Annotated in this window: 49 protein-coding genes (2 of these 49 only partly in view); 34 read left to right on the forward strand and 15 right to left on the reverse strand. The window is 58.4% G+C overall.

Annotated features, from left to right (window positions below; all coding sequences use genetic code 11):
- The 4 genes in view from rnc to pdxJ are tightly spaced (at most 57 nt apart) and all read left to right on the forward strand, a layout consistent with a single transcriptional unit that may run on beyond the window.
- A protein-coding gene (rnc, locus tag FXO11_RS05405; RefSeq protein ID WP_148861941.1) for a ribonuclease III crosses the window boundary here: on the forward strand, positions 1-283 show its 3' portion. 410 nt of this gene lie to the left of the window's left edge; 283 of the gene's 693 nt are visible here — the last part of the coding sequence; its start codon lies beyond the left edge, outside the window; the stop codon is at positions 281-283.
- Entirely contained in the window at positions 283-1,200 is a 918-nt protein-coding gene (gene era / locus FXO11_RS05410) for a GTPase Era (RefSeq protein ID WP_148861942.1), read from the forward strand. The genes rnc and era overlap by 1 nt, the downstream gene beginning before the upstream one ends.
- Before the next feature lie 57 nt (positions 1,201-1,257).
- Positions 1,258-1,986, forward strand: a complete 729-nt coding sequence (recO, locus tag FXO11_RS05415) for a DNA repair protein RecO (protein WP_148861943.1) — start codon at positions 1,258-1,260, stop codon at positions 1,984-1,986.
- The gene (pdxJ, locus tag FXO11_RS05420) at positions 1,976-2,713 is read left to right on the forward strand and encodes a pyridoxine 5'-phosphate synthase (RefSeq protein WP_148861944.1); all 738 of its coding nucleotides are present in this window, start codon (positions 1,976-1,978) and stop codon (positions 2,711-2,713) included. Before recO ends, pdxJ begins: the two co-directional genes overlap by 11 nt.
- 17 nt (positions 2,714-2,730) lie before the next feature.
- On the opposite strand, the gene FXO11_RS05425 is transcribed toward pdxJ, so the two are convergent.
- The gene (locus tag FXO11_RS05425) at positions 2,731-5,607 is read right to left on the reverse strand and encodes a response regulator (protein ID WP_148861945.1); all 2,877 of its coding nucleotides are present in this window, start codon (positions 5,605-5,607) and stop codon (positions 2,731-2,733) included.
- A 355-nt stretch (positions 5,608-5,962) separates the two neighbouring features.
- Here FXO11_RS05425 and cysM point away from each other — a divergent pair, with 355 nt between their 5' ends.
- The 5 genes from cysM (at position 5,963) to FXO11_RS05450 (ending at position 12,026) form a co-directional block, all read left to right on the forward strand.
- A complete protein-coding gene (cysM, locus tag FXO11_RS05430) occupies positions 5,963-6,856 on the forward strand; it encodes a cysteine synthase CysM (RefSeq protein ID WP_148861946.1) in 894 nt (297 codons plus the stop codon).
- A gap of 45 nt (positions 6,857-6,901) precedes the next feature.
- Complete coding sequence (gene rlmD, locus FXO11_RS05435; protein WP_148861947.1) at positions 6,902-8,245, forward strand: 23S rRNA (uracil(1939)-C(5))-methyltransferase RlmD; 1,344 nt, start codon at positions 6,902-6,904, stop codon at positions 8,243-8,245.
- A gap of 42 nt (positions 8,246-8,287) precedes the next feature.
- Entirely contained in the window at positions 8,288-10,528 is a 2,241-nt protein-coding gene (relA, locus tag FXO11_RS05440; RefSeq protein ID WP_148861949.1) for a GTP diphosphokinase, read from the forward strand.
- A 39-nt stretch (positions 10,529-10,567) separates the two neighbouring features.
- On the forward strand, positions 10,568-11,434 hold the full coding sequence (mazG, locus tag FXO11_RS05445; RefSeq protein WP_148861950.1) for a nucleoside triphosphate pyrophosphohydrolase: 867 nt from the start codon (positions 10,568-10,570) through the stop codon (positions 11,432-11,434).
- Between the two features lie 247 nt (positions 11,435-11,681).
- Complete coding sequence (locus FXO11_RS05450; protein ID WP_148861952.1) at positions 11,682-12,026, forward strand: pilin assembly protein; 345 nt, start codon at positions 11,682-11,684, stop codon at positions 12,024-12,026.
- A gap of 120 nt (positions 12,027-12,146) precedes the next feature.
- Here the strand turns inward: FXO11_RS05450 and FXO11_RS05455 are convergent, their stop codons facing one another.
- A complete protein-coding gene (locus FXO11_RS05455) occupies positions 12,147-12,380 on the reverse strand; it encodes a hypothetical protein (protein WP_148861954.1) in 234 nt (77 codons plus the stop codon).
- A gap of 212 nt (positions 12,381-12,592) precedes the next feature.
- On the opposite strand from FXO11_RS05455, the gene ppc reads away from it, so the two are divergent.
- From ppc to FXO11_RS05480, 5 genes are all read left to right on the forward strand, one after another.
- Complete coding sequence (gene ppc, locus FXO11_RS05460) at positions 12,593-15,235, forward strand: phosphoenolpyruvate carboxylase (RefSeq protein ID WP_148861956.1); 2,643 nt, start codon at positions 12,593-12,595, stop codon at positions 15,233-15,235.
- Positions 15,236-15,379: 144 nt separating this feature from the next.
- Complete coding sequence (locus tag FXO11_RS05465; protein ID WP_148861958.1) at positions 15,380-16,756, forward strand: aminoacyl-tRNA deacylase and HDOD domain-containing protein; 1,377 nt, start codon at positions 15,380-15,382, stop codon at positions 16,754-16,756.
- 405 nt (positions 16,757-17,161) lie between these two features.
- On the forward strand, positions 17,162-17,815 hold the full coding sequence (adk, locus tag FXO11_RS05470) for an adenylate kinase (protein ID WP_148861960.1): 654 nt from the start codon (positions 17,162-17,164) through the stop codon (positions 17,813-17,815).
- Between the two features lie 41 nt (positions 17,816-17,856).
- The gene (gene tsaB / locus FXO11_RS05475) at positions 17,857-18,552 is read left to right on the forward strand and encodes a tRNA (adenosine(37)-N6)-threonylcarbamoyltransferase complex dimerization subunit type 1 TsaB (protein ID WP_148861962.1); all 696 of its coding nucleotides are present in this window, start codon (positions 17,857-17,859) and stop codon (positions 18,550-18,552) included.
- A gap of 65 nt (positions 18,553-18,617) precedes the next feature.
- Positions 18,618-19,415, forward strand: a complete 798-nt coding sequence (locus tag FXO11_RS05480; protein WP_148861964.1) for an undecaprenyl-diphosphate phosphatase — start codon at positions 18,618-18,620, stop codon at positions 19,413-19,415.
- 71 nt (positions 19,416-19,486) lie between these two features.
- On the opposite strand, the gene FXO11_RS05485 is transcribed toward FXO11_RS05480, so the two are convergent.
- A complete protein-coding gene (locus tag FXO11_RS05485) occupies positions 19,487-19,807 on the reverse strand; it encodes a hypothetical protein (protein WP_148861966.1) in 321 nt (106 codons plus the stop codon).
- On the opposite strand from FXO11_RS05485, the gene FXO11_RS05490 reads away from it, so the two are divergent.
- On the forward strand, positions 19,806-20,597 hold the full coding sequence (locus tag FXO11_RS05490; protein ID WP_148861967.1) for a class I SAM-dependent methyltransferase: 792 nt from the start codon (positions 19,806-19,808) through the stop codon (positions 20,595-20,597). The genes FXO11_RS05485 and FXO11_RS05490 overlap by 2 nt on opposite strands.
- Positions 20,598-20,603: 6 nt before the next feature.
- Here the strand turns inward: FXO11_RS05490 and plsB are convergent, their stop codons facing one another.
- On the reverse strand, positions 20,604-23,069 hold the full coding sequence (gene plsB / locus FXO11_RS05495; RefSeq protein ID WP_148861969.1) for a glycerol-3-phosphate 1-O-acyltransferase PlsB: 2,466 nt from the start codon (positions 23,067-23,069) through the stop codon (positions 20,604-20,606).
- 334 nt (positions 23,070-23,403) lie between these two features.
- Between plsB and nudC the strand changes: the two genes are divergently transcribed.
- Positions 23,404-24,201, forward strand: a complete 798-nt coding sequence (nudC, locus tag FXO11_RS05500) for an NAD(+) diphosphatase (RefSeq protein WP_148861971.1) — start codon at positions 23,404-23,406, stop codon at positions 24,199-24,201.
- A 4-nt stretch (positions 24,202-24,205) separates the two neighbouring features.
- The gene (gene murI, locus FXO11_RS05505; protein ID WP_148861972.1) at positions 24,206-25,036 is read left to right on the forward strand and encodes a glutamate racemase; all 831 of its coding nucleotides are present in this window, start codon (positions 24,206-24,208) and stop codon (positions 25,034-25,036) included.
- On the opposite strand, the gene FXO11_RS05510 is transcribed toward murI, so the two are convergent.
- Both FXO11_RS05510 and FXO11_RS05515 read right to left on the reverse strand, forming a co-directional pair.
- Positions 25,014-26,021, reverse strand: coding sequence for a DUF2156 domain-containing protein (locus tag FXO11_RS05510; RefSeq protein ID WP_148861974.1), 1,008 nt, complete (start codon positions 26,019-26,021; stop codon positions 25,014-25,016). The two genes, murI and FXO11_RS05510, sit on opposite strands and share 23 nt — an antisense overlap.
- A gap of 132 nt (positions 26,022-26,153) precedes the next feature.
- Positions 26,154-26,810, reverse strand: a complete 657-nt coding sequence (locus FXO11_RS05515; protein WP_148861976.1) for a class I SAM-dependent methyltransferase — start codon at positions 26,808-26,810, stop codon at positions 26,154-26,156.
- A 451-nt stretch (positions 26,811-27,261) separates the two neighbouring features.
- Between FXO11_RS05515 and FXO11_RS05520 the strand changes: the two genes are divergently transcribed.
- Complete coding sequence (locus tag FXO11_RS05520) at positions 27,262-28,089, forward strand: substrate-binding periplasmic protein (protein ID WP_168203129.1); 828 nt, start codon at positions 27,262-27,264, stop codon at positions 28,087-28,089.
- Here FXO11_RS05520 and FXO11_RS05525 read toward each other — a convergent pair.
- Both FXO11_RS05525 and FXO11_RS05530 read right to left on the reverse strand, forming a co-directional pair.
- On the reverse strand, positions 28,048-30,219 hold the full coding sequence (locus FXO11_RS05525) for a putative bifunctional diguanylate cyclase/phosphodiesterase (protein WP_148861979.1): 2,172 nt from the start codon (positions 30,217-30,219) through the stop codon (positions 28,048-28,050). The genes FXO11_RS05520 and FXO11_RS05525 overlap by 42 nt on opposite strands.
- 73 nt (positions 30,220-30,292) lie before the next feature.
- The gene (locus tag FXO11_RS05530) at positions 30,293-32,314 is read right to left on the reverse strand and encodes an HDOD domain-containing protein (RefSeq protein ID WP_148861981.1); all 2,022 of its coding nucleotides are present in this window, start codon (positions 32,312-32,314) and stop codon (positions 30,293-30,295) included.
- A 370-nt stretch (positions 32,315-32,684) separates the two neighbouring features.
- On the opposite strand from FXO11_RS05530, the gene FXO11_RS05535 reads away from it, so the two are divergent.
- From FXO11_RS05535 to FXO11_RS05555, 5 genes are all read left to right on the forward strand, one after another.
- Positions 32,685-34,079, forward strand: coding sequence for a MinD/ParA family ATP-binding protein (locus FXO11_RS05535; protein ID WP_148861983.1), 1,395 nt, complete (start codon positions 32,685-32,687; stop codon positions 34,077-34,079).
- A gap of 446 nt (positions 34,080-34,525) precedes the next feature.
- Entirely contained in the window at positions 34,526-36,052 is a 1,527-nt protein-coding gene (locus FXO11_RS05540; RefSeq protein WP_148861984.1) for a fatty acyl-CoA reductase, read from the forward strand.
- A gap of 731 nt (positions 36,053-36,783) precedes the next feature.
- On the forward strand, positions 36,784-38,739 hold the full coding sequence (acs, locus tag FXO11_RS05545) for an acetate--CoA ligase (protein ID WP_148861986.1): 1,956 nt from the start codon (positions 36,784-36,786) through the stop codon (positions 38,737-38,739).
- 229 nt (positions 38,740-38,968) lie between these two features.
- A complete protein-coding gene (locus FXO11_RS05550; RefSeq protein WP_148861987.1) occupies positions 38,969-39,634 on the forward strand; it encodes a LuxR C-terminal-related transcriptional regulator in 666 nt (221 codons plus the stop codon).
- Positions 39,635-40,016: 382 nt separating this feature from the next.
- Positions 40,017-41,120 carry a fatty acid desaturase family protein gene (locus FXO11_RS05555; protein WP_148861989.1) on the forward strand — a complete coding sequence of 368 codons (1,104 nt, stop codon included), beginning with the start codon at positions 40,017-40,019 and terminating at the stop codon, positions 41,118-41,120.
- A gap of 24 nt (positions 41,121-41,144) precedes the next feature.
- Here FXO11_RS05555 and FXO11_RS05560 read toward each other — a convergent pair whose 3' ends face one another.
- Positions 41,145-41,876 carry a sulfite exporter TauE/SafE family protein gene (locus FXO11_RS05560; RefSeq protein WP_148861991.1) on the reverse strand — a complete coding sequence of 244 codons (732 nt, stop codon included), beginning with the start codon at positions 41,874-41,876 and terminating at the stop codon, positions 41,145-41,147.
- A 2-nt stretch (positions 41,877-41,878) separates the two neighbouring features.
- On the reverse strand, positions 41,879-42,454 hold the full coding sequence (locus FXO11_RS05565; protein WP_148861993.1) for a DUF1439 domain-containing protein: 576 nt from the start codon (positions 42,452-42,454) through the stop codon (positions 41,879-41,881).
- A 197-nt stretch (positions 42,455-42,651) separates the two neighbouring features.
- Here FXO11_RS05565 and FXO11_RS05570 point away from each other — a divergent pair, with 197 nt between their 5' ends.
- Positions 42,652-43,254, forward strand: coding sequence for an HAD family hydrolase (locus tag FXO11_RS05570; RefSeq protein ID WP_148861995.1), 603 nt, complete (start codon positions 42,652-42,654; stop codon positions 43,252-43,254).
- Positions 43,255-43,294: 40 nt separating this feature from the next.
- On the opposite strand, the gene FXO11_RS05575 is transcribed toward FXO11_RS05570, so the two are convergent.
- A complete protein-coding gene (locus FXO11_RS05575) occupies positions 43,295-43,480 on the reverse strand; it encodes a CPXCG motif-containing cysteine-rich protein (RefSeq protein ID WP_148861996.1) in 186 nt (61 codons plus the stop codon).
- Positions 43,481-43,557: 77 nt separating this feature from the next.
- Entirely contained in the window at positions 43,558-44,787 is a 1,230-nt protein-coding gene (locus FXO11_RS05580; RefSeq protein ID WP_148861998.1) for a pyridoxal phosphate-dependent aminotransferase, read from the reverse strand.
- 444 nt (positions 44,788-45,231) lie between these two features.
- On the opposite strand from FXO11_RS05580, the gene FXO11_RS05585 reads away from it, so the two are divergent.
- Positions 45,232-46,215: a D-2-hydroxyacid dehydrogenase gene (locus tag FXO11_RS05585; RefSeq protein WP_148862000.1), complete on the forward strand. Its 984-nt coding sequence runs from the start codon at positions 45,232-45,234 to the stop codon at positions 46,213-46,215.
- Between the two features lie 120 nt (positions 46,216-46,335).
- Here the strand turns inward: FXO11_RS05585 and FXO11_RS05590 are convergent, their stop codons facing one another.
- Positions 46,336-47,490 (reverse strand): isocitrate/isopropylmalate dehydrogenase family protein, encoded by a 1,155-nt coding sequence (locus tag FXO11_RS05590; protein ID WP_148862002.1) that lies wholly within the window; start codon positions 47,488-47,490, stop codon positions 46,336-46,338.
- 217 nt (positions 47,491-47,707) lie between these two features.
- On the opposite strand from FXO11_RS05590, the gene FXO11_RS05595 reads away from it, so the two are divergent.
- The gene (locus FXO11_RS05595; protein WP_202980292.1) at positions 47,708-48,478 is read left to right on the forward strand and encodes an EAL domain-containing protein; all 771 of its coding nucleotides are present in this window, start codon (positions 47,708-47,710) and stop codon (positions 48,476-48,478) included.
- Between the two features lie 26 nt (positions 48,479-48,504).
- Positions 48,505-48,861: a hypothetical protein gene (locus FXO11_RS05600; protein WP_148862004.1), complete on the forward strand. Its 357-nt coding sequence runs from the start codon at positions 48,505-48,507 to the stop codon at positions 48,859-48,861.
- A 51-nt stretch (positions 48,862-48,912) separates the two neighbouring features.
- Here FXO11_RS05600 and FXO11_RS05605 read toward each other — a convergent pair whose 3' ends face one another.
- Positions 48,913-49,812: a LysR family transcriptional regulator gene (locus FXO11_RS05605; protein ID WP_148862005.1), complete on the reverse strand. Its 900-nt coding sequence runs from the start codon at positions 49,810-49,812 to the stop codon at positions 48,913-48,915.
- Between the two features lie 156 nt (positions 49,813-49,968).
- On the opposite strand from FXO11_RS05605, the gene FXO11_RS05610 reads away from it, so the two are divergent.
- From FXO11_RS05610 to FXO11_RS05630, 5 genes are all read left to right on the forward strand, one after another.
- Positions 49,969-51,183 (forward strand): acyl-CoA dehydrogenase family protein, encoded by a 1,215-nt coding sequence (locus tag FXO11_RS05610; protein WP_148862007.1) that lies wholly within the window; start codon positions 49,969-49,971, stop codon positions 51,181-51,183.
- A 31-nt stretch (positions 51,184-51,214) separates the two neighbouring features.
- The gene (locus tag FXO11_RS05615; protein WP_148862009.1) at positions 51,215-52,030 is read left to right on the forward strand and encodes an SDR family oxidoreductase; all 816 of its coding nucleotides are present in this window, start codon (positions 51,215-51,217) and stop codon (positions 52,028-52,030) included.
- A gap of 85 nt (positions 52,031-52,115) precedes the next feature.
- Positions 52,116-53,180 (forward strand): phosphotransferase family protein, encoded by a 1,065-nt coding sequence (locus FXO11_RS05620; protein ID WP_148862010.1) that lies wholly within the window; start codon positions 52,116-52,118, stop codon positions 53,178-53,180.
- On the forward strand, positions 53,180-53,869 hold the full coding sequence (locus FXO11_RS05625) for a histidine phosphatase family protein (protein WP_148862012.1): 690 nt from the start codon (positions 53,180-53,182) through the stop codon (positions 53,867-53,869). The genes FXO11_RS05620 and FXO11_RS05625 overlap by 1 nt, the downstream gene beginning before the upstream one ends.
- Positions 53,870-53,936: 67 nt before the next feature.
- On the forward strand, positions 53,937-54,707 hold the full coding sequence (locus tag FXO11_RS05630) for an SDR family oxidoreductase (protein WP_148862014.1): 771 nt from the start codon (positions 53,937-53,939) through the stop codon (positions 54,705-54,707).
- A 39-nt stretch (positions 54,708-54,746) separates the two neighbouring features.
- On the opposite strand, the gene dacB is transcribed toward FXO11_RS05630, so the two are convergent.
- On the reverse strand, positions 54,747-56,276 hold the full coding sequence (gene dacB, locus FXO11_RS05635) for a D-alanyl-D-alanine carboxypeptidase/D-alanyl-D-alanine endopeptidase (RefSeq protein ID WP_148862016.1): 1,530 nt from the start codon (positions 56,274-56,276) through the stop codon (positions 54,747-54,749).
- Between the two features lie 304 nt (positions 56,277-56,580).
- On the opposite strand from dacB, the gene FXO11_RS05640 reads away from it, so the two are divergent.
- Positions 56,581-57,354, forward strand: a complete 774-nt coding sequence (locus FXO11_RS05640; RefSeq protein ID WP_148862018.1) for a glutathione S-transferase N-terminal domain-containing protein — start codon at positions 56,581-56,583, stop codon at positions 57,352-57,354.
- Between the two features lie 181 nt (positions 57,355-57,535).
- On the forward strand, positions 57,536-57,671 hold the beginning of the coding sequence (locus FXO11_RS05645) for an aldo/keto reductase (RefSeq protein WP_148862020.1). Its footprint extends 788 nt past the window's final position; the window shows 136 of its 924 coding nt (coding positions 1-136); it begins with the start codon at positions 57,536-57,538; its stop codon lies beyond the right edge, outside the window.

Genomic DNA, 57,671 nt, shown 5'->3' on the forward strand with positions numbered 1-57,671 from the left:
GGTGCTGGATTGGTTCAACGACCGCCTGGACCGTCTGGACTTGCAGGATACCCAGAAAGATCCAAAAACCCGTCTGCAGGAATACCTGCAGTCCCGCCAATACCCGTTGCCGCGCTATGACGTCATCTCCGTGGAGGGCGAAGCTCATGCCCAGACTTTCCATGTGGAGTGCGCCTTGCCATCCCTCGACCGCAAGACGACCGGTGTTGGCAGCAGTCGCCGAGTAGCCGAGCAGCAGGCCGCGCGTAATGCCCTGAAATCGCTGGGCGTGGAGAATAATTGATGATCGACCCAACACAGCCGGATAACCCGGACAGCCGTTGTGGCTTTGTCGCCATTGTCGGCCGGCCCAATGTGGGCAAGTCCACCCTGTTGAACCATATCCTCGGCCAGAAACTGAGCATTACCTCGCGCAAGCCTCAAACCACACGGCATCAGGTACTCGGTATAAAGACCCGCGGTGATGTGCAGGCCATCTACGTCGATACCCCGGGCATGCACGAGGACGAGCCCAGAGCACTCAACCGCTATATGAACCGGGCCGCTTCGTCCGCTTTGGTGGATGTGGACGTGGTTGTCTTCGTCGTCGACCAGACCCACTGGACCAGCGCCGACGATATGGTGCTCAAGAAGCTTGAACAGGTGAAAGCGCCGGTCATCCTTGCCGTCAATAAGGTGGATAACTTGGCGCGACGTGAAGTGTTGCTCCCGCACCTGGAATCCCTGGCGCAAAAGCGCGAGTTCGACGAGATCATCCCACTCTCGGCCCTGCGTGGACAGAATCTGGCGCCGCTGGAAGAAGCGGTTGATCGGATGCTACCGGTCAGCGTGCATTTCTACCCGGACGACCAGATCACGGACCGCTCCCAGCGCTTTTTGGGGGCGGAAATCGTGCGCGAGAAAATTACCCGCCAACTGGGTGCCGAGCTACCTTACTCCGTTGCGGTCGAGATCGAGGAGTTCAAGCAGGAAGGCAAGATTCTGCACATTGCGGCGCTGATTCTGGTCGAGCGGGAGGGCCAGAAGAAAATCATTATCGGCGATAAGGGCGAGCGTATCCGGCAAATTGGCCAGGAAGCCCGGATCGATATGGAAAAGCTCTACGACAGCAAGGTCATGCTGCGCCTCTGGGTTAAGGTCAAGAAAGGCTGGGCGGACAGCGACCGTGCGCTCAAGAGCCTGGGCATGAACGACTTCTGATAGCCGGACTATGATCGGGGCCATTCGCGCAAGGGCCAGCCGGCCGATGGGGAAGGCATGACGGACAAGGTCGAGCAGGAGCCGGGGTACGTGTTGCACCGGCGTAACTACCGCGAGACCAGTCTGCTGGTGGAGTTATTCACCCTCAACCATGGCCGGCTGACCGTGGTGGCCCGGGGTGCAAATAGCCCGAAAAGTCCCCTCAAGGCGCAACTTCAGCCTTTTCAGCCGATGCTTCTGTCGTGGCGGGGACGGTCGGATCTGAAAACGCTAACTTCGGCGGAAAGCCGTCTCGGCCCCAACCTTAGCCGTACCGAACGCCTGTATTGTGGTCTCTACCTGAACGAGCTGATGCAGCGTCTGTTGCCGCCTCAAGAACCGCACCAAACCCTGTTTGCACAGTACATCGAAACGCTTGACGAGTTGGCGGCTGTGGCCGATTTCGAACCAACGCTACGTCGATTCGAGACGAAGCTGGTGGACGCGTTGGGTTACGGCTTCGACTGGGCGACGGCTATGGATTCCGGGCGCCCGGTATCGTCCAGCCAGCACTACTACTATGATCCTGAGCAGGGTGTGCTTGAAGCGCCGACTCCGGGGAGTTTGCTGCAAGGCTTGCAGGGCAGCGTCCTGCTGGCGTTGGCGAACCATAACCTGAGCGACCGAGCATCCCGGCGCACGGCCAAGCGCGTGATGCGCGTGCTGATCGATCACTTACTCCAGGGCCGGGAGTTACATAGCCGTGCCCTGTTTAGCCATTGGCGAGGAGACAAAGATGAAACCTAGAGTGCTGCTTGGTGTGAACGTCGACCATGTCGCCACCTTGCGCCAGTCACGCGGTACCCGCTATCCCGATCCGGCCCAGGCCGCGCTACTGGCCGAAGAGGCGGGAGCGGATGGCATCACCCTGCATCCTCGGGAAGACCGTCGCCACATCCAGGACCGGGACGTGCTGCTGTTGCGGGATATGCTTAACACCAAGATGAATCTGGAAATGGCGGTGACCGACGCCATGCTTGCCTTTGCCGAGCAGGTGCGCCCTCAGTGTGTCTGCCTGGTGCCGGAGAAGCGCGAGGAGCTGACCACCGAAGGTGGTCTGGACGTGGTCGGTCAGGAGGACAAAGTAGCCAAGGCCTGTGAGCGCTTGGCCCGGATCGGCGCCGAAGTGTCCCTGTTCATCGACGCCGACAAGGACCAGATCGACGCCGCGGTGCGCTGCGGTGCGCCGGTGATCGAAATCCACACGGGACACTATGCCGATGCCGAGACGCCGGCCGACATCGACAGCGAGTTTCTGAAAGTCGCGAATGGCGTGGAATACGCGCGCAAGAAAGGATTAATCGTCAACGCCGGCCATGGTTTGCATTACCACAACACGGAACGTGTCGCGGCTATTCCAGGTATCAACGAGCTCAACATCGGCCATGCGATTATCGCCAGAGCTTTATTCACCGGCCTCAAGGATGCCGTTCGCGATATGCGGTCGATCCTGGACCGGGCAAGTCAGGAATAAAACGCCCTGAGCGGTGTCTAAAAGCCGCTCAGGGTTTCGTTTTCCCGCTCCCTCAACATCGCCTGCCACTCGGTTTCGTCGGCCCAGACCAGCAGCCGGTCGATGGCGGCCACCAGTGACCGGGCCAGGTCGTCTTGGTCATCGGTCTGTCGCTTCATAGCCGTTTCCAGTCGTTCCGAAAAGCTACGCAATTCCGGTACGCCGCAGTAACGTGTAGCCCCGTGCAGCTTGTGCACCCGTTCCAGCAGTTCGTTGTCGTCGCCGCTATCAAGCAGTGCGCGGATACCGTCCCGATCGAAAACGACCTGCTCAAGCAACATGCTAAACAGCTCTTCCGCCAGGTCGGTCTTGCCTGCGGCCAGCCGGATACCTTCGTCTACGTCTACACAGGGCAGTTGCTTTTCCCGGCTGGAAGGACGGATGCCGCGGGGTTGCGAGTCGCGCCGGGTGAGCGGTTCCGGCTGGCTGGAACCTTGGTACAGGTAGCCGGTATGGCGGTAAAGCGTATCCATGAGCTGTTGGCTACTGACAGGCTTGGCCAGGTAGCCGTCGAACCCTTGTCGCAATAGCCGGTCCTTTTCCTCGGAAAGCGCATGGGCGGTCAGGGCAATGATGGGCATAGGCTGGCTGCGTTCGTCGATGTGCCGAAGGCGTTCGGTGGTTTCCAGGCCGTCCATGCCCGGCATCTGCAAATCCATGAATACCAGGTCGAAACGGGTCTGGCGCGCCTTGCTGAGGGCCTCGAAGCCGCTGGCCGCACCTTCCGCATGGACCCGGCAGTCGGCCAGAAGGGTCAAGACCAATTTGAGATTGGCTTCGTTGTCGTCGACAGCGAGCACTCTTGGCGCCTCGCCGGTGCCTGGGCTCGCCATTCCAACGTCTTTCGGTGTTGGAGGTGTTTGGTCCCGCGCCGGTGAGCCATGAATCAGCATAAACAACTCATCGTAAAGCCGGTCGCGGCATACGGGCTTGCTGATGTGGCCACTGGCCAACCGAGTCAGGTGGCCCTCCTGGTCCTCCAGGGTCGGTGTCAGAATCAGGCTGCGGCAATCCCGCTCTACTTCCAGCGTATGGAATAGATCGCGATATTGACTGGAATGCAGTAAGTGACGGGTTACGCCGATCATAGCCACGGCGTAGCCGCGATTCTCGTACTGTGATTTTTCCACCCGCTCCATCAGGTCGGCGGGCGATTTGGCCTCATCGGCATCGATACCCCAGTCCCTTAACAGGTGCATCACGGACAGCGCCGTTGTTTTCTGCTGTTCCAGATAGATGATGCGTTCCTGCCGAAGACCATCCCGGGGCGCCGGAGGTTCGGCATTGCGGGCAACTTCCGTCGTCAGGGTGAACCAGAAAGTGGACCCCTTGCCCAACTCACTGTCCAGACCGATCTGGCCACCCATTTCTTCCACCAGGCGCTTGGAAATGACCAGACCCAGCCCGGTGCCGCCATACTGCCGGGCAGTGGACGCATCCGCCTGACTGAAAGCGTTGAACAGGGATTTTTGCTGGGCTCGCGACAAACCGACTCCGGAGTCGCTGATACTGAAGCGCAATACCACCCGATAGCCTTCGGCATCCTCTTCCTCAAGGCTGGCCCGAAGGACCACTTCGCCGGTCTGGGTGAACTTGATGGCATTGTTGACCAGATTGGTAATGACCTGCTTTACCCGCAACGGGTCGCCCATGATGGTGTCCGGCACGTCGCTGTAGATCATCGGTACCAGGTCCAGATTCTTGCTGTGGGCCGCCGGCGCGAGCATAACCATAACGTCCTCGACGGTATCGCGCAGGCTGAAGGGCACCCGGTCGAGCACCAGTTTGCCCGCCTCGATCTTGGAGAAGTCGAGGATGTCGTTGATGATGGTCAGCAGAATTTCAGATGACTTGCGGATGGTGTTGAGGTGGTCGCGCTGCTGCTGAGGGGCGGGCGTTTTCAGCAGTAGCTCGGTGAAGCCGATAATACCGTTGAGCGGCGTGCGGATTTCATGGGACATGTTGGCCAGGAATTCCGACTTGATGCGGCTGGCTTCCAAAGCCTCTTTGCGCGCCAGATCCAGCTCGATATTCTGGATCTCGATCGTTTCCAGGGTTTCCCGCAGATCTTCGGTAGCCTGGTCGATGTTCTGCTGCATTTCCGCCTGGGCTTCGCTGAGTTCCTGAGCCATAGCGTTCAGGCCGGATTCGAGTTGCTCGAATTCGGGGCCCGCGTTGGTATGGACCCGGGTGTCCAAACGGCCTTCCTTGAGCTTGGCCACCGCGCCGTTCAGCTCGAAGATGGGATCCGTCACGCTGCGGCTCATGCGCAAAGCGATCAGGACATTCATGGCGATGCCGCCCAGAATGAGCAGCAGGCTAATCAGCAGTGCCTTGTAACGTTCCTTGTCGGTGCGGAGGTGGGACATCTCCACAACGGCCCATCCAACAGGCTGTGCTGCGCCGGGTGCGCTCCGGCGCGATTCCAGTTCCAGCATACTCTCGACCATCAGGTCTTGCAGGAAGACCGGGGCTATAAAGATGGAATTGGTTTCGTTGGGCAGAACCAGCGCTTTGTTAGTGGTGAAATTCTGTTCGCCGATATCTTCAGACAGGCTGGGGCCGGTGTGGAGCAGGCGTTCGCCCCGGGCGTTGAAAAAGGTGATCGAGCGTACGTCCTGCTCTTCCAGCAGGGCGTTGGAGAGGTTGTTCAGCAAGCTGCGATTGCCAGTGAACATGCCATATTCGGAGGCCGCCGCAAGTTGGCGGGAGAGGGATTCGCCACGGTCGCGCAGTAGCTGCTCGATATTGCCTACCCAGCTCTGGGTGAAGAAAATCCCGAGGATGAGGGTCGTCAGTATGGTGGGCACCAACGTGACGAAAATGACTTTTTTGCGAATGCCCCAGCGTCGCATAGTGCGCTTCCTGATTCTGCCGCAGGCCCCGTCGCGGATCGTCGTTACCGAAGTTTACGAGGCGGCGTCCCGGATTCTTATTGGCGGGCCTCGCTGAAGCCGCCATACCATCAAATCGTGAACCCCGACAGAATCGGGTATACCGCGCAGACGCCTCGCGTTCTGGCCCCGAATATGGCGTAAAGGACTTATAATCCTTAGAACCAAGCCGCATTTGCGTAGCGATAAGCTTTATTGGGATCCCTGTTGCGATGCGCGTATGATGCGTCGTCAGAGTGTACCACAGCTCGGAAACGTGCCTGGACGATTCCCTTGGCATTTTCCGCAAAGCCCGCTGTCAGGAGTCTGCGTATCCATGCATTTTCCAACCATTGAAGATTATGTCGGCCATACTCCGCTGGTCCGTTTACAGCGCCTGCCTGGCGAGACCTCCAACGTGATACTGGCGAAGCTGGAGGGCAATAACCCGGCAGGTTCAGTCAAGGATCGGCCCGCGATCAGCATGATTCAGGAGGCCGAACGCCGTGGCGATATCAAGCCCGGAGATACGCTGATCGAGGCGACCAGCGGTAACACCGGTATTGCCTTGGCCATGGCGGCGGCGATAAAGGGCTATCGCATGGTGCTGATCATGCCGGCCAATATGAGCGAGGAGCGGCGCGCCTCCATGCGGGCCTACGGTGCCGAGATCGTGGCGGTGAGCAAGGAAGAGGGCATGGAAGGCGCCCGTGACCTTGCAGCCAAGATGCAACGGGAAGGCAAGGGCCTGCTCTTGGACCAGTTCGGGAATGGCGATAACCCACTGGCCCACTATCGCACCACCGGTCCGGAACTTTGGGAGCAGACCAGCGGTCGTATCACCCATTTCGTCAGTTCGATGGGGACCACCGGTACGATTATGGGGGTTTCCCGCTATCTGAAGGAGCGTAATCCGGGCATCCAAATCATTGGGCTGCAGCCGTCCGAAGGCTCGTCAATCCCGGGTATACGCCGCTGGCCCAAGGAATACTTGCCGAAAATCTACGATGAAGCACGTGTCGACCAGGTACTGGACGTTAACCAGCAGGAGGCCGAGGACACGATGCGGTCGCTCGCGCGGGAAGAAGGCATCTTCTGCGGCGTGTCGTCCGGCGGGGCCATCGCCGCCGCCTTACGGCTATCCGCCCAGGTTGAGAATGCGGTAATCGTCGCTATTATTTGTGATCGCGGCGACCGTTACCTGTCGACGGGGGTATTCCCCGGCGCCTGAACCGAGCGCGTGCGCTGCCGGAATACACCTTGACCGGAAATCCTGATGAGTAAGAGACGAAAAAGAAAAGCGCTGCCAACCGAACCGGTACGCTGTGAGATCGAGAAACTGAGCCACGATGGTCGGGGCATTAGCCACTGCGAAGGCAAGATCCAGTTCGTCGACGGCGCCTTGCCCGGTGAATCCGTCATGGCGAAGTACATCGGTAGTCGAAAGAGTTTCGATGAACTGCGTGCGACGGAGGTCCTGACGGCATCGGACGAGCGGGTATCGCCGCCTTGTGACTTTGCCGACCTGTGCGGCGGTTGTAGCCTCCAGCACATGACGCCGGATGCCCAGGTTGCGTTCAAAGAGAACACCCTGCGCGAGCACTTTGCCCATTTTGGGGGCATCGAGCCGGAGCAATGGGTGGCACCGATGCGCTCGCCGGGTCTAGCCTATCGGCGTAAGGCTCGCCTGGGCGTGCGTTTCGTGCCCAAGCGGGACTCGGTGCTGGTCGGCTTCCGGGAAAAGCGCAATAGCTTTCTCGCCGACATCGATCGCTGTGTGGTCATGGACCCTCGCGTTGGTGAGCGGATTACGGCTCTGCGCGAACTGCTGTATACGATGGACGCCTACCGTTCAATCGCCCAGGTCGAGGTGGCCTGTGGGGACGATGCGGTCGCCATGGTCTTCCGTAACATGGAAGACCTGTCCCCGGGCGATAGGGAAAAGCTGATCCAGTTTGGGCAGGCGCGTGATTTGCATATCTATCTGCAGCCTAAGGGGCCGGACACGGTTCACCGTATTTGGCCTGAGAGCGCCGGCCGCGCCAATGAGCGTCTAAGCTACCGGCTTGATGAATTCGACGTGACGCTACAGTTCCATCCTATGGATTTCACGCAGGTCAATGCCGAAATCAACCGGCCTATGGTCTCTCAGGCGCTGGAATGGCTGGAGCCGCAGGAAAACGAGCGGGTGCTGGATCTGTTTTGCGGCCTGGGCAATTTTACCTTGCCGCTTGCACGCCGGTCCGGGGCCGTGGTGGGCGTCGAAGGCGACGAGGCCATGGTGGTCCGCGGTCGCGAGAATGCGGAACTGAACGGTTTGAATAATGTCCGTTTCCACGGCGCCAACCTGCAGGGCGACTTCACATCGGAGTCCTGGGCCGCTGAAGGCTTCGATAAGATCCTGATCGATCCGCCGCGTTCTGGCGCCCAGGAAGTATGCGAATACCTGGCGGCCTTTGGCGCCCGCCGTATCGTTTATGTGTCGTGCAATCCGGCGACGCTGGCGCGGGATGCCGGCGTGTTGGTGGCCAAGGGCTATCGTCTGGTGAGGGCGGGCGTCATGGACATGTTCCCCCACACCACCCACGTGGAATCGATGGCTTTGTTTGAACGTCAATAGCCGGCGGCTGAGGCCTCTGGTTAAAGAGGAATTCCGACCACTATGGTGAAGGTTCGAGAAGATTACGCCGTGACCACGGACGGTCAGCTGGACATCGAGGGCTGGGTCAGGCAGATCCAGTCCAAGACCACACTTGAAGATGTCGACCAGTTCAGACAGGCCTGCGAGAGGGCCGCTATCATCGATCTTCAGGCGGTCAGGGAGGATCGGTTGTGGGCGCCCGGCGCCAGCAGTTTTCGCACCGGTATCGAAATGGCCCAAGTGCTCGCCGAGCTACACCTCGACCAGGTTTCGCTGGTCTCGGCCATCCTCTATCGAGCCGTCCGCGAAGAGCGCATCAGCTTCGAAGAGGTGCGTACGGAGTTTGGCGATGAAGTTGCCAAACTGATCGACGGTGTGCAACAGATGGCGGCGATTTCCTCGATTCACCATCCCCTCAAGGGCAATGTGCTCGGACAGAGCCAGGGCCAGCTCGACAATGTCCGCAAAATGCTGGTTACCATGATCGACGACGTCCGCGTCGCTCTGATCAAGCTTGCCGAGCGGACCTGTGCCATCAGGGCGGTCAAGAGTGCGCCGCCGGAAAAGCGTATGCGTGTGGCCCGCGAAGTCTTCGATATCTACGCGCCGCTGGCACACCGCCTGGGAATTGGACACATCAAGTGGGAGCTGGAGGATCTGTCTTTCCGCTACCTGCACGAGTCTGCCTATAAAAAAATCGCCAAGCTGCTCGACGAGAAACGTCTCGATCGAGACCAGTACGTCAAACGTGTGCTGGGCGCCCTCAAGACCGAGCTGGATGCGGCCGGCATCGAAGCGGATTTAGCCGGGCGAGCCAAGCACATCTATAGCATCTGGCGGAAGATGCGGCGTAAGGGGATTGATTTCTCACAGGTCTACGATGTGAGGGCGTTTCGAATTCTGGTGCCGACCGTGCGCGATTGCTATTCGGCGCTGGGCATCGTTCACAGCCTGTGGCGTCACATTCCCAACGAATTCGACGATTACATTGCCAGCCCCAAGGAAAATGGCTACCAATCTCTGCATACGGCGGTGATCGGTCCCGAGGGCAAGGTAATGGAGGTGCAGATCCGTACTCAATCCATGCACGAAGAAGCTGAGCTCGGCGTGTGCGCGCATTGGCTGTATAAAGGAACCGATACCGGCAACAAGTCAGTGGGTTACGAGGCCAAGATCAACTGGCTGCGCCAAGTGCTGGAGTGGCAGGAAGACCTGGGCGATTTGTCAGGGCTGGTGGATCAGCTCAAGGCGGATATCACGCCGGATCGAGTCTACGTGTTTACGCCGGAGGGTCACGTGGTGGACCTACCCCAGGGCGCGACGCCGGTGGACTTTGCCTATCGCGTACATACGGAAGTGGGGCACGCTTGCCGTGGGGCCAAGGTCAACGGACGCATCGTACCTCTGGTCTACCCCCTGAAAACCGGCGATCAGGTCCACGTCCTGACGTCGAATAACCCGGCGCCCAGCCGTGACTGGCTTAATTCCAGCCTGGGCTATATTCAGACCTCCCGGGCCCGGGCAAAGGTCACGCACTGGTTTAAGGAACAGAATCGCGACCGCAATATCGTTGACGGCAGAGCCATTCTGGAAGACGAATTCAAACGTCTGGCGATCTACGACGTGGACCTTAACGAGCTGGCGCGCAAGGTTAATCACCAACACGCGGAAGATATGTTCGCCGCGATCGGGGCCGGTGATCTGCGGCCCTCGCACGTCGCCCATCTTGCCCAGCAGTTGGTAGAACCTCAGACACGCCAGATGGATCTTAAGCTGCAAGGGTTGCGGGCTCAGCCTTACGACACCGAGAGCGATATTCAGATCCAAGGCGTGGGGAAGCTCAAGACACAGGTCGCGCAGTGCTGCAAGCCGCTTCCGGGGGATGCCATCTGCGGTTATATCACGGTAGGGCGAGGGGTCACGGTCCACCGCCAGGATTGCATGACGTTCTTGCACCTGCGGGAATACGAGCCCAACCGTATCATCGAGGTGAGTTGGGGCGGGCGCCAGGAATCGGTCTATCCGGTGGAGATCGAGATCGAAGCGTACGACCGCTCAGGCCTGCTGCGCGACATTACCACCGTGCTGGCATCGTCACGTTGTAACGTCTTGGCGCTAAACACGCTGACCAATCAGGACGAGAACTCCGCCACCATGAGGGTGACGGTGGAAATATCGAGCTTGGAACAGCTCGCTAAGCTTTTGTCCCAGATACGTAACCTGCCCAATATTCTGGAAGTCAGACGTAAGCGCAGCCAGTGAAGCGGCACCATCGTTCATAAGCAGAACCAGGGAGCTATCATGTCGGATACCTACACGATCGACGACCTGAAGTACCTCATGGCCCGCTTGCGGGATCCGGAAACGGGCTGCCCTTGGGACTGCAAGCAGGATTTTCGCAGCATTGTGCCCCATACCCTGGAAGAGGCGCATGAGGTCGCCGATGCTATCGAGCGGGAGGATTACGCTCACTTGAAAGACGAGCTGGGCGACCTGTTATTCCAGGTTATTTTCTATGGCCAGTTGGGTAGCGAGGGACAACACTTCGATTTCGGCGGCATCGTCGATCACTTGGTGCGCAAGTTGATTCGGCGCCATCCTCATGTGTTTCCGGCAGGAACCCTGGAGAGCAAGGTCGATCCGGATAGCCGTCCGACAGACGCTGAAATCAAAGTAAGCTGGGAGCGTATTAAGGCCGAAGAACGGGCAATGGCGTCGAACGCCGATAAAATTCGCCAGGACGAGAGCCGGCTTGATGGCATTGCGGGCTCGCTACCCGCCATGGTGCGCGCGGAAAAACTTCAGCGTCGGGCGGCGAGTCACGGCTTTGACTGGCCGACTATCGAGCCGGTATTCGACAAGCTTCACGAGGAAATCGATGAGCTTAAAGCGGCGTGGCGTCAAGCCGAACGAGACCCGGCGGATCGCGATGCCTTGGAAGACGAGCTGGGGGATCTTCTGTTTGTGTGCGTAAATCTGGCACGCTTTCTGAAAGTAAACCCGGAGCAGGCACTTCGGCGCACCAATCGGAAATTCGATGCACGGTTTCGGGCCATCGAGCGGGTGCTTGTATTACAAGGGCGCGATTTCGACGCCCAGTCCCTCGACCAGCTGGACGAGATATGGCAGTCGGTGAAGGGGGTTGAGAACACGCCAAGCGGAAATTAACGTCCTATTAAATCACCGTAAAATCCGCGCCGAAAAGCTTACCGATAGGTACAATCCGTAACGATATCACGCAGTAAGCGGAAGTTCGTTAAGCTACACTTTATTTAAGAATTCGTTACGTCAGCCGTGCTTTATGACTGACGCAATGCCCAAGATAGGGTAGTACTCAAGATAGGTAGTACGCTGTAAGGGTGCTCAAGGCATCTGTGCAGTCTTGATCGAGTAATCGAAGCGGGAGCGTTGAATCATGAAGATCAAGGATCTGGTGCGGTATTGGGACAAGCATGCGCGGGGGCGTCTGACCCGTGATGGCTATGAAGCAGCGTTGAACGAGCAGCATATGGCGCGGCTGGAAAAGTTAGCTGAATTATACCCGATGAAATCACCCCAGGATCTGATTCGCGATTTGGTTTCTGCCGCGTTGGATGAACTGGAAACCAGTTTTCCCTACGTGCAGGGCTCCAAAATCGTTGCCTTTGACGAGGATGGCTTCGAAATTTACGAGGACGCCGGCTTGACGCCCCGTTTCGTAAGCCTCAGCCAGAAGCACATGCAGCAACTCAAGGAACGACAGCTCGAATCCGCCGCCTGAGCGGGTCGGGTAGTCGTCTGCAATCGAACAGTCGTCTGCAATCGAAAGTCAGTCATAAGTGCTGACTATTCTCCGTGAACAGGTCGCGTTCCGAGCGACCTGTCATGCGATGCCCGCACCCTATTTTTTGACCGCTTCCAGCTTACCTTTCAACGGCGTTTGGCGCGTCAGGTCGTCCAGGGCGGCGCCGATCATGTCGTTCAGGATGTCCGTCTCGTTCCGATCCGGGTAAAGCTCGGCAAGGGCGGCGATGCGCGCTGCATCCTCCAGTGGTAGGCGCAAAGTATAGCTTTGCGGACGGTCGGACTCTTCTTTTTGGTTTTCCCAGTGTTTGGGCAGATCGGTCACTTTCATATCAATTCCTCGCGTTAACCGGCACTCGATTGCAGATTAGCCGACTTTCGATTCTGGGTGTTAGGCCTCTTCCAAATAAACACTTTTGCGATCGCAATTTCAATCGAAAGCCGTATGGCAGTATTTTAGCAGGGTGTGATGATGAGCCGGTAACGGCCTGTTATATTGGAAATCTCTCCAAGGAACCTTTGACATAAGGACGGTAGACCCTCATGACCGAATTGCATCCGCATCTGAGAGAAAATGTCAGGCTGCTGGGGGAACTTCTCGGCGAAAGCATTCGCCAGTACCCTGGCCAAGAGTGCTTCGACCTCATTGAGGAAGTGCGGGCTGCGGCAAAGGCGGATCGCCGCCAGGAAAGTGGATCCGGCCAGCGCTTGGTCAATTTGTTGAGCAAAATCAGCGACGATCAGCTTCTTCCGGTCACCCGGGCTTTCAGCCAGTTTCTTAATCTGGCCAATTTGGCGGAACAATATCATGGCATCCGGCGCAAGCAGGGCCATCATGCGGATGTGATGGTGGAATCCCTAAGCGACGTATTCGAACGGCTGCTGGCCAAGGACATTCCGCCGGACGAGCTGCACCGGCGCGTGACCGAGTTGGACATTGAGTTTGTCCTCACCGCACACCCCACCGAAGTCACCCGGCGCACTTTGATTCTCAAGTACGACGAGATCTCAAACTGTCTGGGTCAGCTTGATCACGATGATTTGTTGCCGGTCGAGCGGGATGAAATCGTTGCCCGCCTGCGTCAACTGATCGCGGAAGCATGGCACACCGACGAGATACGCTATCAGCGGCCAACAGCCGTCGACGAGGCGAAGTGGGGCTTTGCGGTAATTGAGAACAGTCTCTGGCAAGCCCTGCCCCGATTCTTGCGAGGGCTCGATCGATCCCTGGTAGAGGCTACCGGTAAAGGGCTGCCCATCGATGCGGTGCCCTTGCGCTTTGCGTCCTGGATGGGGGGAGATCGGGACGGCAATCCTAACGTAACCCACGAAGTTACCCGCGAAGTTCTCTGGCTCGGTCGCTGGATGGCAGCGGATCTTTACTTGCGGGATATTCAGACGTTACGGGCCGAGCTATCCATGTGGGAAGCCAGTGACGCTCTGTGGGCTGAAGCCGGCGATTCCCGGGAGCCTTACCGGTCTGTGTTGGGTCAGTTGCGTGAACGCCTGCTCAAAACCCGCGATTGGGCCGAGGCCTGTATCAATGGCGAGCCGGCCAATAGCAACGGTATTCTGTTCGAGAACGATGACCTGATCCGTCCGCTTCAGCTGTGCTATGACTCGCTCATCGAATGTGGATTGGATGGCATCGCTGACGGTTTGCTGCTCGACACCTTGCGTCGGGCGCATACGTTCGGCTTGCCGCTGGTTCGATTGGACATTCGCCAGGAAGCCAGCCGGCATGCCGAGGCGATCGGCGAAATCGTCGGGGAGCTGGGGCTGGGCGATTACTCGGCGTGGGATGAGAAAAGGCGTCAGGAGTTCCTCGTCAGCGAATTACGAGGCCGGCGGCCGTTGATCCCCCGCAACTTCTCGCCATCGGCTAACGTGCGCGAAGTGCTCGACACCTGCACTGTGATTGCCGGGCAGACTCCGGAATCCCTGGGCTCCTACGTGATTTCCATGGCCAGTCAGCCATCGGATGTGCTCAGCGTGATCGTATTGTTACGCGAAGCGGGTATGACCAACCCGATGCGCGTGGTGCCCCTGTTCGAGACGCTCGACGATCTCCGCGGCGCTCCGGACACCATGTCGGCCTTGTTTCAGGTGGATTGGTATCGCGACTACAGCGGTGGCCGGCAGGAAGTGATGATTGGCTATTCCGACTCGGCAAAGGATGCCGGTCAGCTCATGGCCGCATGGGCCCAGTACCAAGCGCAGGAACAAATTACCGCGGTAGCCAATCAATACGGCGTGCATCTCACCTTGTTCCACGGTCGTGGCGGTACGGTCGGACGTGGCGGTGGTCCCGCTAACCGGGCGATCCTGTCCCAGCCACCTGGGTCGGTAAATGGTAGCTTCCGCATTACCGAGCAGGGGGAGATGATTCGCTTTAAGTTTGGCTTGCCGCGATTGGCCGAACAGAGCCTCACGCTTTATGCGACGGCGGTGATCGAGGCGACCATGGCGCCACCGCCCGAGCCTCAGCACGAATGGCGCGAGATGATGGACTGGCTTACCGAGCGTTCGCTGAAGGCCTATCGCCACGTGGTGCGTGAAGACCCGGACTTCGTCACCTACTTCCGTCAGGCCACTCCCGAACAGGCTTTGGGCAAGTTGGCGCTGGGCAGCCGTCCGGCACGGCGCAAGGCCAGCGGCGGTGTCGAAAGCCTGCGGGCTATCCCCTGGATATTTGCCTGGACCCAGATGCGGATGATGCTGCCCAGCTGGCTAGGCAGCGACGTCGCCCTGAAGGCCGCTGCCGAAGCCGGTCATGTGCCGTTGCTGCGGGAAATGATGGCGCGCTGGCCGTTCTTCAAGACTTACGTCGATATGCTCGAAATGGTGTTGGCCAAGTCAGATCTGCGAATTGCCAATTACTACGAAAAGACATTGGTGGAACCCGACTTGCAACGCCTGGGCGAGGATCTACGCCAGCGCCTGGCCGGTTGTATCCAGCAGGTGAAAGACCTTAAGCAGCAGGACGAGCTGCTACTTGACGAGCCGGTGTTCGCCCACTCCCTGCGTGTGCGTAATCCGTATACCGATCCGCTGCACTACCTGCAGGCGGAGTTGCTGCGTCGTGACCGCGAGAGCGAGGGCCGCGGCGAGGTGCCGGAACTGGTTGAGCGGGCGCTCAAGGTGTCGATGGCGGGGATTGCTGCGGGCATGCGCAACACCGGCTAGCGCTTTTCCACGGTTAATGGCCTGCGCCTGGTAAATAATTTTGGGCGCCGTATCCGAAACACGGAAGAATCGGTTAGTCTGTGCTTTGAGTCTGCCCGGCAAGCGGGGAGGCTCTCGGTCTATAGAATGATAGAGGTAGTGTGCGTGGCGGTATCAGCCAAACTGGACGTTTTTCTCAACCGTAAGGGCGTCATCTACGAAACGATTCAGCACGATGAGATGCCAAGCTTTGACGCGGCGGTGTCCGGCGCTGGCATCGCTCAGGAAGACGTGCTCCGCGCCACGCTGCTGATCGACCTGAAAGGCGTTGTTATGGCCGTGCATGGCTACCATACGGCGGTTGATGTGGATGCCGTTTCGGACATGACGGGACGGCGTCTACAACTGCTGACGGCCCGCCAAGCGGATCGTATGTTCGACGACTGCGAGTCGGGTTTCCATCCGCCCGTAGGTGCCGCTTACGATGTGCCGGTGGTGGTGGACGAGCCTGTGCTGGCTATGACCCAGGCTTATATGGCGTCGGGCGCCAGCAACAGCTTTCTCCGGATGGACGGCCGAGCGTTGCGTCTGGCATTGGCCGGCGCGCGCAAAGCCCAGATTGGTATTGTTGACCAGGCCCACGATATCCAAGACGGCAACAACGGCGAAGTTACGCTGGAAGACGTCGCCCAACGGCTGCAGAAACTCTACCGTTTGCCGCCCATGCCGGCGTTGGCTTTGAAAATCCTTCGCCTTACCGCTAATCCGGAAGCAACGGCAAAAGAACTGGCTGATCTGATCGAATTCGACCCCAGCCTCACGGCGCAAGTCATGCGCTATGCCCGCTCGGCGCTGTTCAACTACCCGGGACAGATCAATTCCGTACAAGAAGCCGTTACGCGGGTACTGGGTTTTGACCGTGTCGCTCACGTCGCCATGGGGATTGCTTCGGTGAGGGCGTTCGATGTTCCTCGTGACGGCATGCTGGGTATGGATGCTTTCTGGCGCCATTCGCTGTACTGCGCTCATCTATGCCAGCAGATGGCCATGAAAATGGGTGCGGATAAAGGTCTGGCCTATCTATGCGGCCTGCTGCACAACTTTGGGTTATTGCTGATAGGCCACCTGTTTGCTGACGAGTTCGATCAGCTCAATCGCCTGCGTGAGGCCAATCCCGAGCAAAGTATGCGCGCGTTGGAACGGCAGGTGTTCGGCGGCAGCCAGGAATTTATTGCCGTCGGCCATGGGCCCATTGGTGGCATTCTCCATCGTCTCTGGCAATTGCCCGACGCGGTCGTCAAGAGCGCCGGCGTACACCAGCATCCGGACTATGAAGGCGAACACGCCACCTACGTTCACATGGTGCAGCTCGCCAACGGCCTGTTGAAGAAAAAGGGAATTGGCGACGAGTTCAACCCCGACGATACGGCAGCTCTCGCGGAGTCTTTGGGGCTCACCGAATCCGATGTCGATACCCTCGTCAAAACAACCGATGCGGTGGCCGAGGAACTCGACGACCTTGCCCGCTCCTTGGCGGCCTGACCCATCCTGATACCTTCGTACCCTTTCTATGCCCGTTCTGACTTCGTATAATGCCCGAGCCTTCGAATAGCTTGGGTCGATCCGAGTTGGCTTCATCATTGGCCAGCGCCGCGCATCCAGGCAGAATGTTCCATTGGAGCCCTATGGTTTGCTCCGGGATTCTAGTGTCGTGGGTCCGCCTGTTGTGCTGTGGTAAGGCGTCTGGCCGCGTAGCTTAAAGCCACATTCATGGCCATTTTCAGATCACGACTGGCACGCCCTCGAGCATGCCGGCGATAAAAATAAAAAGCCCGTCTGCCCAAGGCCTGATGCCGGCAGGCGAGGCGTGTGAGGGCTGAGTCGGTTGAAGGCAAGACCTCCCGATCCCGCACGATGATTTCAACGATAAACGGGAGCATAACCACTATGAGAGCTATTCTGTTGGGCGCACCAGGCGCTGGGAAGGGTACCCAGGCTCAATTCATTACCGAGAAATTCGGAATCCCCCAAATTTCTACCGGAAACATGCTGCGCGCCGCAGTTAAGGCCGAATCCCCGTTAGGGCTGGAGGTCAAGGAGATCATGGCTGCCGGCGGACTGGTGCCGGATGAGACCATCATTGCGCTAATCAAGGATCGTATCAAAGCGGACGATTGCAAAAACGGCTTCCTGCTCGACGGTTTCCCGCGCACCATCCCCCAGGCCGAGGCTCTGAAGGACGAAGGCGTTGTCATCGACTATGTCGTCGAGATTGCCGTGGACGACGAAGAGATCGTCACCCGTCTCTCGGGACGGCGTGTGCACGAGGCCAGTGGCCGTACCTATCACCTGAAGTACGACCCGCCGAAAGAAGAGGGGAAAGACGACGAAACCGGCGAGCCCCTGATTCAACGCGCCGACGATTCAGAGGAAACAGTTCGCAACCGCCTGAAAGTTTATCACCAGCAGACTGCGCCGCTGGTTAACTATTATCAGGATTGGGCCAAGCAGGCTCCGGAAGCTGCGCCGACCTACGTCCGTGTGGAAGGTGTCGGCACCATGGACGAGATTCGCGATCAGATTCTCAGCAAGCTCCAGTAAGACGTTCTTCAATCGAGGCTTTGCCGGGGCGTGACGATTCCATGAAGCTATTGGCATTGGATACCACCGCAGAAGGCTGTTCTGCTGCCCTCTGGCTGGAAGGCGTGTTGTTCGAGCGTTCCATCCGGTCGCCCCGGGGGCATACCCAGCACCTTATGCCGATGGTGCGTGAGTTGGTGGCGGAGGCGGATATTCGTCTCTCCGACCTTGATGCCCTGGCTTTTGGGCGCGGCCCCGGGTCATTTACCGGCCTGCGCATCGCTACTGGGGTGGTTCAGGGGCTGGCTTATGGCCTGGATGTCCCGGTGGTGCCGGTATCTTCGCTCGCAGCCGTCGCGGCTCAGGCGGTGAGGCGGGGAGTCGCCCAGGAAGGGCAGGGTGTTGCCGTGGCATTCGATGCACGAATGGGCGAGGTCTACTGGAATTGCTACACCGTGCAGCATGGCGTGCCCCGAGCGTCCGCAAACGAGCGCGTCTGCGCGCCGCAGCAGGTCACTCTGACTGAAACCGCCGATTATTGGCTCGGAGCGGGTTCAGGCTTCACCCTGGTCAACCAATTACCTGCCGCTGTGCGTGAGACTGTGGCAGAATCCTATCCCGACTGGTACCCGCAAGCCGCCGATATTGCATCCCTGGCGGTGGCGGACTGGTCGCAAGGAGTCCAGGTCCCCGCGTGGGAAGCGGCTCCTGTCTACGTCAGGGATGAAATTACCTGGAAGAAACTGCCGGGACGTTAGCGCCCCTTCGGTTGAGGGACGTCGTCTGGCCCGGTATTCGCCAACGCCTCGCAGGAAGCCACTTAATGGACCTCTGGCAAACGATTGTCCTCGCCATTATTCAAGGATTGACCGAATTTCTCCCCATCAGTAGTTCAGCCCACCTTATTCTTCCGTCTCAGGTTCTGGGTTGGCCTGATCAGGGGCTGGCGTTCGATGTCGCCGTCCACGTAGGTACCTTGCTGGCGGTCATGGGTTATTTTCGTCGTGATGTCGTCCGGCTTACCTCCGCCTGGGTTACGGATACCGCGGCCCGTCGTACCAGTCAGGATAGTCGTCTGGCCTGGGCGATCGTCCTTGCAACGGTTCCCGCAGGGCTAGCCGGTCTGCTGTTCGATGATTTCATTGAACAGGAACTGCGTTCGGCGCTGGTGATCGCGTTGTCCACCATTGGTTTCGGTCTGGTGCTGTGGTGGGCCGACGCCGTCGGTCGCCGGGAGCGCGGTCTGGGCAGTCTGGGTTGGCGAGATGCGCTGGTCATCGGCATTGCCCAGGCACTGGCTTTGATACCGGGTACCTCGCGTTCAGGCATTACCATGACGGCGGCTCTGTTTCTGGGCTATCAGCGCGAGGCGGCAGCGCGTTTTTCCTTCCTGTTGTCCATTCCGCTTATTATCGCAGCCGGCTTGTTGAAGGGGATGGAACTGGCCGAAACCGGCAGCGAAGCGCAATGGCTGGATATTCTGGTCGGTACCGGCGTGTCCTTCGTTAGTGCAGTGATCTGCATCCACCTGTTTCTTCGTTTTCTGGATCGCCTGGGCTTCATGCCCTACGTTATTTACCGTTTGTTACTAGGCGCGCTGCTGCTGTTGATGATATCTTAACCAGTCAGAATTCTTTCCAAATTCAGCACCTGTGTGTGAGTCAGACCTGAATCATGATTGGTGGCGTTAATTCAAACGGTTACGGTACGCTCCAGCCGGATCGCCTGATCCAGCGGGACGATGCCGCGCGGCAGGGTGACCGTCGCAATACCGGTATTGTCATTGATGCGGAAGCTCCGGTTCGGCGTGATACGATCGATCCACAGCTTTTGGAGCGCCGCGTACAGGCCCGCCAGGCGGCTCAGGATGCCCAGCTCGAGCGCTTCCGTGCAGACGACATTCCGCGTCGTAATGCTGAGGCGCTGGAGGTCTTCACCGGCATAGCGAGCCAGCACGATGGGAGTGACGTCGAGCTGGCCGGCATCGATATTCGCGTTTAAGCCTCGTCGCATGGATGCTATTCAACTGGCCGTTGGCTGTTCACACCCTTTATATGGTCCCCAGGCGCGTTCTGTCGCCGAATCCCTGAATCTTCCTTTTCTTGACCGGGTGGACCCCAAGTTTATCGAGGATTATCCGGTACTGCTCTGGCTGGAAGAGGGGGGGCTTTCGCTTCAGGTTACCGGTCGCAAGGCCCCGGGACCCGTGCGGGCGGAATTTGTTTCAGGCAAGGCGGGTTACCGGCGTGATCACGGCGGTGGTGCGGGGCAACTGGTGGCGAAGGCCGTGGGCTTGCAGCGAACCTCAAAACCCCTCCATGTTCTGGACGCAACCGCCGGTCTGGGGCAGGATGCGTACGTTCTTGCAGGGTTGGGTTGTGACGTCACGTTGTTGGAGCGTTCGCCGATAATCCACGCCTTGTTGGCTGATGGTCTGGCCCGGGCGGCCGGCGATGTCGGCGCGGGGCCATTGGTTGCGCGAATGCAGTTGGAGTCCGGCGATAGCATTCGCTGGATGAAAGCACGAAACGATGCTGTGGCCGACGTGATTTATCTGGATCCGATGTTCCCGCATCGAGACAAGTCAGCACGGGTCAAAAAAGAAATGGAGCTGTTCCGTCCCATCGTTGGTGCCGATGACGATGCCGCGGATCTTCTGCAAGTCGCGCTGGAGCGGGCGCGTTACCGGGTGGTGGTTAAGCGACCGCGCAAGGCTCCGACCATTGAGGGCCCGCCGCCCAATACCCAGCTAGAAGGGAAGAGTAGTCGGTACGATATCTATGCCCTTCGGGCGCTGCCTTAAGAGCTCCTAGGCTCCCAGCATCGTCACTTGCTGAATCGCCTGGCGCATCTCTATATTCAGTACCAGTCGCGCATCTTCAGCCACTTCATCCAGCCCTTCGGTATAGCAGAGCAGGTCGTTTTCGTCGGCGGTGAGGATGTCGTTTTTTCGCAGGTTCGCGATGAAATTGCGAAACAGCATCTTGTCAAAAAATTCCGGAGCATTCAGGCCGAACAGGATCGACATGCGCTGGGCCATTTGCGTGCTCTGTTCTTCCAGTTCCTTGGCGGAAATCTTGCCGGAGCCGTATTTGCGCAGGATGGCAATGGAAATGTGGTAGCGCTCCAGGGTTTGGATAATAAAGTGGGAGAGGTGGCGCAAACGCAGGGCGGCTTCGGTGCCGTCCGCTGGACGACAGACACGGTCACCCTCCAGTACCAGCAGGTTGCGCTCGACCAATACGCCGATCCAACGTTCGATGACTGGATCGACCTCTTCGTCGTCGTACTTAAGGAACAGCTCCGATTTAATATAGGGATAGATGGCGCTGGCCAGAAAGACCAAGCGCTCGCGATTGAGCGAGGCAAAGTTCTCGAATAGACAGGCAATCAGTGCCGGTAGAGCAAAGAGATGCTGAATGTTATTGCGGTAGTAAGTCATCAGGATGGCGTTGTTGCCTTCCAGCGCAATGATGTCGCCCAGATCCTGTGAGTAGCGGCTGATCAGCCCCATCTCCTCGCCATAGTTAACCCAGTCGCGTCCGCTACCTTCAGGGAACGTGACGTTTTCCGAGTAGGGGGCGGTCTTGATCAGGTCGCAGAACTCGTTCATCAGACGGATCAGCAAACGCTCATCCATTGCCAGACGCTGGGCTGACAGGAGGACTGTGGCCAGTATGCCGATTGGATTTACGGCGACAGCGGCATTGATGTTTACGGCGACCTTGTCCGACAGGGTTTCGACGGCGCTGTTCAGCCAGCGGGGCCGGTAATCGCTGTCGTAGGCCTCTTCGCGCCACTGGGGGCGGGCCTGGTCGAGGATGGCGCTGAGTTCGATCGGGGAGCCGAAGTTTACCGCCACGCGACCGAAGGAATTGCGCAGTTTTTTCGCGGCCTTGGCCAGAGAGAAGATGTTTTCCTTCTGTTTCTTTTTGCCGCGTAGTTCACCCAGATAACTGCGGCCTTCCATCACTTTTTCGTAGCCGATGTAGACCGGTACAAAGACTATCGGCTTGCGGTGATCGCGCAGATAACTGCGAACGGTCATCGCCAGCATCCCCGCTCGCGGCTGCAGCATGCGGCCCGTCCGACTCCGGCCGCCTTCCACGAAGTATTCGACGGAATAGCCGCGGGAGAACATAACGTGCATATACTCGTTGAAGACCGTGGCGTATAGCGGGTTGTCCTTGAAGCTGCGGCGCATGAAGAAAGCGCCGCTACGGCGCAGGATGGGTCCGACAATGGGCATGTTGAGGTTGATGCCGGCGGCAATGTGGGGCGGCATCAGGCCGTTGCGATAGAGCACGTAGGACAGCAGCAGGTAGTCGATATGCGAGCGGTGGCAGGGCACATACACGACAGCATTGTCTTTGGCCACATCTTGAGCCACTTCGATGTTATTGATAGCGATGCCGTTGTAGATACGATTCCAAAGCCACGACAAGACCACTTCCATAATACGAATGGTGACGACGGACATGCTCGCGGCAATTTCGTCGGCATACTTGAGGGCCTTGGCGCGGACTTTCTCGGGAGGTAAGTCCTTGTCCCGGGCCGTCTCACGAATGGCTTCCTTCACCGCAGGCGTGCGAACCAGAGACGCTACCAGGGTGCGCCGGTGAGACAGGTCAGGACCGAGGACGGCTTGGCGAACGCGGCGGAAATGCGTGCGCAGAATGCGCGCCAGTTTGCGGGTAGCGCGCTCGTCGTTGTCGCGTACCTCGTTGATCACATGCTGGATGGAAATCGGTTGGCCGAACTGAACATAGGTGTTGCGTCCGTGGACCAGGATAATTAGCAGCTTCTGTAGCCGGCCAGCGACGGACCACGTGTCTGACAGCAGCAATTTGAACAGGGATTTCTCCTTGTCTGGCGAGCGTCCCCAGAACAGGGTCACCGGTACGATCTGGATATCCAGACTGGAATCATTCAGAGCCAACGCCGTGACCTGTTTGATGCGCGGCGTCAGCGCTGGAGAATGGCGACGCCGGAAGAGGCCGCCGGCACGCTGATAAAGGAAAAAAAACGAGCGGCGTGGACCGTTGGGTACCGGTAACTGCGTCTGTGACGAGGGTAAACCGGCACGCAGGATTTCCTGCTCAAGGACCAGGCGGCTGGACAGGGAGCTGTATTGGAGCACGTAGCATACGGGTTTGTCCGGGTCGAGCCCCAACTGTTCCCGCTTGGCGCCCATCACATCGGTGCGTACCCAGAGGAACAGAATTTTACGGAACAAAGTAAAAAACAAGGCGCTCAGCCCCGGAAAAATACGCATGCAAACTCCAGTCAGCGTTCAAGTGCGCTAAGTTTACTTGGTCGACCCACGGGCGCAAAGCGCAGCACGTGTGAGCGGCCCGGGCGGGCGTAGATTGTCCCGGCTGGGCGCGCTCTGTGGTACCTTTAGCCAGCTGTGGTACCTTTGGCCGGATCGGGCCCAAAGTTCAAATTATAGAAGGTGTCTGAGGACAGTGTGCTTTCCCGGTACATTGTGTTTTTCCCAATACACTGTCCGGTCCCCACACCTTTGCGGCGCCAATACTATGCGGTCCTAATACTATGCGGTCCCAATACACTGTAGTTCAGGGTTAAAAAGTCAGGAGTACGTTTGCATGGCAGGCTGGGTTCCCGGTTGGTCAAGTAGCCCGCCAGCGGCCGGTGATAGGCTGGTGCTGGCTCGCGGTTCGAAGATTGTCGCATCGTCCGGCGGTTGGCTCCACGATGCGCTCGCACCCGAAGCCGATGTGGATGGGAAGGAGCCCGCGATCTTCCTGGGACACCTGGAAGGCCGCCGCGTCTTTGTGGCCCGCGCAGCGGAGACGAGCGAGGAGCAGCTCTCGGGTTTGCGTGACGCTTTGCTGGGGTCGGATCCGGCGCTGGCCTCTTTGCTGAATACCGCTTCCCAGGTTTTGCAGTGGCAAATGGACCACCGCTATTGCGGCCGTTGCGGCAACCCTACGCGTATGCATGCCTGGGACCGGGCGAAATGGTGCGAGCCTTGCGAGATCCCGTTTTATCCCCGTATCGCCCCCTGCGTGATCGTACTCATTCGTGATGGCGAAAAGCTGTTTCTGGCACGCTCCATCCGGCATCGCCACGGTTTTTACGGTTTAATCGCCGGATTTGTTGAACCCGGCGAAAGTGCCGAAGAGGCGGTGAAACGGGAGGTGTTCGAGGAGACTGGATTGTCTATCGACAACATCCGTTATCAGGCTTCGCAACCCTGGCCCTTTCCCCATCAATTGATGCTCGGGTTCTACGCGGACTATACCGGCGGTGAGCTGCGCCTGCAGGAAGACGAGCTGGCAGCCGCGGGCTGGTTCGTTCCTGGCGAACTGCCGCCCTATCCTCCCGACAACACGATTGCCGGGCGCCTGATCAACCGGGCCCTGGCAGAGTCCGGCGTTTAGGACGATGCCAAGCGTTCTGGTATTCGACTCCGGTGTCGGCGGCCTCAGTATTGCGGCTTGCCTGCATGACGCCATGCCCGGGATCGAGCTGCTCTACGTCGCGGATACGGCGGGTTTTCCCTATGGCGCCCAGAGCGAGGCCGCTGTCATATCGCGATGTGCGGGCTTGGTAACGGCGGCCATGGCCGAACGTGCTATCGACCTTGTGGTCGTTGCGTGCAATACCGCAAGCACCGTCGTGCTGCCGACGCTACGCAGCCGTGTCGACGTACCGGTGGTTGGCGTGGTGCCCGCCATCAAACCGGCGGCCAAGCTCTCTATCAACCGCCGGCTCGGTATTCTGGCCACCCCGGCGACCATCAAGCGGCCCTATACCGACGAGCTGATTCGGCAGTTTGCCGCGGACTGTGCCATTACTCGGGTCGGCCATCCCGGTCTGGTGCAATGGGCCGAAGACAAAGTTTCCGGGTGGCCTGTGCCGCTTGCCGACCTGCGGCGGGCCACGCAAGCGCTGGCTGATGCTTACGTCGATACGGTGGTGCTGGGCTGCACGCACTACCCGCTGATTGGCCAGGAATTACGTGAGGTGTTGCCGCAAGTGCTGCACTGGGTAGATTCTGGCGAGGCGATTGCACGACGGGTGGCCTACTTGCTCGGGGAGGCGGGTTTTTCAGTGGCGGAGCTGGAAAGAACAGCGCCTGGTCGTGCGCTCGACGCCCTGTTCTCGGGGGCCGCCCCCAGCGAGCTCGCTGATTTTCTGTCGGAACTCGGGCTGGGGGTAGGGCAAGTGAGTGCGAACTGGCCGGAAGGTTTTACAGCACGCGGGTCAGTTTGAGCATAGCCAGGAATTCCAGCGCCGGGATAGCGCGCTTGTGGCAACAATAGGTCTTCAGGCTCTCGCCGCGGAAACGCGACTTGGTGAACTCTAATCCCTTGAAGTTATATAGGAAATTGCCCTTTTCGTAGAGGCCGTGCAGCGTACGCTTGAGCATTCGGCTTTCCTGGGGTTCGGTTGTCTTGTCCAGGGAGAGGGGGATCAATCCCAGATCCAGATAGGGCACGCCTTCGCTCTGAAATACAGCCATGGCATGGGCCATCAGCGTATAGAAGATACCCTGGCGAAAGTCCGCGTTGGCTCTTGAGATATTGGGCACGTAGCTGATGATCCGGTTGTTCTGGTAGACCGGATCGAAGTAGATGAAGCCGGCGGCCTTGCCATCCTGGTAGGCATAGAAGTGACGCTCGTTCTCCCGGTACTGCATTTCCATCGGACGAATCAGAAAGCGAATTTCGTTGCTCTTGACCTTTCGCGTGCGGATCCAGGCTTCGGAAATTTCTCGCGTGTGATCGTCGCTGAAGCGTTCTTGCACGGTGACGCCACTGCATTCCGCCTGGTTCACTGCCGTGCGGATGATCTGTTTTTTCTTTCCCTTGAGCGACCATTTCTGTAGGTCGATACGGGATTCGCTGCCAAACTGCGTGCCGTAGAGCCCATACCGGCGATGGAGAATATCCACCACGGGCTTGGAGACCTGGATATAGCTCGCGTTAGGGTAGCGCGCGTGGAAGCGCTCTAGCATGAACTCGAAGTGCTCAGTAGCGGATACCGGATCAGACAACACAAAGGTCATGCCCCACTTACGCATAAAGCCGATGTAGCCGACGCCGGGCAGATCGAAATAGTCCATCCCAGGTTGCAACGTCGAGAAGGACTGCGTGTGCATGCCGTATTTTTTCAGGTAATCGACACGTTGGGAGAAGGTCAGGCGGCCCTCTTCCAGTCCGCTAAACTTATCTAGGGCAAGGATTTGCTCTGTCATTTTCTGTCTCCCGGAATCCTTGTTCTTATTTCTCTGTTCCGTGTTCCGTGTTCCGTGTGCTGGCTTCGCCTCGCTGGCGCTAGTGGCCCTCAGGTTTGGCCCGCGTCACAGCTACAATCGCTATATCCCGGCTTACCCGGCCTGCTTCTGGCCCAGGATTGACCAATAGCAGTTCATGTTCAGCAGTTTGAAATGCTTTTTATGGGCAATTTTCAGGCCCAGGCGCTGCATGTGTTCGGGGTAGTTGTAGATCTTGTGAAATGCGTTATTGGCGAATAGCCAAAAGATGAAAACCGCGGTATACCAGTAGAGCTTCTTGAATACGCGGGCAAAGACGTTGCCGGTGGGGTAGCAAAAGTCGCCCACCACCACACTGCCGTCAGCCTTGGCCAAGCCGATCAAATGCTCGAGAACCCGGACCATCATGTCCTCGTCGAAGACGTTGAGGAAAAAATTGGCCACGACCATGTCGTAATCGCCCTTGTCCTCGATTTTCATGATGTCGCTGTGGACGCGGCGGATGTGTAGGTCGGGGGCCTCCATTTCCAATGCTTCGCCAAACTTGCGCAGCATGGTTTCGGAGAGATCGACCACGGTGACGTCGGCGCCGAGCTCGGCAGCCCGGATCGCATCGCGGCCATGACCGACACCGGCGAAGAGTACTTTTGTGCCCGGTTTGACGGTTTCCACGTCGAGCATCGCGGTTTTGCAGTGGTGGATACTTTTGCCGCTATACAGATTGCTCAGGAAGTCATAGACGGGGCCGATGTACTTGTATTTGTCGCGCATGGTCTTTACTGCCTGTCCCAAGTCGTGTCGGAATCAGAGTCGTCCCCACGACACCGTGTCGCTGGTGGGCGCCCTTTTTGTTTGTGCCGGTCACCGGTTGGCGGTGGCGGGCTTTCTTGTTCCGAAAGAGCTTAGATAACTCGCTGCCGGGTTTTTGTGCAGCACCACGCATTTTGGGATACGCAAATTTACATAAGGATACGCTTTGCAAACTTAGTCAAAATTATGAATTGGACTGTAAGACAATCCGATTAACAGAAAGGCGGCAGTATAAATGCCGGGCAAAAATGCTGATAAGAGCTATTGTGAGTGGCGCACCCATGTTATTGGTGTAAAACTTCGAAAGTGACTTCCTGAATCATTTGGATACCGAAAAACCTTCGAGATTCAAAGGACCAGGGACTTTCAGGCGCGCATGAGTGCGTTGGTTCATGGGTCAGGGGTGATGAGGATGAGAAATTCTGGCGTTCCGTCCAGGCTGCTAATTTGGGGGGCCGGCCTTGCACTGATATTTTTGGTGGGGAATGCCCAGGCCGCGCGAAAGGTGACCTACCTAATCGTCGAAGACAAGGCCCATCCGTTCCAGATCGTGCAGGGTAGCGAAAGTCGTGGCGGCATCATTTCCGATATGGTGGACGCCATCTTTGCCGGCGATGAATATACGGTGGATCACCAAGTCTATCCGATCAACCGGCTACGCCAGGTCGTGGCCAAGGAACAAGTGAATTTCTGGGTGGCGTACGAGGCTGTTCATTGGCACACGTTCGGCAATCAGGGCTTGATGGTTGAAGAACCGCTATTCAATACCCGCCATGTGTTGTTGACCTGTCGTGAGGATATTCCCGACCGCATTACCCGTTTGGAGCAGCTGCGAGGCCTGAATTTGGTCATGCTGCGCGGCTTTGATTATCAGGCGCTGGATAGCGCGATCGAGGGTGGCCTAATTGCGGAGGTTCCCATTGACCGTTACGAAGCGGGTATCCAGTTGGTTGCCATGGGCCGGACCGACGGTTTCGTCGAAATGGAATCGCGGCTGAAATACCACGTCCGTACGAGCGGCGTTGGGAACACGGACTGTCTGCGCTGGATCGATTTCAGCGCCATCATTCCCAACTTTCCGCTTTATATCAGTGTCGATATCGACTGGCCGCCGGCATTCCGTGATTTCATCGCTCAACGCATTCGCACGTTGCGCGCGTCAGGTGAACTGGAGCGCATTATGGATCATTATCTTGGCTCAGACTACAGCCCGAACCTGGGGTTTGGTACTGCCGAGTAGCCGGTCAATTTCATGGGCGGGACGCGCGGGGCCGTAAAAAAAGCCCTGTACCTGGTGGCAGCCGAGATTGCGTAGATAAGCTAGCTGAGTGTCGGTTTCCACGCCTTCCGCCACGATGTCCAGCCGCAGGCCATGTGCCATGGCGACAATGGCATTGACGATGCAGGCGCCATCTTCGCCGCTACGAATTCCCTTGACGAAGGACTGGTCCACTTTCAGGGTGTGAATGGGCAGGCGGTGAAGGTAGTTCAGGGAGGAATAGCCCGTGCCGAAATCGTCGATGGCGATGCGGACGCCGTGCGACGCCAGTTCGCGTAGTTTTTGGCTGATTTGCTCGAGATCGTTCATGATCACGTTTTCCGTGATCTCGATTTCCAGGTTTTCCGGCGGGAAATTAATGGCTTCGAGCTGAGCGATGAGATTGGCCACGAAGCGTGGGTGGTCGACCTGCAACGGCGAAAGGTTCACCGCTAAGCGCATGGACTTGTGGCCGGCGTCGATCCATTGTTTCATCTGCCTGCAGGCGGTATCGAGGACGCATTCACTGAGTTCGGCGATCAGCTTGGTTTCCTCTGCCAGGGGCAGAAAGTCTCTCGGGTAAAGCAGACCCCTTTCTGGATGTTGCCAGCGTACCAGAGCCTCAAGGCCCACAACGACGCCGGTGTCGGACGAGACCTGGGGCTGGTAGTGGACGCAAAGCTCCTTGTTCACCAGTGCCTGGCGAAGATCCCGCTCCAGGCTCAGGCGGTTAGCGGTGTCGATGCTCATGGTTTCGCTGTAGAAACGATAACCGTCCTTGCCACCCGCCTTGACGTGATACATGGCAATATCGGCGCACTGGATCAACTGATCCAACGAGTCGCCGGCGTCCGGGAAAATGGCGATGCCGACGCTGACGCCGACAAATACTTCATGTTCGCCCAGTTGGAATGGCTCGCGCAGCACGCTGATCAGTTTGCGGGCGATCTTGCGCGCATCGTCGTGGCTGTTGATAGCCGGTAGCAGGAGGGTAAATTCGTCTCCCCCGAAGCGCGACAGCGTATCCCCCTTTCGCAGGCAGCTCTCGAGACGCTGTGTAACGGCCTGCAGCAGCCGGTCGCCCATAGCATGGCCGAGTGTGTCGTTGACCACCTTGAAGCGGTCCAGGTCGAGGAACATGACAGCCAGTTTCTGCTGGCTGCGCTGGGCCTGGGTGATCGCCAGCATGAGCCGATCCTTGAACAGGGCACGGTTGGGCAGGCGGGTCAGCAGGTCGTGATAGGCCTGAAAGTTGATGAAGGCTTCCGCTTCCTTGCGCTCGGTAATGTCGCGGGCAGAACCGTAGATGCTCGCGTTGCTGTTGTTGCTCCCTGGCGTGACGTGGGGGAGGAACAGTCCGCCATCGTCGCCTATCGGAAAGGCGGTAATTTCGAAATACCGGTTGGCTCGGCGACTACCCCGTGTTTTCAGCCGGATCTCGAAAGTGCGCGGATTTTCCGCGTTGATGGTGGGGTCTTCCAGGGCGTAGGCGCCACGGGCGACATCCTGTTCATCGATGAGATGACGGAAATGTCGACCGATGAGCTCCGCCGGACGGTATCCGAGCAGCGCCTCGATTTTGTGGTTGACGAAGCATACCCGCCCTTCGAGGTCGAGCATGAAGACGATATCCGGCGACGTGTTGACAATGTAACGATGCAGTTCTTCGGATTTTTGCAGGCGCAACTGCACATTATTGTGGGCCCATTCCAGCGCTTGCTTGTGCAGGACGTTACTCACGGTGGCCAGCAGTTCGTCAGGATCGAACGGCTTCTTTATATAATCTTGCGCGCCGCGGCGCAGGGCACGGCTAACGGCGGTAAACGAGGATTCGCCACTGACCACGATGACCGGCGTGCCGATCTTCCGGTCCTGGATAAACTGCATCACCTGGTGTCCATCCACCTCTGGCATACGCAGGTCCAGCATGACCAAATTAAAGGATATCTCGGTTAGCAGGTCACAGGCTGCCTGACCACCCAATGCAGGCACAGCGTCGAAACCCTGCTGCTCCAGCAAGTCCACCAGACTCTGGAGCAGTCGCGGTTCGTCATCGACGACGAGTATTTTTGCCTCGGAAGTACTGAAGTTTTGCAGTCGGTCCGAAATCATGGCCTGTGCCCGTCCTGTTGGGTTACCCGATTCTACACGGGTCATCGATGCTTCTCAGCCGGTGATGCCCCGGTTATTCTTTTTCGGTGTTTTTTACGCCTGGCAGCAGGATGCGGAAGCTGGTGCCTTCCTCTCCCGTGCGACAGCTGATGATGCCCTCCATGTCATCGACGAGCTGTTTTACGATACTCAACCCGAGCCCGCTATGCCCCGGCCCCTTGGTGGATCTGACCGGTTTGAATAGGGCGTCTCGGATTGGTTCGGGAATTCCCTGGCCCGAATCGTCTATGGTCAGCTCAATCCAGCGACGGCCATCCTGCCAGATCGGGGCTGCGGTATGGAAATGAATGCTGCCGCCGTTCGGCATGGCCTCCACGGCGTTGCGCACGAGATTCATCACTAACTGCCGCACCGGTCCGCGCGTAGCCTGAGCGCGAGTGCTGGCGGTGGTCATGGTCAGCTCGCAATGAATATCGTGCGGCGCAAACAGGGCTTCCTCGAAGAGATCGCACAGGATGGTCAGTTCATTGTTGATGACGACGCCTTCCTCGCTAACCTGCGCATCGGCCGATTCGGGCTCATGAGCTTCACTGATCCGTTCGAGCAAACCGGCAGCCCGGTCCAGTTCCTCACGGACGATGTCCAGATCGGGCTCGACCTTGCCAGAGCCTTCGATGTCCTGCAGCTTATACTGCAGTTGACGGATATACTGCCGCACGATGGTAAGCGGATTGCTGATTTCATGCACCCGCTTGCGCAGTTCGATGCGTTGGGCGAGCTGCTCCAGGGTTTCGCCAGCGACTTTTTCCGTGCGCGTGTCCTTGCGCAGGGCGTGGGCAAACTGGCCCACCCGATGTGCAAAGAGTTCGACCAGTACGGTGTAGAGCCCGGCGTCCGCGGCCGAGTCCAGGCCAATTATGTAGACGCCACAACATTGTTCGCCGTAGCACACCGGCACGCTCATCATCGTACGGCAGTCCAGTAGGCCCAGTAGCTGACGGTCGAGAATGGTTGCGTTCTGCGGATTGAGGACGTCGGTCTCGCGCAGGGTGGCGACCTGGGTGACCAGGCTCTGGGGGTTATCCAGCGGCACCTCGATGTGCGGCGGTGCGGTACGCGTGGCGGCGAGAAGCTCGAGACGATCGTCGTGCTGCTGGAACGCCAAACCCGGACGCCCGGTCAACGTCACCAGATTGCGCAGGGCCGTGGTTAATAGTTCGGCGCCGTTGGCTTGTTCCGGCAGGGCTTGGAGCGCGTGCTCGACCATGGCAGAACGCACAACCTGTTCGAACAGGCGTTTATGCGCATCGCCGCCGTCGAAGGGGCCTTCCAGGGGGATATCGAGGCTATCGGCGAGGGCGACGACTTCACGGTCGATGCGGGTACAGATTTCCCGGGTCAGGGCACTGGTCAACCCAAAGATGGTTTGGGCCGCCTCGATGCCGCTCGAGTCGGCCAGCGCCAGGCGAGTCGAAAGGTTAATGAGCTTGACCAGATGGCCCGCATCGCGAATGTCACGGGCTGGCGCCTGCTGATAGCGGATCGCGTCTGTTGCCATTTGACCCAAGCCCCAGTGGCTGGCAAGTCGCGCGCCGATTTCGATTTGATTGTCGAGTAACGCCTGATGATCGTCTCCGGGAGGCTGGCGTAACGCGATCAGCTCACCGACGTTGTGAAGAACGCCTACCATAAACGCTTCTTCAGTATTGGCGTAACCGGTGAGGCGTCCCAGCGCCCGCGCGGTCAGAGCGGTGGTCAAGGAATGGCGCCAGAAGTCCCGGATTTGCTGCCAGCGGTCAGCGCCCAAATCGAACAGTAGTTGTCTTAGTGAGGCCGTGATGATCAGGGCCTGGAGTTGGTCTGTGCCCAGGCGCAATAAAGCTTGCTCAATAGAATTGATCTCGCCCGAACGGCCGTAGAGCGCCGAATTGGCGAGCGCGAGCACACGGGCACAAAGAGCCGTGTCAGCGCTAATTATCCGACCTATCTCACGATAGTCCGAATCGCAACGACAGGCTTCCAGCGCGCGCAGGACAACCTGCGGCAGGCTAGGCAGTTCGCCGTCCGTGGGTAAATCAATATTGGCCCGGGCCATAAATTATGACACTTTCTTCATTTATCGTTATGACGGTGGAGCTTAGCCAATTCCCGCCGGATATCAAAGATAAAGTGTACATATTTTGAACCATGCCCACTCGCCTTAGTTGTAAAATCGCGTAAATCCTTCCGCCTCCAATATATTGAAGGGTAAGTAAAACTGTCCTCATGGCGCTGCGGCCCTGTACAATTCGCTATCAATTCAGGCTGATTTGCTTGTAAATCATCACCGAAGCTGTATAGCGGCCGTTCCTGACCAACGGGTCGGGAAAGCGTCTCAACCGAGACTTTTATACAGACTTTTTTTATTCAGGATCCGGAGAGAGTCCGATCTCCCTGCTCACTGCAGTTTTGTGGCGTACTGATCCATGAAGCAATCGTCGGAACGTTCGACAGGTCATCCCCGCATTCTAGCCGTTACCGGCGGCAAGGGCGGCGTGGGAAAAACCTCCGTGGCTCTTAACCTGGCACTGGTGCTCGCCCGTCAAGGTAATCGCGTTCTGTTGCTCGACGGTGACACCGACCTTGCGAACGTCACGATCATGCTGGGCCAGTACCCGGGACGGACCCTGGAGCATGTATTGAAGGGCGAATGCTCCCTGGAGCAGGCCATCTTCGAGGCGCCCTTTGGTCTCCATGTGCTGGCCGGCGCGTCGGGGGTCGAGCGGTGCATGGGCATATCCCCAACCGACCGCCTATCGATTTTTCGCGGTCTGGCGGCCTTCGAGAAGCGCTACGACTATATCCTGATCGACACCGCCGCCGGGCTGCAGGCCAATGTGATTCATATGATCGCCAGTGCCGCGATGGCCTGCGTGGTCGTGACCCCGGATCCGACCTCACTGACCGATGCCTTTTCCTTGATCAAGGTGCTCAAACGCCGGGGGTATCGGCGCACGCCGAGTGTCCTCGTCAATATGGCGCAGGGTGCAAGCCAGGCCCGCTCGATATTTCAGCGTTTTTCAGCCGCATTGCAGCGCCACGTGGACGTGACGCCCCATTATCTGGGAGCGATCTGGCGCGATGAAACGCTGCGTCAGGCCGTGTCCATCCAGCGCCCGGTAGCCTTGTTGTCGGAAACCGATCCCTCCTGTCGTCAGTTTCGTGTTCTGGCCGACATGCTTATGGTCCGCTTCGAGCAGATAGAGCCACGCCGGGCGGGCTTCGCCGCGTATTGGAATCGGCTTGCCGAGCGCAAGCCGACCGCGAGACCCTCCGCGCATCCCTCTACGAAGCCCTCCATGAAGCCCACCATGAAAGCCAGCGCGGGCAATGCTGAGGGCTCGGCTCCGGTGAGTCATCCATCTTCTGCCGATAATAAAGAAGCCACTCTCGACCCGGCTACTCGCTGGCACAATTGGTCGGCAGAACTGGAGGCACTGCTCCAATCCGCGGACGTGGCGCCGCTGCAGCGCTACGAGGCCGTCACTCAGTGTTTCGTCCAGTTGGGCAAAGTCATGGATGAAGATATGGTCGAAATGCTCCAGACCGGCCTGGCGTCGATGCAATGGGAGCAGTTGCCTGCGCCCCAGCGCCGTCACTTCGCGACCCATTTGCGCGACCTCGCTGGCCAGATCGATCCGGACAACGCTTCGAAGTCTGTCAGTGAAAAGCGTTTGATACCCGGCAGCAGTCCCGGGCCGCGTTATGACGAGGTGCGATTTGGCACTCAGGATGCGCTATTGCGTGCCCTGCAGGATCAGCCCGAACACGTTTCGCTGGATGCCTGGTTGGACCGGATCATTCGGGGCTCGAAAAGGTAGATTTTAGGGACGTATTAACCCCGTCTTTTTTCTTTCATAATGTCGGTCCGCTGTGGGTTTGTCATACCGGGTCATGGCGGATACGGCGTCACAGTTTCAGTAACCGATGTATATCTGAACTATTTTCTTGCTTCAGGTCACCTATTTGTCACGGCATGCACCGTAAAATGGCCCGCGAAGCGATTTGCAGTCGTTGAGATTCGAAACTGTTTTCAGTCTGCCGTGTCGTGCCCGTGAAGCTTTGCTGTGAACTCAGCAACTTCTTGCTGTAAACCCAGCGACTTATAGGTCAGGCGGTTTTATCCCGTGCCAGCCCCCTGGAACTGGCGCGGTTGATGCATTCTTCAGTTTGACCTTTGTGGGAAACCAGGACGTTTTTCTTGAGGGCCCTGACACTCGGACGTCTTCGAGGCCCCTTAACACGATTTTTGAGAAGGAGTTCCGTCATGCCGTACACCGTCGAACAGCCCGGTTCGAATGTCTTACGAGCGCTGAAAGGGAAGCATGTGTTGATTACCGGTACCACCGGTTTTCTGGGTAAGGTTGTGCTGGAAAAGCTGATCCGGGCTATGCCGGATATTGGCGGCATCCATTTGCTGATCAGGGGTAATCGTCGACATCCCAAGGCGCATGATCGCTTTCTAAACGAGATTGCCTGTTCCTCGGTATTCGAGCATCTGAAGTTGAGCGATCCGGATGCCTTCGATGCCTTTATCGAGCAAAAAGTGCACTGCATAACGGGCGAGGTCACCGCGCCGCATTTTGGTCTGACTGAAGCTAAGTTCGAGCAACTCGCCGGGCGTCTGGACGCTGTGATCAATTCGGCGGCCAGCGTCAATTTCAGAGAGGAACTGGACAAGGCGCTGGAGATTAACGCGCTGTGCCTGCGCAATGTCATCGACCTGTCCAACACCGGCAATCCGTTACCCGTCATCCAGGTCTCGACCTGCTATGTCAACGGCATGAATGCGGGCCAGGCTCACGAAGACGTGGCGCGGCCGGCGAAAGGCAATGTCGCGCGTGCCGACGACGGTTCCTATGAAGTGGACGAGCTGATCCACTTGCTTCAGGACAAAATTGCAGACGTCAAATCACGCTATTCCGGACCGGTATTGGAGAAAAAGCTGGTTGAGCTGGGTATCCGCGAGGCCAACCGTTACGGCTGGAGCGACACCTATACGTTCACCAAGTGGATGGGCGAGCAGATTCTCGCTCGCGGTCTGCAAGGCGCGCCGCTGACCATTCTGCGACCATCCATTATCGAGAGTGCGTTGGAAGAGCCGGCTCCGGGCTGGATCGAAGGCGTGAAAGTGGCCGATGCGATCATCCTGGCTTATGCCCGGGAAAAAGTTGCGCTGTTCCCCGGTAAACGCAGCGGCGTGATTGATGTTATCCCGGCGGATTTGGTGGCCAACAGCATCATTCTGTCTCTCGCCGAAACGTTTATCGAGCCGATCCAGCACCGCATTTATCAGTGCTGCAGTGGCTCGGGCAATCCGATCACCCTCGGCGAGTTCATCGACCACCTGATGATGGAGGCCAAGGAGAATTATGCGGCCTATGATCGTCTGTTCTACCGGCGCCCACGCAAACCCTTCATTGCGGTCAATCGCCGGCTGTTCGGGGCGGTGATCAACGGCGCACGGATGCCCTTGCAGATCATGAACCAGGCGATGAAACTGGCGGGCAGTGAGCGCGAGTTGAGGTCCCTGCGGAATATCGATACCACGCTCTCTTTGGCGACAATTTTCGGCTTCTACACCGCGCCGGACTACATCTTCCATAACGACCGGCTACTGGCGTTGTCCCAGCGCTTGGGCGAGCATGATCAGTCGCTGTTCCCGGTCGATGCGCGCCGTATCGATTGGCCCACCTATTTGCGCAAGATTCACTTGGCCGGCCTGAATAAGTACGCGCTTGGCGAGCGTAAGCTCTATCGCCTCAAGACCCGTAAGGAGCGCAAGGCGGCCTGATCGCAAGGCCGTCTGACATATCGCAAGGCCGTCTGACATAGTGCCCCGGCGACGAGCGCGCCGGGGCAGCCCCTCTCTTTCCTAGTGCACTGTTTGGTTAATTCGCTGACTTAATGAGGCCCTGAGAATCTGGATAGCAAGGCGCGGTGGCGAGGGTGTGGTGGTTCCACATCGAGCCGCCGCAACGCCGCTAGCCAGATTCTCAGGGCCTCCCTTCGGGCGAGCTTCTGAAGGCTTTGGATCTGCGTTGCTGCTCTTTGACATGGAACCACCATGCCTGCAGACCAGCGCCTTGCCCAAAGCCTTCAGAAGCTCGCAGTAAGTCAGCGAATTAACCAAACAGTGCACTAGAGCCCGTTTCTTTCAGTTATCGTGTTGCTGGCAATGCTGGCGGTTTGCTGACTCTCCCTCCATCGGCAGCTATGCTGATACAGTAACTGTGCGTTTCAAAAGGGAGCTCCGAGGCGCTTAGGGCGGGGGGCGCGTCCCCCGGTGAGGACAAAGTTTCGCATTAATAGGACATTAGTCTAATTCAACCCGGCTCGTGTGCCGTGGTGAACTATCGGACTATAAACGTGGCCTGTCCTGAAAAAGATAAAAATACCCTCGTCAGCGACAAGGCCCGAACCTCAGGCTCTAATGCAGCCTGCATGACTGCCTCGTACAGGCGTTTCAGCGGTTCCAACGATTCCAATAATGAAAAGCTGATCCACAAATAAAAGGGGAGCACGATGACGGAACAACACAAGCATTTGTATCCAGTGACCGAAGCTTTTAAAAAGCGGGCGCTGGTCGACCGGGCGCAATACGAAGCGATGTACGAGCAGTCCATCAAGGACCCGGAAGCTTTCTGGGGCGAGCATGGTAAACGGCTCGAGTGGAGCAAGCCCTACACCAAGGTCAAGAACTCCACCTACGACTACGACAACCTCTCCATAAAGTGGTTTGAGGACGGCGAGCTCAACGCCTCGGTCAACTGCCTGGACCGCCACCTCGAAACGCGCGGCGACCAAACCGCGATTATCTTCGAGGGTGACGAACCCAGCGTCTCCCGGCACGTCACCTACCGCGAGCTGCATGCCGAAACCTGTAAATTCGCCAACGTGCTCAAAACCCTCGGGGTCAGCAAGGGCGATGTGGTTACTATCTATATGCCGATGATCGTCGAGACGGCGGTGGCCATGCTGGCCTGCGCCCGTATCGGCGCGGTCCATTCGGTCGTCTTCGGTGGCTTCTCGCCGGAGGCCCTTGGGGCGCGGATCCAGAACGGTAACTCCCGTTTTGTGGTCACGGCCGACGAGGGGGTTCGCGGGGGGCGCACGATTCCGCTGAAGAAGAATGTGGACAAGGCGCTGGAGAGCGATAAGGTGCCCGACATCGAGCGGGTGATCGTGGTTACCCGCACCGGCGGCGACGTGCCATGGGACGAGAGTCGGGATGCCCGCTACGAAGACTTGATGAAGAGTGCCTCGGCTGACTGCCCGGCGGAGCCGATGAATGCCGAAGATCCGCTGTTCATGCTGTATACCTCAGGGTCTACCGGTGCGCCCAAAGGGGTTCTCCATACTACCGGCGGCTACCTGGTCTTTACCGCCATGACCCATGAGTATGTCTTCGACTACCACGATGGCGATGTCTACTGGTGCACGGCCGACTTCGGCTGGATCACCGGGCATAGTTATATTCTGTACGGACCGCTGGCCAACGGCGCGAAGACCCTGCTTTTCGAAGGCGTGCCCAACTACCCGGACGCTTCACGTATCGGCCAGGTGGTCGACAAGCATAAAGTCAACATTCTCTATACCGCGCCGACAGCGATCCGCGCGCTGATGGCTCAGGGCGACAGCTGCATGGCGAACTCGTCTCGCGACAGTCTGAACCTGCTGGGGTCCGTCGGTGAGCCAATCAACCCGGAAGCCTGGGAGTGGTACTACCGGGTGATCGGTAACTCCAAGTGCCCGATCGTGGATACCTGGTGGCAAACCGAAACGGGCGGCATTCTGATCAGTCCGCTGCCGGGCGCTACTGACCTCAAGCCGGGGTCCGCTACGCTGCCATTCTTCGGTGTGCAGCCGGCCGTGGTCGACAACGATGGCAATATCCTGGAAGGCAAGACTGAAGGCAATCTGGTCATCCTGGATAGCTGGCCCGGTCAGATGCGCACCATCTATGGCGACCATGAGCGCTTCAAGCAAACCTACTTCAGCACCTATAAAGGGCGCTACTTCACCGGCGACGGTGTGCGTCGCGACGAAGACGGTTACTACTGGATCACCGGCCGCGTGGATGACGTGCTGAACGTTTCCGGGCACCGTTTGGGTACCGCCGAAGTGGAAAGCGCATTGGTGGCACACAAAAAGGTGGCGGAAGCGGCGGTCGTCGGCTATCCCCACGAGATAAAGGGGCAGGGCATCTACGTGTATGTCACCCTGGTGCAAGGCGAGGAGCCGAGCGAAGAGCTTCGCAAGGAGCTGATCCAGTGGGTGCGTAAAGAGATCGGACCGATTGCTTCGCCGGATGTGATCCAGTGGGCGCCCGGACTGCCGAAAACGCGCTCGGGCAAAATCATGCGCCGTATCCTGCGCAAGATTGCCGCCAACGAGCATGATCAGTTGGGTGATACGTCCACCCTGGCAGATCCCGGTGTGGTCGATGAACTGATCGCGCAACGCGAGCCCGATAAGTAGCACCGCTCCGGGAGCGGGCCGGCTCCCTTGGGGCCGGTAAGACATAGCATTTGCCGAAGGGCGAACGTTCGAAAGCCAGTGGATTGCGCTTGCGCAGTTCGCTGGCTTTTGCTTTGTGCGTGCTATCATTCAGGACAATGGACTCAGCGCGGGCTTTTACCCTGCGATAAAAACAAGATAAGAAGGGCTTTTCGCTCTTCTTGGCCTTACGAAGGAGACAGACTTACCCATGGTTCAGCAAATTATCATTGCCGATGATCACCCGTTGTTCCGGGCGGCCCTCCGCCAGGCGGTATCCGAGGCAGTGCCCGATGCCGAAATGGTGGAAGTCGACAGCATTAAGACGCTGCAGGCGGCTGTGGAGCGGCATCCCGATGCGGACCTGGTGTTGCTGGATCTCAATATGCCCGGCGCGCATGGTTTTTCCGGCTTGGTCTTTATGCGCGGCCAGTATCCCGGGTTGCCGGTTGTTGTGGTCTCCGGTTCGGAGGAGTTGCAGGTGATGCGCCGCTCCATCGACTATGGCGCGTCGGGCTTCATTCCCAAGTCTGCCCCGTTGCCCGAAATTACCGAAGCCATCCGCGAAGTGCTGAACGGCGAGGTCTGGTTGCCGGCGGGTGTCGCTGAAAAGCTGGACCGTATGCAGGCCGATGTCACGGATTTCTCCGACAAGCTGGCGTCGCTCACTCCCCAGCAATTCCGTGTGCTAGGTATGCTGGCCGAAGGTCTGCTCAACAAGCAGATTGCCTACGACCTCGACGTCTCGGAAGCGACGGTGAAAGCGCACATCACAGCGGTATTCCGCAAGTTGGGTGTGCGCAACCGGACCCAGGCGGTGATCGCGATCCAGCAAATGGAAATTGATCCTTCCGATACATCGCTATCCGGTAGGTGACCATCCCCGCGTAAAGTTCCGTAGCTTTGACGCCGCCTGCCCAGGCGGCGTTTTTGTTTGGTCTCGATTTCCGATCAGGCGTTACAGCAGCGATTCGGGTCACGTTGTTCACCCGGCGGTACATTTACCGTATTCGCATAGGAGGCTGGTGAGGCTTGCCGAACCGCATTGATTGTCCTTCCGCTTTCCGATTCGTGCCTATTTATGTACACGCGTACGCTATTTCAGTTTGGGGCTCATTCTTGCAAAGCCCGCGACCGGAGCGCTATAGAGCCGATTGGGTGCGCTTGCCAAGCAAAATTTATCTATCGGTGATTGAACTGTCACAAGCTATTCTGTAAATTCAGCGAACACTTGTACGCTTAAGTTCAGGAGTAGCTCTGTGAATGCGGCCGTAAAACCCGAATCTATCCGTCCCGCCAGCTTTGGCCAGCAGGACGAGCGTGCGTTGCGCGATCAAATGCGTAAGGATCTGCCGGCGGATACTTTCAAGGCGCAAACCTGGCGCGTGATCTGGTTCCTGCCTCTGCAACTGGTCATCTGGGGTGGGATCGTGACGATTCTAATGGCCGGTTTGCCGTGGTACGCGAATCTGGGGCTAGGCTTGGTGGTGGGGCACACCATCGGTTCCCAGGCATTGCTGGCCCATGAGGTTTTACACGGAGCCCTGGGTATGAGTCGGGGGTGGCAGAATTTCTTTGGCTGGCTGGGTTTCGGACCGATGGTCGCGCCGCCGGAGTTCTGGCGCAAGTGGCACAACTCGGTTCATCATGCCCACACCAATATGGGCGATACGGATCCGGACAGCTTCGGGACCCTGCGCCGGTATAAAGCGGATCCGAGGCAAAAGAAATTTCCCAAGCTGGCGCCTGGGTCGGGCACCTGGTACAGCCTGCTCTTCCTGACCTACTCCTTTACGATGCACGCGCAAATTGTGTTATGGAAGCAGGCCAAGCGGCGTAAGCAGTTCCGCGGTTTCAATCGTCGCAAGGCGATCATCCAATCATTGCTATGCGTCGCGGGCTGGCTGGCCCTGGCCGTCATTTCCGGACCGCTGGCGCTCTTTACCGTGGTGATTCCATTTATGGTGGCGAATGCGTTGGGGCAGGGGTATATCCTGACCAACCACTTCTTGCGGCCACAGACGGAGAGCAATAATCCGCTGGATAACTCCATGAGCGTGCGCACGCTGCCACTCCTGGATCGGCTGCACTACCGCTTTAGCCATCATATCGAGCACCATTTCTTCCCCAAGATGCCATCCCATAAGGCGCCACGCCTGCGGGAATGGTTGGAGGTGCACTATCCCGAACGCTATGTGGCGCCAACGCACTGGCAGGCCATGAAGCTGTTGTATGCCACGCCCCGGGTCTACCAAGATCCAACGGTGCTGGTGGACCCCAATCACCCGGAGCGGACGTTCGATTTGCTGCCACTGCAGGTGGAAATGAGCGCCGCGACCTATAAGGCGCAAGCCTTGAGCTAAGAATGTGTGTAAAGCGTGTGCTGATCAACTGCCGGTGAGGCCGCGTACGAGGGCGCCCACACCGGCAATGGCGGCGATGCAGAGGATCAATGGCCGCATGGCGGCAAAAGGTAGGCGCTGCACCAGCAAGCCGGATAGTAGAAAGCCTGCGATGACGCCCGGCAGCGTGTAGGCGAATAGTTTGAGTTCCACGGTGCCCAGGCGTCCGGCGAAAACCAGCGCGACAATGCTGGCGCAACTGGCAAAAAGAAAGAATGCCGACATATTGGCCCGCACCAGCGGGCCTTTTTCGTTCTGGTAGATCATGGCGATGGGTGGGCCACCCACGGCGACCGTTGTCCCCATATAGCCGCTGGCGGCACCGGCGATCACGCTGTTGCGGGTGTTCAGCTCAGGCTTGAGACCCAGCACGCTCAGTAATACGCCAAAAAGAATCAGGCCACCGAAGACCAGGTCAAATGCCTGGCCGGTGATGGCGGCCAGAGTGAAGCCCGCCAGCACCGTGCCCACGATGCTGCCGCCGATGGCAAAGCGCACCTCGCGGAAGCGGATGCTGGCGCGGTTGCGCAACAGCAGCAAAACCGTTAGCACCACCGCGTTGACCACCAGCGGTCCCGGTACAAACAGTGGACTGAGCAGGAACAGTAGCGGTGCCGACAGGGTGCCTATGCCGTAGCCGGCAATGCCTTGCAGGCAGCAGCCAGCAAGCAGGAACAGGTTGGCGAGCAGGAAATCGACAAGCGTCAACTGTTCCACGATTACTCTGCCGGTACCAGAACGAGCTTGCCCGGTGCGACTTTTACCCCCACCGGCGTCATGCCAAGCAGTCGCTGGCCGAGGCTCTTGTCGTCCAGCCGGTATACCGGCACGGTCTCCAGCCATTGGGCCACTACCCGCATCGTGCTATCGGTGAGCGGCTTCAGATCGCCCTTGAATAGAGACGATTCGACACGGCTGTCCAGCAACTTCAGCCGCCGGATAAAGACAGCTTTCTGTTCACGGTCGTAGACTGGCGCGCCTTCTACCTTGAGCGCCAAGTTGATGGGGATTCGTGTCAAAAAAGCGTTAACGGAGATTTGGCCCTCGATATCCAGTACGGCGACTTCACGGCCGTCCGGTCCAAGGGTGATATCCGTCTGGCCCAGTGATACGCTCAGGGGCGACCCGGCCTGGAGCTGTTGCCGATCGAAATCCGCCACGGCATTTTGCAGGTAGCCCTCCAATGTGCTCTCACTGATGGAATAGGGCGAAAGAGACGCGCAGCCCGTTAGCGCCAGGAACATTGCTAATGTGCCCAGCAAACGGGCGGGGCGAAGCAGCAAGGACTGCAGCATGACGGACACTCCATATTGGCATCGGGATTAGCCCGGTATACATCGTTCGGGCGTATAACTGAAGCAGTGCGGTGTCCTGGAAAGCACGCGACGAACTCGTGTTGCAGGACCCTGACAGCGCTTCGGCAGGATAGCATTGCCCCTATGGTACGGAGCGGGGCAGGCGACACCAAGTTACAGTTGATCAAGGGCAAGACATGGGGTTAGTTGCGTTGAAACGGCTTGAGCCTTTTACGGCTGTTGCGTTCGATCTGGACGGCACGCTGGTGGATTCCGGACTGGATTTCGCTGCCATTCGTGAGACGCTGGGGTTCCCGCATGGCGTTGGCTTGTTGGAGCATATCGCGACCCTGGACGATGCCGCCGAAGTTGCCCGTGCCCATGCCGTCATTCACCGCTTCGAAATGGCCGGTGCCGAGCGCGCAACCTGGATGCCCGGTGCGCAAGCACTGCTCGCGCATTTACGGGACTTGGGCGTGCCGGTGGCGATACTCACACGCAACAGCCGCGAGGCCGTAGCGGCGACGGATGCGTCGATCACGCTTGGCGTCGATCTGATCCTGACGCGGGACGATGCGCCCCCCAAACCGGATCCTGCGGGTCTGGCCCTGATTGCGGCGCATTTGGGCGCGCCGCCGGAGCGCATGACCTACATCGGCGATTTCGTCGACGACCTTACCGCAGCACGCCGTGCCGGGATGTCGGCCGGCCTCTACCGCAATCACCGCAACAACCACTTCGCCGAGCAAGCCGACTATGTGATCGGACATTTCGACGAGCTGCGCGAGCTTTGGCGCTAGCGCGCAAGTGTACCCTGCACCCGTGCACCGTACCGGGTGATCATTCGTTCTCGGGCTCGGCGCTGACGCTCAAGTCGCCGTTTTCCTCGAACTGCACATGAATCATGATGGGCTGACAGCACACCTGGCAGTCCTCGACATAGTCTTGTTGCCGTACTGAGGGATCGACGCTGATGTCCAGTGACTCCCAGCAATAGGGGCATTGAATTTGGGCAGGTTCAAGCATGTTTTGCCTGGTTAAAACGCCTGAACCGGGAAGGAACAGGCGTTTGTCGTTATTATCTCGTCTTCTACGTGGCCAAACTAAAAGGGTTGCTTAGCCATCCACGGGATGATCCGATCGAAGGCTTCCTCGATGGTTTCCACCGTGGCCGAGAAACTAAAGCGCAGAGCGTTCTCCGTGTGCTCACCGAAAGCATCGCCGGGAACGACGCACACGCCGGTTTCTTTCAGCATACGCAATGCCAGGTCGGAGCCATCGACATGTTTAGGCAGGTTGGGGAAGATAAAAAACGCCCCGCCGGGCTGGTAGCCCGTCAAAAACGGCGTTTGCGCCACCAGGTCGACGATGCGGTCGCGTCGCTCGCGGTAGATCGACACCATGTCGCGAATGCATTGCTGATCCCCGGTCAGAGCGGCTACCCCGGCAAACTGGGATGGCGTATTTGCCACCGACGTCGTGAACATATGATAGCGCCGCAAGGACTTGATGGTGGCCTGGCTGGATATGACCCAACCCACGCGTAGCCCCGCCATGCTGAACGTCTTGGAGAAGCTGCTGATACACATGATGTTGTCCAGGTCGACGCTACAGCGCAGGACGCTGGCATATTCCTGGTCGTCGAGAATCAGGTGATCGTAGACCTCGTCACTGAAGATCTGAATGCCACGGTAAGCACACTCTTCGACGATTGTTTCGATGGTACTGCGCGGGTACACGGCGCCGGTGGGGTTGTTGGGCGAATTGAGCACCACCGCAAACGTGCGCTGGCCCATAGCCGCGATCACCTCGTCCGGATCGAGCTGGTGATTGTTTTCGATACGCGTGGGGATGAACTTCACCTCCCCGCCATTCATCCTGATCAACGGCGCGTAGAGCAGGAAGGACGGATCGGTGACGATAAACTGCCGGCCCGGTGCGGAAGTCGCGGAGAGCGCCAGATACATGGCCTCCGTGGCGCCCGAGGTGATCAGGATGTTGTCTTTGGTCAGCTTGCGATCATAGCGCTTACCGTAATAGTCCCTCAGTGCGACCAAGAGCTCAGGCAGCCCGGCATCCATGGTATAGCCGGTTTGTCCGGCTTTGAGCGCATCGATGTAGGCATCGATCACGTGAGGGGGGGTTGGTAGATCCGGCTGTCCGATGGACAGGTGGATCACATCCTTCATCGTGGCCGCCATGTTCACCATACGCCGGATACCCGGCACCGGAATCGCCTGCATCGATGGATGCCAGCGAGCCTTGGTCTTGCGGTACTTGATCTTGCGCGGAGCGATATCGGTGGACTGATTGGGCTTTGCACCGTCGGCCATAAGCATCTCCTGACAAAGCGCGGGAAGATGGGAAGACGTTGCCGCAATCGCTGTGCGATTGGATCGGCAGCGGACGCCTCGGGGAGCCTCTGATTAAGTCCTGATGGCCAGTTAAGTTCTGATAGCCAGGAGGTATCCAAGACTTAAACGTTGTCCTGAACCTAAAAAAGGTATCCAGGACTTAATCAGAGGCTCCTTGGGTGATGCAGACTTGGAAACTGCGTTCACTCTGGCAGATTAGTTTTTAAACGCAGGCGGGGCAAGCCTGCCATGTCCGTAATCTTGCGTAATTCGACCATTGTCGATACGGCTCAGGTTGACCGCGGCGGGACGGGCTTACACACTCAGACGACGGGATGGTTGAGCTGCCGACTGGAAAGGTCTGTGCGGCAGGTTGATCCGTCGCCAGGGAAAAGCATCCATCACTGACCTGTGAGGCCCCACATGACCCGTGACCCAGATAAGCCGATCGTGACTGTTCTCACCGCGCCGGACGAACCGGAACCCCCCGGTATCGATGCAGTGCGCGACATGGCCGAGGTGCGTTTTGCGTCCGACGAAAGCTCGCTGCGGCAAACCCTGCCCGGCACCCAGGTCATGATGGTAACGGACTTTCGTACCGAAGCCCTTGAAGCGGCCTGGCCTAGCGCCGACCGGCTGGAATGGATCCACGCGACCAGCGCCGGGGTGGATGCTCTGATGTTTCCCGCTCTTACCGACGGACCGGTGACCGTTACCAATGCCCAGGGCATTTTCGACCGCACCATTGCCGAATACGTGCTTTGCACCATTTTGATGTTCAGCAAGGATTTTCCCAATTCCATCCGCCTGCAGCAGGCGCGTCAGTGGAAGCACCGCGACACGGAACGCGCCCAGGGCAAACGGGTACTGGTCGTGGGAGCGGGCTCGATCGGCCGGCAGATTTCGCGGCTGGTACAGTCGATTGGCATGAAGTCCCACGGCATCGCGCGGCGAGCGCGTGATAACGATCCGGATTTCGAGGCCGTCCACAGCAATGATTCCCTCAAAGAACAATTGGGGCTGGCGGACTTTGTGGTTGTCGCCGCACCGTTGACGCCGCAAACCGAAGGGCTGTTCGACCGAGACATGTTCCGGGCCATGAAGAAAGAAGCCCGCTTCATCAATATCGGCCGGGGTCCCATCGTCCAGACCAACGATTTGGTGGACGCCCTGAAGGCAGGTGACATTGCCGGCGCCGGCCTGGATGTCTTCGAGGAAGAGCCGCTGCCGGAGGAGCATCCTCTGTGGAGCATGGACAATGTGCTGGTCACCGCTCACATGGCGGGCGATTTCATTGGCTGGCGCGGTGCGCTTACCGAGCAGTTCGTGGACAACTTCGGGCGCTGGAAGGCCGGTGAAAGCTTGTTCAACAAGGTGGATAAAAAACTGGGGTACGCCGCGAAATAGCGCGGCGTACCCGTTCTTTACCCTTTACCCATCTTATTGCTTATTGGTCGTTGACCATTGAGCACGATTCATTAATCACTACGCTGTTCAGGATTTATCGATCCGTACGCAACGTATTGATCACTTCATCCGCAGGCGCACCGCCTGACCGATTTCCGCGCCCTTGCGGCGTTCGCCGCCATGGGCCGCGAGATCGGCGGCGACCGCGTTATATAGGATATCGGCAGCCTGCTGTAGCATCTCGTCCCCATCGTCGGCCAGCCACTGCAACATGCGGGCGGTGGTGAACAGCATCGCCGTGGGGTCGGCCAGCCCCTGACCGGCGATATCCGGCGCGCTGCCGTGGGTTGGTTCGAACATCGACGGCATCGAGCGGTCGTCGGGATTCAGGTTGCAGGATGGGGCCACGCCCATTCCGCCGGACAGGACGGCTGCCAGGTCGGTCAGAATGTCCCCCTGCAAGTTGCTCGCGACGACCACGTCGAAATTCCACGGGCACTGCACGAACTTCATGCAGGCGGCATCCACCAGTTCGTGATGGGTCGCCACGTCGGGGTACTCTGCCGCGATAGCGGCAAAGGCTTCAGTATACATATCGCCCCAATAACGCAGCGCGTTGCGTTTGGTCACCAAACATACCTGACTTTCGCAGGTGCGGCCGTCCAGGGTGGTGAACTGGCGTGGCTTGCCGTCGTGGGACCGGGTGGTGGCCCGTGCGCGAGCCTGTTCGAAGCCATAGCGGATGATGCGATCCGTGGCGCGACGGGTAAAAACTTCCATCTGGGTGGCCACTTCGTCCGGGCTGCCCGGCCGCAACCGTCCGCCTTGGGCCACGTATTCGCCTTCGCTATTTTCGCGGATCACCAGCATGTCGATCGCTTTCGCACGGTCGTCGGCCAGGAACTGACGAGCGCCTGGGAGCAAACGCGCCGGGCGCTCGCACACCCATTGATCGAAGCCTTTGCGCATTTGCAGCAATGGCGCGAGGGAAACGCTGTCCGGCAGGAGGTGACGCGTCGGATCGCTGAGCGGACCGGGATCGCCCAGAGCGCCGAGCAGGATGGCATCGAAACTCCGCAGTTGGTCCAGTGCATTGACCGGCATCACTTCGCCGTGCTTTTCATGCCAGCGGTGAGAGGGCCAGTCAAAGGTTTCCCATTCCAGGTTTAACAGAAGTTGATCGCGAAGGTGCTGCAGGCAGGCAATCGCCTGATCGATGACTTCGGGGCCGATACCATCACCGGGGGTGATGGCGATCCGCTTCGTGGTGCTCATGGGTAGAACTCCTGTGTCTGCAACAATGAACCCGAGTGATTCCCGGCTCTGGCTGTCCTTCAGTGTAAACCTGTGTCAAACCTGTGCCAGTCTTGTCGCGACTATTGTCGAAGATGCTAAAGTTTAGGAAGGCCTGGTCTTAGCCCATTTTCGCGGTCTGGTAGTCTGGAGCCACTGTCATTACGGTTAGTTGGCACTAATGCTAAATGGAGGTTTTGTGAATCAGCCTGCGATCCTTTTCGATGAGACTCATTGCGAGCAGTGCGCCTGCGGCAAGGGATTGGAGTTTGGGATCTCCTTCGCCTTTCAGCCCATTGTCGATGTCGAAACTCGTTCTGTGCTGGCCTACGAAGCTTTGGTTCGCGGTACCGAAGGACAAGGGGCGGGCGAAGTTCTAGCGCGGGTCAATAAGCATAACCGTTATGCCTTCGATCAGATTTGCCGGGTTAAAGCGGTCAAGCTGGCGGCAAAGCTGAAAATGCCGACGGCGCTGAGCATCAACTTCATGCCCAATGCGGTTTATCAGGCGGAGTACTGTATCCGCACCACGCTCGCTGCGGCGAAGAAATACAACTTCGATACCCGTCGGATCATCTTCGAGGTGATTGAGGCCGAGGCGCTCACGTCTACCGAGCACCTTGCGTCTATTATAGCGAAATACGGAGAAATGGGATTTCAAACGGCCCTGGACGATTTTGGTACGGGCTATGCCCGCTATGACTTGCTGGTGGCCTGTCCACCGGACCTACTGAAGCTGGACATGGGGTTGGTGCGCAACGTGGACCGCGAACCCAATAAACAAGCCGTCATTTCCGGTATCATCACGATGATGCAGAAGCTGGGTGGCCGGATTGTCGCCGAAGGTGTGGAAACCGAGGCCGAGTATGCCTGGCTGAGGCGCCAGGGGATTACTCTGTTCCAGGGTTATCTGTTTGCCCGGCCCGGGTTCGAACACCTGCCGGAGCCCTGGTATCCGCCTGCACCCTAATTGTCTCCAAGGAACCTCCTCAATTTATGATTCATCGCGCCGTTGTCGTTCTTTTCGCCATTCTGCTGGTTGCCGCGCTCTATGGTTTGATCTGGCTGTTCTCGCGGCATTTCCTGCGTAAGCATGGTGTCGAGGCTGCGCTGGCTGACCGCAGTACGGTACTAGCAACCTGGACCTTCGCCGGCGTAGCGGTAGGGCTGGTCTTCGTGGTTTTCGGTGCCTTCGTGTTGGGGCCCTGGGCTTTCTATCGGACGGCTCGGGCCCATGACGTTGCCGTGTCGGATGGAGCCGCCGTGGGCTGGGGCTTCGTAATCGTCGCGGTTAGTTTGGCTTTAGCTGCCGGGGGGTTGGCGGCTTTATTGTCCGTCGTTGGGGCGCTCTAAGAACGGTCTGTTTTTTGCGCTGCGCGGGAAGCGGTGGCGCCCATTGGCGGGTCAGATAGCCGCCACCTGATGCAATTGCTTCCTGAACCACACCAGAGCCGGTTCCTTCTCATAAGCCTTGTGCCAATACAGATGGACGTTGAGCGGTGGCATATCGGTCGGTAATGGCAGCACCTGAATTTTTGACTGCTGTTCGATCATGCGTGCGTAGGTTTCCGGCATGGTGACCAGCAAGTCTGATGTTTCGGCCACCCGGCAGGCGGCGTAGTAATGCTGGCAGCGTAAGGCGATCCGGCGATGCACGCCGAGTCGAGACAGTTCGAAATCCTCGATTCCCGGTCCCTCTGTTCGCGACGACACCAGCACGTGGCGGGCCTGCAAATAGGTGTCCAGAGAGAGTCCGTCCTCCAGTCCGGCGTAATGCTCACCCGCGATAACCACCAGCCGATCCTTGCGCAGCAGTTCGTGCGCAGTCTGATTGCTCACAGGCAACAGCACGTCGACCGCAAAATCCAGCTTGCCGGCTGCTAGTTGCGTTTCCATATCTCGCCGGGCAATGCGTTGGCTGACGACTTCGACTTCGGGATAGGCCACAAGATTGACCATCAGTTGGGGCAGGAAGGTCGATTCCAGGATATCCCGCAGGCCCAGGGCAAAGGTTTTGTGTTGATGGGCAGGATCGAACGCATGGAACTGGTTGACTGCGCTCTGGATTTGGGTCAGCCCCGGACGCATGGTCTCGGCGAAACGCCGGGCCAGGGGCGTGGCCACCATCTGGTTGCCCTGGCGGGTAAATAGCGGGTCGTTGAAATGATCGCGCAGCCGCGACAGCGAATGGCTGACCGCCGGCTGGGTGAGGTGGAGCGCCTGGGCGGCGCGAGTCAGGCTGCCTTCCCGATAGATGGTATCGAACACATGCAGCAGGTTGAGGTCCAGGCGATTCGTGGCCATAGGTCGTCACTCGGCAATAAATGTGTATAAGCCTAGTTTATAGGAAATGATAAGAATAATTCAGTCGCTTGATGCGGAGTCGAAAAAGTAGACTGCGGCTACGCTGAAACCGATACCCCGGCGATCATTGCCCAATCCGCACCTGGAGTGACTGCTATGGACTTTAAACCGTCTGAAAAAGGCCAAGATTACCTCAATCGCGTCAAGGCGTTCATGAAAGACGAGATCTTTCCGATTGAGGCGCGTTACTACCAGGATATGGCGGCGTTGGACAACCGTTGGGTGGAGTTGCCCGTCATTGCCGAACTCAAGGCCAAAGCTCGGGAGCAGGGCCTTTGGAATATGTTCATGCCGGATGAAGAATACGGCTGTGGTCTGCTTAATTCCGATTATGCGTTAATCGCCGAAGAAACCGGCCGGAGCTTCATCGCGCCGGAAATCTTCAACTGTAATGCGCCGGATACCGGCAATATGGAAGTGCTGATCAAGTATGGTTCCGACGAGCAGAAGTCACAGTGGCTCGGCAAACTGCTGGCCGGCGAAGTACGTTCAGCTTTCTGCATGACCGAGCCGGGTGTGGCCTCTTCCGATGCCACCAACATGGCGGCCACCGCGACCGTCGAAGGTGACGACGTGGTGCTCAACGGCCGTAAGTGGTGGAGTACGGGGATTGGCCATCCCAAGTGCGAAGTGCTCGTGTTCATGGGGCTGACCGATCCCGCAGCGCCCAAACATCGCCAGCACTCCATGGTGCTGGTGCCGAAGAACACCCCGGGCGTGAACGTCGAGCGCATGCTGCCGGTGTTCGGGGCTTACGACGAGCCCTATGGCCACGGCGAAGTCAGTTTCGACAACGTGCGCCTACCCAAAAGTGCCATCATCGCGGGACCGGGCCGGGGGTTTGAAATCGCCCAGGGCCGTCTGGGGCCGGGGCGGGTGCACCATTGCATGCGCGCGATCGGCGCTGCCGAGCGCACCTTTGACATGATGCTTGGGCGAGCCGTTTCCCGCGAAGCTTTTGGCAAGCCGCTGGCCAAGCTCGGAGGCAACCCGGACATCATCGCCAATGCCCGCATGGCCATCGAACAGGCAAGGCTGCTTACCCTGAAGTGTGCTTGGTTATTGGACACGCAGGGCGTTAAGGGGGCTATGAGCGAAGTCTCCATGATCAAAGCGGTCGTTCCGCAGATGCTGCAGACCATCGTCGACAACACCATTCAGATTCACGGTGGTGCCGGTGTCAGCGACGACGACTTCCCGCTAACGCAGTTGTTTGCCTATGCCCGGGTATTGCGTCTGGCAGATGGGCCGGACGAGGTGCATCGCGGTACGGTGGCAAAACTCGAACTGAAGAAATACGCTGACCAATAAATCGGTCTGTATCGACACAGGAAAAGAAGCGATGACAAAACGCGTTTTTATCACCGGAGGCGCCAGTGGTCTTGGCCGTGCTCTGGCCCTTCGCTATGCCCGCGCGGGCGCCCGGGTCTGTATTGGCGATATCAATCCGGAACAAGGCGTTGAGGTGGAACGGGAAATCACCGATACCGGCGGTGAGGGTTTGTTTGCCACCTGTGACGTGCGGCGAATTGCGGACCTGGAGAAGGTGCGCGATCAGCTCGTGGAAAAATGGGGTGGCGTCGACGTGGTCGTCAATAACGCCGGCGTCGCTACCAGCGGCAGCATCGAAGGCTCCACGCTGACCGACTGGGAGTGGATCCTGGACATCAACGTGATGGGCGTCGTGCGCGGCTGCAAAGCTTTCACGCCGCTGTTCAAGAAGCAGAAGCAGGGCACGTTCGTCAATGTGGCGTCCATGGCCGGTCTGATGCTGGCGCCACTGATGAGTAGCTACAACGTCTCCAAGGCCGGCGTGATTGCGTTATCCGAAACCCTGAGCATGGAATTGCGGGAGGACGGTATCAAGGTTGCCTGCGTGTGCCCCGCATTTTTCCCAACCAATCTCACAAGCAGCATGCGCTCGGACATTCCGGGTATGGACATTAACGTCAACAAGTTGATGAAGCGCTCCGGCGTCACTGCCGACGACGTTGCGGACGACATCCTGCGTGCGGAAAAGAACGGCGATTTTTGGGTATTGCCCCACGTGAAAGAACGACGGATGTGGATGCTCAAGCGTCATGCGCCTTGGGCCTTCGACTGGCTGATGCATCAGGAGAGCAAGCGCTGGATCCGTAAATTCGGTGGCACTGCGTAGTGTTCCGGACGGAGGACTGCGATTAAGGCGCGCACCCGTGTGCATCACCCCATCGTGAGCGTTATCCCATGAAGGAGAGTTGCCAATGACACAAATCGATCAGGCGGTGGACATCCGCGAAGGCGAGGCGTTGGACGCCGGCGCCGTCGACCGCTTCATGAAGCAGTCGATCCCTGAGCTGGAGGGCGATCCCGGTATTCGTCAGTATCCCGGTGGCGCCTCTAATTTGACCTATCAGGTAGACTACGGCGATCGCTCGTTTGTCCTGCGCCGCCCGCCATTCGGCCACATCGCCAAATCCGCTCACGACATGCTGCGCGAAGCGAAGGTGATGCAGGCACTCAAGCCGGTTTATCCCTACGTACCGGATATCATCGCCATCTGCGACGATCACGATGTACTGGGCTGCGACTTCTACGTTATGGAGCGCTTCAAAGGCATCATTTTACGCCAGGACTTCCCTAAGGGGTTTGAACTTTCCGAGGCGGATACCCGCCGCCTGTGCCTCAATGTGATCGACAAGCTGGTGGACCTGCACAAGGTGGATCCGGTGGCGACCGGTCTGGATCAGTTGGGTAAGGGGCCGGGCTACGTCCAGCGCCAGATCGGCGGCTGGAGCAACCGCTTTCGCAAAGCGCGTACCGAGGATGTGGGCGATTTCGAGGCGGTGATGAGCTGGCTCGACGACAAGATGCCGGAGGACATCGCCCAGTGCGTGATCCACAACGATTTCCGCTTCGATAATGTGGTTCTGAATCCGGATAACCCATTCGAGGTGATCGGCGTGCTGGATTGGGAGATGGCCACGATTGGCGATCCGTTGATGGACCTGGGTAATAGCCTGGCCTACTGGATTCAGGCGGACGACGAGCAGCAATTCCAGATTCTTCGCCGTCAGCCGACCCACCGGCCGGGCATGCTCACCCGGGATGAGGTGGTCGAGTACTACATGGAGAAATCCGGCTACGCAGTCGATCGCTTTGATTTCTATGAAATTTACGGTCTGTTCCGGCTGGCGGTGATCATTCAGCAGATCTACTATCGCTACTACCACGGCCAGACACAGGACAAGCGCTTCGCGATGTTCGGCCATGCGGCCAACTATCTGGAGCAGCGCTGCCAACGGTTAATCGACGCGAGTAATCTGTAATGGCCAATCTCTACTTAATTCGTCACGGCCAGGCTAGCTTCGGCAAGGCCGATTACGATGCGTTGTCCGACCGGGGCTGGGAGCAGGGCCGTGTCCTCGGACGTTGGATGGCGGGCAAAGTGAGCCCCACGGCGGTATTCGCCGGCGACATGCGCCGTCACCGGGAAACCCTGGAAGCGATGGCCGATGGCTTCGGCCAGTCGCTGCCGGAGGTACAGACCAATCCTGGCTTCAACGAATTTGACCATGAAACCGTGGTCCACGCCCTGAAGCCGGAGTGGGCGAACCGCGAAGTCATGGCCCGCGATCTGGCGAAGCACGAAAAACCCGCCAAGGCTTTCCAGCTCACCTTTGTCGAGGCTGTCGAACGCTGGGTAAGCGGCCAGTACGACAGCGAATACCCCGAAACCTGGGTGGACTTCTGTACGCGTGTGAATGCGGCAGTTGACGATGCATTGGCCAACTCCGGGGGTGGGGACGTGCTGGTCGCCAGCTCCGGCGGGCCGATTTCCGTGGTGATGCAGGCCTTGCTAGGGCTGGACGATAAGCGAGCGCTGGAACTCAATCAGGTTATCGCCAACACCAGTGTGACCCGCATTCTTTTTTCCGGCAGACGGCGCAGCCTGTCGGTCTTCAACAATTATGCCCACCTGGAAGACGGCGCCCCGGAACTGGTGACGTTTCGCTAGGCTGCGGATGATATTGTCGCCAGCCTGGGCAGTCAGGTTCATGCAAAAATAACGACGGGAGCAACCCATGAGTCAGAATGACCTGTTTGATTTGTCCGGAAAGGTCGCATTGGTCACCGGCGCCAGCCGCGGCATCGGCGAAAGCATAGCCCGGCTGCTTGCGGCTAAGGGCGCTCATGTCATCGTCAGCAGCCGCAAGATGGAAGGATGCGAGGCCGTCGCTGGCAGTATCCGAGAGGCGGGCGGCAAGGCCGAAGCGTATGCCTGTCATATCGGGGAGATGGAGCAGATCGAGCGTATCTGGTCCCATATCGGATCCACCCACGGCAAACTGGATATCCTGGTCAACAACGCCGCGACCAATCCACACTTTGGGCCGATTGAAACAACGGAGCTTTCAGCGTTCCAGAAGACGGTCGACGTGAATATCCGTGGCTATTTTTTCATGTGCGCGCAGGCCGCTCAGCTGATGAAGACATCCGGTGGCGGTGCCATCGTCAACGTTGCCTCTGTGAATGGCGTAACACCGGGCCACTTTCAGGGCATTTACTCGATCACCAAGGCGGCCGTCATTTCCATGACCAAGGCCTTTGCCAAGGAACTGGGGCAGCAGAACATTCGCGTCAATGCGCTGCTGCCGGGCCTGACCGATACCAAGTTCGCCAGTGCGCTGACAGCCAACGACTCAATCAAGAAACAGGCCTTGACCCATATCCCCATGCACCGGATGGCCGATCCGGACGAAATGGCAGGTACGGTGCTGTATCTGGTGTCGAACGCATCCAGCTACACCACAGGGAGCTGCATCAATGTCGATGGGGGTTACCTGACTGTCTGAACAACAGCCTGCAAACGAGCGAGATCCCGAACGGACGTCCTAGTGGACGTCCGTTCTAGTTTTGACGGGAGCCTGGGAAAAGGCGGTGCCGACCGGCGGCTGCAGGTAGAGCGAGTAGAGCACCTTATCCAGCAAAGCCTGGCCATTCCAGGCCGGGGAATGGTTGACGAGTCCTACCACCGCCCAGGTGGTGTCGTTGGTATCGCGCGTAAAGCCGGCAATGGAGCGCACGTCTTCCAGATAGCCGGTCTTGATCCGGCCCAACCCCGCCATACCGGTATTGCGCAGGCGGCGGTACATGGTGCCGTCCATTGCGATCAGGGGTAGAGAGGTAATCAGGTCCGCCGAATAGGGACTCTGCCAGGCGGTTTGCAGAATTTGCACACCCTGACGTGCGGTGATGCTGCTCTCCCGGGACAGGCCCGAACCGTTGTCGATCACCAAACCCTCGGTGTCGACACCTTTGCTGGCCAACCATTGGGTGATCGTACGAACACCCGCCTCCCGATCGTCCGCATCCTCCGGTTTGCGATTCTCCGCACCGATGGCCAGCAACAACTGGCGCGCCATTACGTTGTTGCTCCATTTGTTGATATTGCGGACGGTGGACACCAGATCCGGCGAATCCGAGGTGACCATCAGGTTGGCATCGTCCGGCGTGTAGCCGACGCGCGAGCGGCCGGTAATCAAGCCGCCCATTTCAGCCCACACCGTGCGTATCGCGCCCGCGGTATAGTCGGCCGCCGGCAGCAAAGACAGATACTGGGTGGTGCGGCAGCCGCGGGGCAATTTGCCGGTGACCTTCACGGTGATGGTGCCGTCGTCGTGGGCGATCGGTGTCCAGTTGAAGTTGTGCCGGGAACGGCAGCGACCCTCCGGCAAGGCCTTGACCTGGTTGTCGATGATGACCGCATTGAGGGCCGGCGTCGCCCAAGCCGTGGTGCCGCGCGCGTCCGCCCGTACCTGGAAGTGGATCAGGTTGAAATTGGTCAGATAGGCCGAAGGTTCAACCAGAAACGGGGCATGGTCGTTGTCGCCGTTGTCGTCGAATTTTGGCAGGCCGTCGGGCAGGTTGAACACACTGCCGTCCAGGATCAAATCGCCATCGATGGTGTCGATGCCCATGCCACGAAGTTCGGACAGGCTGGACCACAAGCGCTCCAGGCTCAGGTTGGGATCGCCGGAAAGCGACACATAGAGATTGCCCTGTAGCGTGCGGCCCACCGGTTGTCCGTCGGTGTGGAAACTGGTCCGCCACTGATGGTTCGGTCCCAGAATTTCCAGAGCGGCATAGGTGGTTACCAGCTTCATGATCGAGCCGGGACTCATTTTCGTATCGGCGTTGATGTATTGGGGCAGACCGGGGCCATTCAACGGCACCGCGGCGACGCTCATGGCGTCTTTGGTCTGCAGGGCTTTGACCGTGGCATCAACAATATTTTCGGACCAGGGGGACGGCATGCGACCCTCTGCATGAACCACTGCTGCTCCAATCAGGGCAAGCAGCGACAACGCGACACGCAAGGGGGCTACCGGACCACGTTTCCAGCGGAAAGCGGCGGATAGCATTTATTCTTCCTTATGAACTGACGTCGAGAAACACAGCGCAATCGAAGCGCCTAAAATAGCGCAAAATGAGTGCTGGCGCCTATGCCCGTTTTTTATACATAAGGTTAAGAAGGGGTACTAACTTCATCTTTTTCAGCGATTTTACAACGGTGTGTAAACGGAAGTGCGGCAGAGGCGACATGTCCGGTCAAATCAGCCATAGCGCCTGGCCATGCAGTTCGTTGAAATATCACGTATTCGGCAAGTCCGGTACCTAACACTGCCGCCTCTAGACTTAGTTTGACGACTTACAGGAAACTACAAAATGGCAAACGCGCTCACATTTAATCTTGAAGTTTTAGGTTCGGCGGCCAGCTCCACCCTGACCGCCTGGCGCGGCTGCATGGTCGTCAAAGCGGCACCGCAGCCCCCCAAACCGCTTGTTCTGTACGACATGGAAGCCTGCCCCCATTGCCGCAAAGTGCGCGAAGCGCTGACAGCCTTGCACTTGGATGCCGACATCCGGCCTTGCCCCAAAGGCGGAACGCGCTTTCGGCCCGAAGCTCAGCGGATCGGCGGCAAGCAGCAGTTCCCAATGCTGGTGGACGAGAACAACGGGCAGGTCATGTACGAGGCCAAGGACATTGTGGCGTACCTGTTCAGCACCTACGGCAACCGCCCGGTACCCGGTTACTATCGTTTCCGCGCCTATCAGCCGGCGCTGGGCAGTTTGGCTTCTGCCGTTCGCCGGTTGCGAGGCTTACGCGTGGCTCCGGCCCGGTCGCCGGAACAGCCGCTGCATCTGTGGAGCTTCGAGGGCAGCCCTTATTCACGCCTCGTCCGCGAGCGCCTGTGTGAGCTGGAAATACCCTACCGGCTGCATAACCTGGGCAAGGAGCACTGGACGGAGATCGGTCCGGCCACGCAGCGACTCAAACCCGGCCCTTACCTCCCCAGAGAGGGCGGTAAGCGTGATGTGTTCTATCAGCAGCATCGGCGGGTCCAGGTGCCTTACCTGGAGGATCCGAACACGGGTGAATCGCTGTTCGAGTCTGCGGCCATTCTGAGCTATCTCGACCGGCAGTACGCAACGAGTTAGGCTCTCGAATCGGCCGGGCAGATGGACGTATAAAACGGGTAACGCCTCATAGTTTGCAGCGCTGTTCCGAGGCGCCTTAGGGAACTGCACCCGCACGCGCTGTCCCATTGCCTTGAGGAAGTAACTGTCCGTGAGCGCCATTGTTCGCTGTTGGCGCTCTTTCAAGAGGAGTGACCGCTCAATGCTGCCTGTCATAACCCGGCGTCGTTTTCTTCTCGGCTTGGCCGCGACCGGCCTGGCTTCCCGCGTCCCGGCGGTGTTTGCCCAGGGCGCGGAGAGGCCCATCACCCGGCCGATACCCTCTTCCGGCCAAGCAC

It is taken from the genome of Marinobacter fonticola, assembly GCF_008122265.1.
GTDB lineage: Bacteria > Pseudomonadota > Gammaproteobacteria > Pseudomonadales > Oleiphilaceae > Marinobacter_A > Marinobacter_A fonticola.

What these genes read in the sequence shown, in the direction of transcription:
- era (WP_148861942.1), top strand. Translation starts at nt 283, where the DNA reads ATGATCGACCCAACACAGCCGGATAACCCGGACAGCCGTTGTGGCTTT.
- recO (WP_148861943.1), top strand. Translation starts at nt 1,258, where the DNA reads ATGACGGACAAGGTCGAGCAGGAGCCGGGGTACGTGTTGCACCGGCGT.
- pdxJ (WP_148861944.1), top strand. Translation starts at nt 1,976, where the DNA reads ATGAAACCTAGAGTGCTGCTTGGTGTGAACGTCGACCATGTCGCCACC.
- FXO11_RS05425 (WP_148861945.1), bottom strand. Translation starts at nt 5,607, where the DNA reads ATGCGACGCTGGGGCATTCGCAAAAAAGTCATTTTCGTCACGTTGGTG.
- cysM (WP_148861946.1), top strand. Translation starts at nt 5,963, where the DNA reads ATGCATTTTCCAACCATTGAAGATTATGTCGGCCATACTCCGCTGGTC.
- rlmD (WP_148861947.1), top strand. Translation starts at nt 6,902, where the DNA reads ATGAGTAAGAGACGAAAAAGAAAAGCGCTGCCAACCGAACCGGTACGC.
- relA (WP_148861949.1), top strand. Translation starts at nt 8,288, where the DNA reads ATGGTGAAGGTTCGAGAAGATTACGCCGTGACCACGGACGGTCAGCTG.
- mazG (WP_148861950.1), top strand. Translation starts at nt 10,568, where the DNA reads ATGTCGGATACCTACACGATCGACGACCTGAAGTACCTCATGGCCCGC.
- FXO11_RS05450 (WP_148861952.1), top strand. Translation starts at nt 11,682, where the DNA reads ATGAAGATCAAGGATCTGGTGCGGTATTGGGACAAGCATGCGCGGGGG.
- FXO11_RS05455 (WP_148861954.1), bottom strand. Translation starts at nt 12,380, where the DNA reads ATGAAAGTGACCGATCTGCCCAAACACTGGGAAAACCAAAAAGAAGAG.
- ppc (WP_148861956.1), top strand. Translation starts at nt 12,593, where the DNA reads ATGACCGAATTGCATCCGCATCTGAGAGAAAATGTCAGGCTGCTGGGG.
- adk (WP_148861960.1), top strand. Translation starts at nt 17,162, where the DNA reads ATGAGAGCTATTCTGTTGGGCGCACCAGGCGCTGGGAAGGGTACCCAG.
- tsaB (WP_148861962.1), top strand. Translation starts at nt 17,857, where the DNA reads ATGAAGCTATTGGCATTGGATACCACCGCAGAAGGCTGTTCTGCTGCC.
- FXO11_RS05480 (WP_148861964.1), top strand. Translation starts at nt 18,618, where the DNA reads ATGGACCTCTGGCAAACGATTGTCCTCGCCATTATTCAAGGATTGACC.
- FXO11_RS05490 (WP_148861967.1), top strand. Translation starts at nt 19,806, where the DNA reads ATGGATGCTATTCAACTGGCCGTTGGCTGTTCACACCCTTTATATGGT.
- FXO11_RS05485 (WP_148861966.1), bottom strand. Translation starts at nt 19,807, where the DNA reads ATGCGACGAGGCTTAAACGCGAATATCGATGCCGGCCAGCTCGACGTC.
- plsB (WP_148861969.1), bottom strand. Translation starts at nt 23,069, where the DNA reads ATGCGTATTTTTCCGGGGCTGAGCGCCTTGTTTTTTACTTTGTTCCGT.
- nudC (WP_148861971.1), top strand. Translation starts at nt 23,404, where the DNA reads ATGGCAGGCTGGGTTCCCGGTTGGTCAAGTAGCCCGCCAGCGGCCGGT.
- murI (WP_148861972.1), top strand. Translation starts at nt 24,206, where the DNA reads ATGCCAAGCGTTCTGGTATTCGACTCCGGTGTCGGCGGCCTCAGTATT.
- FXO11_RS05510 (WP_148861974.1), bottom strand. Translation starts at nt 26,021, where the DNA reads ATGACAGAGCAAATCCTTGCCCTAGATAAGTTTAGCGGACTGGAAGAG.
- FXO11_RS05515 (WP_148861976.1), bottom strand. Translation starts at nt 26,810, where the DNA reads ATGCGCGACAAATACAAGTACATCGGCCCCGTCTATGACTTCCTGAGC.
- FXO11_RS05520 (WP_168203129.1), top strand. Translation starts at nt 27,262, where the DNA reads ATGAGAAATTCTGGCGTTCCGTCCAGGCTGCTAATTTGGGGGGCCGGC.
- FXO11_RS05525 (WP_148861979.1), bottom strand. Translation starts at nt 30,219, where the DNA reads ATGATTTCGGACCGACTGCAAAACTTCAGTACTTCCGAGGCAAAAATA.
- FXO11_RS05530 (WP_148861981.1), bottom strand. Translation starts at nt 32,314, where the DNA reads ATGGCCCGGGCCAATATTGATTTACCCACGGACGGCGAACTGCCTAGC.
- FXO11_RS05535 (WP_148861983.1), top strand. Translation starts at nt 32,685, where the DNA reads ATGAAGCAATCGTCGGAACGTTCGACAGGTCATCCCCGCATTCTAGCC.
- FXO11_RS05540 (WP_148861984.1), top strand. Translation starts at nt 34,526, where the DNA reads ATGCCGTACACCGTCGAACAGCCCGGTTCGAATGTCTTACGAGCGCTG.
- acs (WP_148861986.1), top strand. Translation starts at nt 36,784, where the DNA reads ATGACGGAACAACACAAGCATTTGTATCCAGTGACCGAAGCTTTTAAA.
- FXO11_RS05550 (WP_148861987.1), top strand. Translation starts at nt 38,969, where the DNA reads ATGGTTCAGCAAATTATCATTGCCGATGATCACCCGTTGTTCCGGGCG.
- FXO11_RS05565 (WP_148861993.1), bottom strand. Translation starts at nt 42,454, where the DNA reads ATGCTGCAGTCCTTGCTGCTTCGCCCCGCCCGTTTGCTGGGCACATTA.
- FXO11_RS05570 (WP_148861995.1), top strand. Translation starts at nt 42,652, where the DNA reads ATGGGGTTAGTTGCGTTGAAACGGCTTGAGCCTTTTACGGCTGTTGCG.
- FXO11_RS05575 (WP_148861996.1), bottom strand. Translation starts at nt 43,480, where the DNA reads ATGCTTGAACCTGCCCAAATTCAATGCCCCTATTGCTGGGAGTCACTG.
- FXO11_RS05580 (WP_148861998.1), bottom strand. Translation starts at nt 44,787, where the DNA reads ATGGCCGACGGTGCAAAGCCCAATCAGTCCACCGATATCGCTCCGCGC.
- FXO11_RS05585 (WP_148862000.1), top strand. Translation starts at nt 45,232, where the DNA reads ATGACCCGTGACCCAGATAAGCCGATCGTGACTGTTCTCACCGCGCCG.
- FXO11_RS05590 (WP_148862002.1), bottom strand. Translation starts at nt 47,490, where the DNA reads ATGAGCACCACGAAGCGGATCGCCATCACCCCCGGTGATGGTATCGGC.
- FXO11_RS05600 (WP_148862004.1), top strand. Translation starts at nt 48,505, where the DNA reads ATGATTCATCGCGCCGTTGTCGTTCTTTTCGCCATTCTGCTGGTTGCC.
- FXO11_RS05605 (WP_148862005.1), bottom strand. Translation starts at nt 49,812, where the DNA reads ATGGCCACGAATCGCCTGGACCTCAACCTGCTGCATGTGTTCGATACC.
- FXO11_RS05610 (WP_148862007.1), top strand. Translation starts at nt 49,969, where the DNA reads ATGGACTTTAAACCGTCTGAAAAAGGCCAAGATTACCTCAATCGCGTC.
- FXO11_RS05615 (WP_148862009.1), top strand. Translation starts at nt 51,215, where the DNA reads ATGACAAAACGCGTTTTTATCACCGGAGGCGCCAGTGGTCTTGGCCGT.
- FXO11_RS05620 (WP_148862010.1), top strand. Translation starts at nt 52,116, where the DNA reads ATGACACAAATCGATCAGGCGGTGGACATCCGCGAAGGCGAGGCGTTG.
- FXO11_RS05625 (WP_148862012.1), top strand. Translation starts at nt 53,180, where the DNA reads ATGGCCAATCTCTACTTAATTCGTCACGGCCAGGCTAGCTTCGGCAAG.
- FXO11_RS05630 (WP_148862014.1), top strand. Translation starts at nt 53,937, where the DNA reads ATGAGTCAGAATGACCTGTTTGATTTGTCCGGAAAGGTCGCATTGGTC.
- dacB (WP_148862016.1), bottom strand. Translation starts at nt 56,276, where the DNA reads ATGCTATCCGCCGCTTTCCGCTGGAAACGTGGTCCGGTAGCCCCCTTG.
- FXO11_RS05640 (WP_148862018.1), top strand. Translation starts at nt 56,581, where the DNA reads ATGGCAAACGCGCTCACATTTAATCTTGAAGTTTTAGGTTCGGCGGCC.